At 46.3% G+C, this 57,671-nt stretch carries 56 protein-coding genes, 4 tRNA genes, 1 pseudogene and 1 other annotated feature (2 of these 62 running past the window's edge); of the genes and pseudogenes, 49 read left to right on the top strand and 12 right to left on the bottom strand.

Annotated features, from left to right (window positions below; translation table 11 throughout):
• The 7 genes from spoVE to ftsZ all read left to right on the top strand — a co-directional run.
• Positions 1-193, top strand: partial view of a stage V sporulation protein E gene (gene spoVE / locus AC2TDN_RS08900; RefSeq protein ID WP_482066779.1) — the 3' end only. The gene continues 905 nt to the left of window position 1, outside the view; 193 of the gene's 1,098 nt are visible here — the last part of the coding sequence; the start codon falls outside the window, past its left edge; the stop codon is at positions 191-193.
• A 6-nt stretch (positions 194-199) separates the two neighbouring features.
• The gene (locus AC2TDN_RS08905; RefSeq protein ID WP_484687698.1) at positions 200-427 is read left to right on the top strand and encodes a hypothetical protein; all 228 of its coding nucleotides are present in this window, start codon (positions 200-202) and stop codon (positions 425-427) included.
• A gap of 328 nt (positions 428-755) precedes the next feature.
• Positions 756-1,661 carry a UDP-N-acetylmuramate dehydrogenase gene (gene murB / locus AC2TDN_RS08910; protein ID WP_484687699.1) on the top strand — a complete coding sequence of 302 codons (906 nt, stop codon included), beginning with the start codon at positions 756-758 and terminating at the stop codon, positions 1,659-1,661.
• Positions 1,662-1,676: 15 nt separating this feature from the next.
• On the top strand, positions 1,677-2,945 hold the full coding sequence (gene murA, locus AC2TDN_RS08915; RefSeq protein ID WP_482066782.1) for a UDP-N-acetylglucosamine 1-carboxyvinyltransferase: 1,269 nt from the start codon (positions 1,677-1,679) through the stop codon (positions 2,943-2,945).
• Positions 2,946-3,056: 111 nt separating this feature from the next.
• Entirely contained in the window at positions 3,057-3,827 is a 771-nt protein-coding gene (locus AC2TDN_RS08920) for a cell division protein FtsQ/DivIB (RefSeq protein ID WP_484687700.1), read from the top strand.
• 220 nt (positions 3,828-4,047) lie between these two features.
• The gene (gene ftsA, locus AC2TDN_RS08925) at positions 4,048-5,289 is read left to right on the top strand and encodes a cell division protein FtsA (RefSeq protein ID WP_482066784.1); all 1,242 of its coding nucleotides are present in this window, start codon (positions 4,048-4,050) and stop codon (positions 5,287-5,289) included.
• A gap of 117 nt (positions 5,290-5,406) precedes the next feature.
• Positions 5,407-6,522, top strand: a complete 1,116-nt coding sequence (gene ftsZ, locus AC2TDN_RS08930) for a cell division protein FtsZ (RefSeq protein ID WP_482066785.1) — start codon at positions 5,407-5,409, stop codon at positions 6,520-6,522.
• A gap of 1,067 nt (positions 6,523-7,589) precedes the next feature.
• Here the strand turns inward: ftsZ and AC2TDN_RS08935 are convergent.
• A complete protein-coding gene (locus tag AC2TDN_RS08935) occupies positions 7,590-8,246 on the bottom strand; it encodes a DUF559 domain-containing protein (RefSeq protein ID WP_482066786.1) in 657 nt (218 codons plus the stop codon).
• 526 nt (positions 8,247-8,772) lie between these two features.
• Here AC2TDN_RS08935 and spoIIGA point away from each other — a divergent pair.
• The 3 genes from spoIIGA (at position 8,773) to sigG (ending at position 11,336) form a co-directional block, all read left to right on the top strand.
• Positions 8,773-9,690: a sigma-E processing peptidase SpoIIGA gene (gene spoIIGA / locus AC2TDN_RS08940; protein ID WP_484687701.1), complete on the top strand. Its 918-nt coding sequence runs from the start codon at positions 8,773-8,775 to the stop codon at positions 9,688-9,690.
• A 37-nt stretch (positions 9,691-9,727) separates the two neighbouring features.
• Entirely contained in the window at positions 9,728-10,450 is a 723-nt protein-coding gene (gene sigE / locus AC2TDN_RS08945) for an RNA polymerase sporulation sigma factor SigE (protein ID WP_054027973.1), read from the top strand.
• Between the two features lie 103 nt (positions 10,451-10,553).
• Positions 10,554-11,336 (top strand): RNA polymerase sporulation sigma factor SigG, encoded by a 783-nt coding sequence (sigG, locus tag AC2TDN_RS08950; protein ID WP_056638991.1) that lies wholly within the window; start codon positions 10,554-10,556, stop codon positions 11,334-11,336.
• 64 nt (positions 11,337-11,400) lie between these two features.
• On the opposite strand, the gene AC2TDN_RS08955 is transcribed toward sigG, so the two are convergent.
• Together AC2TDN_RS08955 and AC2TDN_RS08960 are read right to left on the bottom strand one after the other, a co-directional pair.
• Positions 11,401-11,829 (bottom strand): DUF3995 domain-containing protein, encoded by a 429-nt coding sequence (locus AC2TDN_RS08955; RefSeq protein WP_484687702.1) that lies wholly within the window; start codon positions 11,827-11,829, stop codon positions 11,401-11,403.
• Positions 11,830-11,831: 2 nt separating this feature from the next.
• A complete protein-coding gene (locus tag AC2TDN_RS08960; protein ID WP_484687703.1) occupies positions 11,832-12,413 on the bottom strand; it encodes a TetR/AcrR family transcriptional regulator in 582 nt (193 codons plus the stop codon).
• A 223-nt stretch (positions 12,414-12,636) separates the two neighbouring features.
• Here AC2TDN_RS08960 and AC2TDN_RS08965 point away from each other — a divergent pair, with 223 nt between their 5' ends.
• The 9 genes from AC2TDN_RS08965 (at position 12,637) to AC2TDN_RS09005 (ending at position 20,728) form a co-directional block, all read left to right on the top strand.
• On the top strand, positions 12,637-12,918 hold the full coding sequence (locus AC2TDN_RS08965) for a YlmC/YmxH family sporulation protein (protein ID WP_482066790.1): 282 nt from the start codon (positions 12,637-12,639) through the stop codon (positions 12,916-12,918).
• Positions 12,919-13,015: 97 nt separating this feature from the next.
• A complete protein-coding gene (gene pgeF, locus AC2TDN_RS08970) occupies positions 13,016-13,867 on the top strand; it encodes a peptidoglycan editing factor PgeF (RefSeq protein WP_484687704.1) in 852 nt (283 codons plus the stop codon).
• Positions 13,868-13,873: 6 nt separating this feature from the next.
• The gene (locus tag AC2TDN_RS08975) at positions 13,874-14,590 is read left to right on the top strand and encodes a YggS family pyridoxal phosphate-dependent enzyme (protein ID WP_484687705.1); all 717 of its coding nucleotides are present in this window, start codon (positions 13,874-13,876) and stop codon (positions 14,588-14,590) included.
• A gap of 3 nt (positions 14,591-14,593) precedes the next feature.
• On the top strand, positions 14,594-15,043 hold the full coding sequence (locus AC2TDN_RS08980) for a cell division protein SepF (RefSeq protein WP_482066793.1): 450 nt from the start codon (positions 14,594-14,596) through the stop codon (positions 15,041-15,043).
• Between the two features lie 7 nt (positions 15,044-15,050).
• A complete protein-coding gene (locus tag AC2TDN_RS08985) occupies positions 15,051-15,326 on the top strand; it encodes a YggT family protein (RefSeq protein WP_482066794.1) in 276 nt (91 codons plus the stop codon).
• Between the two features lie 18 nt (positions 15,327-15,344).
• A complete protein-coding gene (locus AC2TDN_RS08990; protein WP_482066795.1) occupies positions 15,345-16,127 on the top strand; it encodes a YlmH family RNA-binding protein in 783 nt (260 codons plus the stop codon).
• A 94-nt stretch (positions 16,128-16,221) separates the two neighbouring features.
• Complete coding sequence (locus AC2TDN_RS08995) at positions 16,222-16,719, top strand: DivIVA domain-containing protein (RefSeq protein ID WP_482066796.1); 498 nt, start codon at positions 16,222-16,224, stop codon at positions 16,717-16,719.
• Positions 16,720-16,798: 79 nt separating this feature from the next.
• Positions 16,799-17,102 (top strand) — a binding site (T-box leader).
• Positions 17,103-17,148: 46 nt separating this feature from the next.
• Positions 17,149-20,247: an isoleucine--tRNA ligase gene (ileS, locus tag AC2TDN_RS09000; protein WP_484687706.1), complete on the top strand. Its 3,099-nt coding sequence runs from the start codon at positions 17,149-17,151 to the stop codon at positions 20,245-20,247.
• A 142-nt stretch (positions 20,248-20,389) separates the two neighbouring features.
• On the top strand, positions 20,390-20,728 hold the full coding sequence (locus tag AC2TDN_RS09005; RefSeq protein ID WP_482066798.1) for a DUF5665 domain-containing protein: 339 nt from the start codon (positions 20,390-20,392) through the stop codon (positions 20,726-20,728).
• Here the strand turns inward: AC2TDN_RS09005 and AC2TDN_RS09010 are convergent, their stop codons facing one another.
• Positions 20,729-21,457, bottom strand: coding sequence for a TraR/DksA C4-type zinc finger protein (locus AC2TDN_RS09010; RefSeq protein ID WP_482066799.1), 729 nt, complete (start codon positions 21,455-21,457; stop codon positions 20,729-20,731).
• Positions 21,458-21,693: 236 nt separating this feature from the next.
• Here AC2TDN_RS09010 and lspA point away from each other — a divergent pair, with 236 nt between their 5' ends.
• The 15 genes from lspA to AC2TDN_RS09085 all read left to right on the top strand — a co-directional run bounded on the left by lspA (position 21,694) and on the right by AC2TDN_RS09085 (position 41,149).
• Positions 21,694-22,215, top strand: a complete 522-nt coding sequence (gene lspA / locus AC2TDN_RS09015; RefSeq protein ID WP_482066800.1) for a signal peptidase II — start codon at positions 21,694-21,696, stop codon at positions 22,213-22,215.
• Positions 22,196-23,134 carry an RluA family pseudouridine synthase gene (locus AC2TDN_RS09020; RefSeq protein WP_484687707.1) on the top strand — a complete coding sequence of 313 codons (939 nt, stop codon included), beginning with the start codon at positions 22,196-22,198 and terminating at the stop codon, positions 23,132-23,134. The genes lspA and AC2TDN_RS09020 overlap by 20 nt, the downstream gene beginning before the upstream one ends.
• A 119-nt stretch (positions 23,135-23,253) precedes the next feature.
• Positions 23,254-24,489 (top strand): LL-diaminopimelate aminotransferase, encoded by a 1,236-nt coding sequence (locus tag AC2TDN_RS09025; RefSeq protein ID WP_484687708.1) that lies wholly within the window; start codon positions 23,254-23,256, stop codon positions 24,487-24,489.
• Between the two features lie 340 nt (positions 24,490-24,829).
• Positions 24,830-25,417, top strand: a complete 588-nt coding sequence (gene pyrR / locus AC2TDN_RS09030) for a bifunctional pyr operon transcriptional regulator/uracil phosphoribosyltransferase PyrR (RefSeq protein WP_484687709.1) — start codon at positions 24,830-24,832, stop codon at positions 25,415-25,417.
• Complete coding sequence (locus AC2TDN_RS09035) at positions 25,398-26,297, top strand: aspartate carbamoyltransferase catalytic subunit (protein WP_484687710.1); 900 nt, start codon at positions 25,398-25,400, stop codon at positions 26,295-26,297. Before pyrR ends, AC2TDN_RS09035 begins: the two co-directional genes overlap by 20 nt.
• Positions 26,298-26,340: 43 nt before the next feature.
• Positions 26,341-27,627 (top strand): dihydroorotase, encoded by a 1,287-nt coding sequence (locus tag AC2TDN_RS09040; protein ID WP_482066805.1) that lies wholly within the window; start codon positions 26,341-26,343, stop codon positions 27,625-27,627.
• A 60-nt stretch (positions 27,628-27,687) separates the two neighbouring features.
• Positions 27,688-28,833: a glutamine-hydrolyzing carbamoyl-phosphate synthase small subunit gene (gene carA, locus AC2TDN_RS09045; RefSeq protein ID WP_484687711.1), complete on the top strand. Its 1,146-nt coding sequence runs from the start codon at positions 27,688-27,690 to the stop codon at positions 28,831-28,833.
• Positions 28,820-32,044 carry a carbamoyl-phosphate synthase large subunit gene (carB, locus tag AC2TDN_RS09050; RefSeq protein ID WP_484687712.1) on the top strand — a complete coding sequence of 1,075 codons (3,225 nt, stop codon included), beginning with the start codon at positions 28,820-28,822 and terminating at the stop codon, positions 32,042-32,044. Before carA ends, carB begins: the two co-directional genes overlap by 14 nt.
• A gap of 141 nt (positions 32,045-32,185) precedes the next feature.
• Positions 32,186-32,923, top strand: a complete 738-nt coding sequence (gene pyrF / locus AC2TDN_RS09055) for an orotidine-5'-phosphate decarboxylase (RefSeq protein WP_484687713.1) — start codon at positions 32,186-32,188, stop codon at positions 32,921-32,923.
• A complete protein-coding gene (gene pyrE, locus AC2TDN_RS09060) occupies positions 32,916-33,563 on the top strand; it encodes an orotate phosphoribosyltransferase (protein WP_484687714.1) in 648 nt (215 codons plus the stop codon). The genes pyrF and pyrE overlap by 8 nt, the downstream gene beginning before the upstream one ends.
• A 441-nt stretch (positions 33,564-34,004) precedes the next feature.
• Positions 34,005-34,736 carry an ABC transporter ATP-binding protein gene (locus AC2TDN_RS09065; protein ID WP_484687715.1) on the top strand — a complete coding sequence of 244 codons (732 nt, stop codon included), beginning with the start codon at positions 34,005-34,007 and terminating at the stop codon, positions 34,734-34,736.
• Positions 34,702-35,778, top strand: a complete 1,077-nt coding sequence (locus AC2TDN_RS09070; RefSeq protein ID WP_484687716.1) for an efflux RND transporter periplasmic adaptor subunit — start codon at positions 34,702-34,704, stop codon at positions 35,776-35,778. The genes AC2TDN_RS09065 and AC2TDN_RS09070 overlap by 35 nt, the downstream gene beginning before the upstream one ends.
• A gap of 3 nt (positions 35,779-35,781) precedes the next feature.
• Positions 35,782-38,721 (top strand): ABC transporter permease, encoded by a 2,940-nt coding sequence (locus AC2TDN_RS09075; protein WP_484687717.1) that lies wholly within the window; start codon positions 35,782-35,784, stop codon positions 38,719-38,721.
• Between the two features lie 8 nt (positions 38,722-38,729).
• On the top strand, positions 38,730-39,620 hold the full coding sequence (locus AC2TDN_RS09080; protein ID WP_482066897.1) for an ABC transporter ATP-binding protein: 891 nt from the start codon (positions 38,730-38,732) through the stop codon (positions 39,618-39,620).
• Between the two features lie 5 nt (positions 39,621-39,625).
• Positions 39,626-41,149 carry an ABC transporter substrate-binding protein gene (locus AC2TDN_RS09085; RefSeq protein WP_484687718.1) on the top strand — a complete coding sequence of 508 codons (1,524 nt, stop codon included), beginning with the start codon at positions 39,626-39,628 and terminating at the stop codon, positions 41,147-41,149.
• Positions 41,150-41,221: 72 nt separating this feature from the next.
• Here the strand turns inward: AC2TDN_RS09085 and AC2TDN_RS09090 are convergent, their stop codons facing one another.
• The gene (locus AC2TDN_RS09090; protein ID WP_484687719.1) at positions 41,222-41,734 is read right to left on the bottom strand and encodes a 2'-5' RNA ligase family protein; all 513 of its coding nucleotides are present in this window, start codon (positions 41,732-41,734) and stop codon (positions 41,222-41,224) included.
• 459 nt (positions 41,735-42,193) lie between these two features.
• Between AC2TDN_RS09090 and AC2TDN_RS09095 the strand changes: the two genes are divergently transcribed.
• From AC2TDN_RS09095 to AC2TDN_RS09120, 6 genes are all read left to right on the top strand, one after another.
• Positions 42,194-42,270 (top strand) — tRNA-Met (locus AC2TDN_RS09095).
• Between the two features lie 37 nt (positions 42,271-42,307).
• Positions 42,308-42,384: transfer RNA gene (locus tag AC2TDN_RS09100), tRNA-Ile, on the top strand.
• A gap of 21 nt (positions 42,385-42,405) precedes the next feature.
• Positions 42,406-42,491, top strand: a tRNA-Leu gene (locus AC2TDN_RS09105).
• A gap of 194 nt (positions 42,492-42,685) precedes the next feature.
• On the top strand, positions 42,686-42,994 hold the full coding sequence (locus tag AC2TDN_RS09110; RefSeq protein WP_484687720.1) for a site-specific integrase: 309 nt from the start codon (positions 42,686-42,688) through the stop codon (positions 42,992-42,994).
• A 6-nt stretch (positions 42,995-43,000) separates the two neighbouring features.
• A complete protein-coding gene (locus tag AC2TDN_RS09115; protein WP_484687721.1) occupies positions 43,001-43,471 on the top strand; it encodes a tyrosine-type recombinase/integrase in 471 nt (156 codons plus the stop codon).
• A gap of 352 nt (positions 43,472-43,823) precedes the next feature.
• The gene (locus tag AC2TDN_RS09120; RefSeq protein ID WP_484687722.1) at positions 43,824-45,923 is read left to right on the top strand and encodes a DNA cytosine methyltransferase; all 2,100 of its coding nucleotides are present in this window, start codon (positions 43,824-43,826) and stop codon (positions 45,921-45,923) included.
• 2 nt (positions 45,924-45,925) lie between these two features.
• Here AC2TDN_RS09120 and AC2TDN_RS09125 read toward each other — a convergent pair whose 3' ends face one another.
• Both AC2TDN_RS09125 and AC2TDN_RS09130 read right to left on the bottom strand, forming a co-directional pair.
• A complete protein-coding gene (locus AC2TDN_RS09125; RefSeq protein WP_484687723.1) occupies positions 45,926-46,375 on the bottom strand; it encodes a very short patch repair endonuclease in 450 nt (149 codons plus the stop codon).
• 133 nt (positions 46,376-46,508) lie between these two features.
• Positions 46,509-46,942 (bottom strand): annotated as a pseudogene (locus AC2TDN_RS09130) (IS66 family transposase); the annotation flags it as partial.
• A 363-nt stretch (positions 46,943-47,305) separates the two neighbouring features.
• Between AC2TDN_RS09130 and AC2TDN_RS09135 the strand changes: the two are divergent.
• Positions 47,306-48,565: a toll/interleukin-1 receptor domain-containing protein gene (locus tag AC2TDN_RS09135; protein WP_484687724.1), complete on the top strand. Its 1,260-nt coding sequence runs from the start codon at positions 47,306-47,308 to the stop codon at positions 48,563-48,565.
• Between the two features lie 610 nt (positions 48,566-49,175).
• Positions 49,176-49,427, top strand: coding sequence for an excalibur calcium-binding domain-containing protein (locus tag AC2TDN_RS09140; RefSeq protein ID WP_484687745.1), 252 nt, complete (start codon positions 49,176-49,178; stop codon positions 49,425-49,427).
• A gap of 99 nt (positions 49,428-49,526) precedes the next feature.
• Here AC2TDN_RS09140 and AC2TDN_RS09145 read toward each other — a convergent pair whose 3' ends face one another.
• Complete coding sequence (locus AC2TDN_RS09145) at positions 49,527-50,042, bottom strand: hypothetical protein (RefSeq protein WP_484687725.1); 516 nt, start codon at positions 50,040-50,042, stop codon at positions 49,527-49,529.
• 252 nt (positions 50,043-50,294) lie between these two features.
• Between AC2TDN_RS09145 and AC2TDN_RS09150 the strand changes: the two genes are divergently transcribed.
• The 3 genes from AC2TDN_RS09150 to AC2TDN_RS09160 all read left to right on the top strand — a co-directional run bounded on the left by AC2TDN_RS09150 (position 50,295) and on the right by AC2TDN_RS09160 (position 52,051).
• Positions 50,295-50,690: an RDD family protein gene (locus AC2TDN_RS09150; RefSeq protein ID WP_484687726.1), complete on the top strand. Its 396-nt coding sequence runs from the start codon at positions 50,295-50,297 to the stop codon at positions 50,688-50,690.
• Positions 50,691-50,823: 133 nt separating this feature from the next.
• Positions 50,824-51,309 carry a hypothetical protein gene (locus AC2TDN_RS09155; protein ID WP_484687727.1) on the top strand — a complete coding sequence of 162 codons (486 nt, stop codon included), beginning with the start codon at positions 50,824-50,826 and terminating at the stop codon, positions 51,307-51,309.
• 55 nt (positions 51,310-51,364) lie between these two features.
• The gene (locus AC2TDN_RS09160; RefSeq protein WP_484687746.1) at positions 51,365-52,051 is read left to right on the top strand and encodes a uracil-DNA glycosylase; all 687 of its coding nucleotides are present in this window, start codon (positions 51,365-51,367) and stop codon (positions 52,049-52,051) included.
• Positions 52,052-52,116: 65 nt separating this feature from the next.
• Here AC2TDN_RS09160 and AC2TDN_RS09165 read toward each other — a convergent pair whose 3' ends face one another.
• Positions 52,117-53,070, bottom strand: coding sequence for an S-layer homology domain-containing protein (locus AC2TDN_RS09165; protein ID WP_484687728.1), 954 nt, complete (start codon positions 53,068-53,070; stop codon positions 52,117-52,119).
• 208 nt (positions 53,071-53,278) lie between these two features.
• Here AC2TDN_RS09165 and AC2TDN_RS09170 point away from each other — a divergent pair, with 208 nt between their 5' ends.
• Positions 53,279-54,769: a stalk domain-containing protein gene (locus tag AC2TDN_RS09170; RefSeq protein WP_484687729.1), complete on the top strand. Its 1,491-nt coding sequence runs from the start codon at positions 53,279-53,281 to the stop codon at positions 54,767-54,769.
• Positions 54,770-54,960: 191 nt separating this feature from the next.
• Here the strand turns inward: AC2TDN_RS09170 and AC2TDN_RS09175 are convergent.
• A tRNA-Val gene (locus AC2TDN_RS09175) sits at positions 54,961-55,036 on the bottom strand.
• Between the two features lie 193 nt (positions 55,037-55,229).
• Here AC2TDN_RS09175 and AC2TDN_RS09180 point away from each other — a divergent pair.
• Entirely contained in the window at positions 55,230-55,580 is a 351-nt protein-coding gene (locus tag AC2TDN_RS09180; RefSeq protein WP_484687730.1) for a hypothetical protein, read from the top strand.
• A gap of 6 nt (positions 55,581-55,586) precedes the next feature.
• Here AC2TDN_RS09180 and AC2TDN_RS09185 read toward each other — a convergent pair whose 3' ends face one another.
• Together AC2TDN_RS09185 and AC2TDN_RS09190 are read right to left on the bottom strand one after the other, a co-directional pair.
• Complete coding sequence (locus tag AC2TDN_RS09185; protein WP_482066835.1) at positions 55,587-55,781, bottom strand: Spo0E family sporulation regulatory protein-aspartic acid phosphatase; 195 nt, start codon at positions 55,779-55,781, stop codon at positions 55,587-55,589.
• Between the two features lie 247 nt (positions 55,782-56,028).
• The gene (locus tag AC2TDN_RS09190) at positions 56,029-56,223 is read right to left on the bottom strand and encodes a DUF2524 domain-containing protein (RefSeq protein WP_484687731.1); all 195 of its coding nucleotides are present in this window, start codon (positions 56,221-56,223) and stop codon (positions 56,029-56,031) included.
• A 161-nt stretch (positions 56,224-56,384) separates the two neighbouring features.
• On the opposite strand from AC2TDN_RS09190, the gene AC2TDN_RS09195 reads away from it, so the two are divergent.
• Together AC2TDN_RS09195 and bioA are read left to right on the top strand one after the other, a co-directional pair.
• Positions 56,385-56,552, top strand: a complete 168-nt coding sequence (locus AC2TDN_RS09195) for a hypothetical protein (protein ID WP_484687732.1) — start codon at positions 56,385-56,387, stop codon at positions 56,550-56,552.
• A gap of 210 nt (positions 56,553-56,762) precedes the next feature.
• Positions 56,763-57,671, top strand: partial view of an adenosylmethionine--8-amino-7-oxononanoate transaminase gene (gene bioA, locus AC2TDN_RS09200; RefSeq protein WP_484687733.1) — the 5' portion only. 453 nt of this gene lie beyond the right edge of the window; 909 of the gene's 1,362 nt are visible here — the first part of the coding sequence; it begins with the start codon at positions 56,763-56,765; the stop codon falls past the right edge of the window.

Below are 57,671 nucleotides of genomic sequence, written 5' to 3' on the forward strand. Positions count from 1 at the left end.
TTTTGGCAGCTTGCTTGCTGTTGGGATTACCGGTATTGTCGGCGTGCAGGTGCTTATTAATATTGGCGTCGTCATCGGCATGATGCCGGTAACGGGCATAACGCTGCCGCTCGTCAGCTATGGCGGTTCATCGCTCACGCTTCTATTGACGGCACTGGGCATTTTATTGAACATCTCTCGTTATTCGAGGTGAGGTTGGATGCCTTATCGGAGCGTCATGAGCTTATTTTCGAAAATAATGAAATCAAATGTCCGGCTTCTGAATCGTTTGCGGCTCGCTATTAGGCGGCTGCGGCTATTCAAGCCGGATATTGCTGTCGATATGGCAGGCTGGAACAATGATACGACCTACATTCGAAAAGTACAGGCAATTCTCGTCGGCACGAAGCAGCCGCGGGTATTGGCTGATTTGTATAAACGGCTCTAATCATAAACAAAAGGCAACAGCAATTGCTGTATGTGAAATAAGGCTCTTTCCGAGCAATGGAACAGAGTGTTCAATATGGGCCATTGTCACACAAGAGCCTATAAGGGCATAGGATACACTATATTCGTGACCGTCACCTGAAAGGAGCGGTTATTGCAACTAAACGATCCGGCTGCAGCGTTTTAGAGCTTGCAATCGGAGAGCAGCGAATGGTTTTATTATCCTTTATTCAGCAAGTCATGTGCATGCGACCGGGTTTTGCTATGCAAATCCCAAGCTATGCTTACGAGGCAGGCTTTGCCCTGCAATCCTTAAGGAGGTTCAACTAATGGAAGCATTTAAAGCGGAATTGGAACAAGCCAATCTTGGCGAAGTTTTGTACAACGAACCGCTCTCGAACTATACAACATGGAAAATCGGCGGTCCCGCTGATATATTAATCCTCCCTCGAAGCAGAGAAGAATTAGTTTCTGCGGTTCGTTTGGTGCAAAAGCATCAGATGCCATGGACTAATTTGGGCAGAGGCTCAAACATGCTGGTGAGTGATAAAGGCATTCGCGGAGTTGTCATTAAACCGCACAGAGGGTTAGATTACGTGCGATTTGAAGGATCGCTGGTCATAGCTGGCGCTTCGTATTCTTTAATAAAGCTATCAGTCATGGCGGGTAAGGAAGGTCTGACCGGGCTTGAGTTCGCGGGGGGAATTCCAGGCACGGTAGGCGGAGCCGTCTATATGAATGCTGGCGCGCATGGATCGGATGTGTCACGTATTTTTAAGTCAGCTGATATTGTACTGGATACAGGAGAATTGGTTCGCTACGAACGTGATGACATGCATTTTTCTTACCGTCATTCGATTCTGCATGAGCAAAAGGGCATCGTCGTTGAAGCCACTTTTGAACTGGCAGAGAAGGATAAGAAGGAAGTCCTCGCTGAAATGGCCTCTTACAAAGAGAGAAGATTGAGAACGCAGCCGCTGCAGCTTGCAACTGCAGGCAGCGTGTTCCGCAATCCGCCTAATGATCATGCCGCTAGACTTATTCAAGAGGCGGGACTCAAGGGTGAACGCCTTGGCGGGGCGCAAGTATCGGAGCAGCACGCCAATTTTATCGTAAACACCGGGCAAGCAACAGCTGAAGACGTTCTCGCCCTCATGACTCATATACAAAGCACCGTTCAGGACCGCTTCGGCATCCTGCTGGTGCCGGAAGTATTGGTGGTGGGTGAGCGGTAATTCGGAGGTGATACATTGGACAAATTGGTGATTGAAGGTGGGAAACCTCTCTCAGGAACCATAGTTATCCAAGGAGCGAAAAATGCCGCTTTGCCGATTCTGGCTGCCAGTCTGCTGGCTGAAGGCACAACAACGATAGATCATGTGCCTGATTTGCTGGACATCGATGTCATGCTGAACATTTTGCGCGAATTAGGATGCCGCGCCGAGCATTCGGGAGGAACAGTTGTGCTGGATACTGAAACCGCACATACCTCTCACGTGCCGGAATCGTTAATGAGACAGATGCGCTCTTCTATTTTTCTAATGGGGCCTTTGCTAGCTAGGTTTGGCGAGACGCAAGTTTACCTGCCTGGGGGCTGTGCAATTGGTGAGAGAAAGATTGATCTTCATTTAGAAGGCTTGAAGGCGCTTGGGGCTGAAATAGAAGAATTCGGCAACCGCATTATGTGCCGTGCGGACAAATTGCTGGGCGCCGATATTCATTTAAGTTTCCCAAGCGTTGGAGCAACAGAAAACATTATGATGGCCGCTGCTTTGGCGGAAGGCCGAACTACCATTAGCAACGCCGCACGTGAGCCGGAAATTCAAGATTTGCAGCGTTTTCTAAATGCGATGGGCGCGAAGATTATGGGTGCCGGAACCGACACGATAACGATAGATGGGGTACAGTCGCTAACACCATGTCGTTATAAGGTCATTCCCGACCGCATAGTAGCAGGGACGATTATGGTAGCTGCCGCCGCGACACGCGGCTATGTGACTCTCCAAAACACGCAGCCGGCCCACTTATCCTCTTTGATTCATGTTCTGCGCCGTGCAGGTGTTCAAATCGTTGTCGACGGTGATATAATTAAAGTTGGCAGTGCAGCCAGACCCAAAGCGGTTGAGAGGATTGTAACCTCTCCTTATCCGGCTTTTCCTACCGATTTGCAGTCTCAGGTTATGGTGCTGCTTACGCTTGCTGATGGTGTAAGCGTATTGAAGGAAACGATTTTTGAAGGCAGACTAAAGCATGTGGATGAACTGTCTCGTATGGGCGCCGACATTCGGGTGGATATGAATGCCGCATTCATTCGTGGCGTGCCAAGGCTTTATGGAGCTACGGTGGAGGCGACGGACCTGAGAGCTGGCGCAGCCCTTGTAATTGCGGGTCTAGCAGCGCAAGGCAAGACGGTCGTAGAGCAAATCCATCACATCGACCGAGGCTACGAAAAAATCGAAACGATGTTGTCTAGGCTGGGTGCGCGCATTTCGCGATATTCTCCGGTGCCTAATAACTAATACTAAGCGCATGAGCTGCAAGATAGAAACAGCCGGTACCCTATTGATGCAAAGCGTAAGCTGAAGCATGGAGGCTAGCCGGATGTTTTTTGGGGAAAGAAGGGACAAGTTATGAGCTCGCAGATGCCTGTACTGAAGGAACCTAATCGAAAGCGAATGGGCAGCCGAAAGCTGTTAACCATACTTATTCTATTGTTTGTTGCTCTGCTTACGGTATTATTTTTTAATTCTTCCATTAGCAAGGTTTCAGAAATACAAATTGAAGGTACAAGATTTGTTACACATGAAGAAATCAACAAGGCAGCTGCGATCCTGGTTGGCGATGCGTTCTTCCGTACTTCATCCTCGACGATCAAGGAAAGAGTTTTGACGCTGCCGCAAATAAATGATGTGAAGGTTACAAAAGTGTTTCCAGGTCTTCTTAAAATTGCAGTGGAGGAGTATCCGGTGGTTGCGTTCGAGCTTTCCAAGCAAGGGGAAATGACGGCGCTCTTGTCAAATGGTACAACCGTGGAAGCGGATAGCGATGTTATGCAGCTTGTGGACAAGCCTGTGCTGTCCGGCTGGACCGACGATAACCCAGTAAAGGCAGAGTTAACGACACAGCTCGGCAAAATAACGGCGAAGCAGCTCTCTGACCTTTCGGAGATTATCCCATATCCTTCATCGGCTTATCCTGATCGCATAAGGATATATACACGAACAAAATTTGAAGTGGTCACGGCCGTTTCCGTGCTTACGGAGAAGATTGAAGCGCTGAACGCTGTAATCGAAACACAAGAGCCAGGCAAGATCACGATGCTGCTTGCGGATACATATGTTCCTTTTCAAAGCGAAAGTCTAGAAAATATGGACGCTGACCAAAAAGAGACTACTCAATAGCTTCAAAGAATGGTAGAATTTTATTTATCGCATTTAAACTCGATGGGGCTGGATAACATTAGGAAATATAGAGTGCCGCAAGGGGCGGGACTCGACAAAAAGCGAAAATACTACGAAAACTTTGTTGAAAAAAGAGGGAAAATATTAAAAGCGTTGAATTAGTAGGAATACCTTGAACAAGTGAAATATTAATTTTTATTTGAAACGGAGGTGCCGCAGGATGAGCAGTAACGACATCATCGTCAGTTTGGACATCGGTACATCCAAAGTTCGTGCTATTATTGGTGAAGTGAATAATGGAGCCATTAATATTATTGGAGTTGGATCTGCCGACTCAGAGGGTATTCGCAAAGGAGCAATTGTAGATATTGACCAAACCGTGCAATCGATCCGAAATGCAGTTGAGCATGCGGAGCGCATGGTAGGCATTCAAATATCAGATGTTTACGTAGGAATTCAGGGCAACCATATCGCACTGCAGACCAATCGTGGCGTCGTTGCAGTATCCAACGAGGATCGTGAAATTGGGGAAGAAGATATTGAACGCGTACTTCAAGCAGCTAAAGTAGTAGCGCTTCCACCAGAGCGTGAAATTATTAATTTGGTACCGAAACAGTATTTAGTTGACGGTTTGGAAGGTATTTCCGACCCACGAGGTATGATTGGAGTGCGACTCGAGGTTGAGGCGACCATCGTCACGGGGACGAAGACTGCCATACACAACCTTATGCGTTGTGTAGAGAAAGCAGGCCTTCGTATTTCTGGTGTTATTTTGTTATCATTGGCGTCAGGTGTCGTTTCACTGACCAAGGATGAGAAATCGATGGGCACTGTACTAACGGATATTGGAGCGGGCTCCTGTACGATCGCCATTTATGATCAAGGCGGACTAGCTGCTACATCAACACTGCCAATTGGCGGTGAATATGTAACGAACGATATTGCTTACGGCTTGCGTACACAAAGCGATCAAGCGGAAAAAATTAAACTGAAATACGGATGCGCGAACGTGCTTGACGCGGCTGAAGATGTGAAGTTTAAGGTTACTCGCATGGGAAGCAATGTGGAGAAGGAATTTTCGCAGGTTGACCTTGCAAGCATTATTGAACCGCGCATGCAAGAAATTTTCCATTTGGTTCGCCAAGAAGTACGTCGACTCGGCTATGGGGATAAGGTTAACGGCTATGTCTTAACCGGTGGCTCCGTTTCGATGCCAGGAACGCTCGCTTTGGCCCAGACAGAGCTGGAGTCTTCCGTCAGAATCGCATTGCCTGATTATATCGGAGTAAGAGATCCGGCATTCAGCAGCGGTGTTGGCATGATTCAATACGTGTCGAAATATATGGGAGCTCGAGGAACAGGAGCAGTGAAGAAAACGGCAAGCCGCAAAGCAAGTCCAGCAGCTTCAACGAAACCCGGTATGTTCGAGCGGATCAAAAGCATGTTTAATGAATTTATTTGAAAATATAAGATAATATAAGATTCACCTCTATACGATGCTTATATTTTACCGCGAAACGTTGCTGTATTGTATCAATGATGCTGTCGGCAGTTTACGCTTGACTGGGGGAAAATGAAGATGTTGGAATTCGACTTTGAGCTTGAACAGCTTGCTCAAATTAAAGTAATAGGTGTAGGCGGTGGCGGCAGCAATGCCGTTAACCGTATGATCGAAAATGGTGTTAAAGGCGTCGAATTTATTACGGTGAACACCGACGCTCAAGCGCTTCATTTGGCTAAATCCGAGCATAAGCTGCAAATCGGCGACAAGCTGACACGCGGTCTTGGTGCAGGTGCTAATCCAGATGTAGGCAGCAAGGCTGCTGAAGAATCCCGCGAAATTATTATGAACCAGCTTAAAGGCTCGGACATGGTATTCGTTACCGCTGGTATGGGCGGCGGAACAGGAACAGGCGCAGCTCCAGTAATCGCTGAAATTGCCCGCGAATGCGGTGCATTGACAGTTGGGGTTGTCACGCGTCCGTTTACCTTTGAAGGCCGCAAGCGCTCGGGACAAGCTGAGCTTGGCATCGAGGCGCTCAAAGAAAAGGTAGACACGCTGATCGTCATTCCAAATGACCGGTTGCTTGAAATCGTAGACAAGAAGACTCCGATGCTGGAAGCGTTCCGCGAAGCGGATAATGTACTTCGTCAAGCGGTTCAAGGCATCTCCGATCTAATCGCTGTACCGGGTCTGATCAACCTTGACTTTGCAGACGTGAAGACGATTATGACAGAACGCGGATCCGCATTGATGGGTATCGGTATCGCAACTGGCGAGAACCGTGCTGCTGAAGCAGCACGCAAAGCGATTATGAGCCCGTTGCTTGAAACATCGATTGACGGCGCTCGCGGCGTTATTATGAACATTACAGGCGGCAGCAACCTTTCGCTTTATGAAGTAAATGAGGCGGCTGAAATCGTCATTTCGGCATCTGATCCGGATGTGAACATGATTTTTGGTGCTATCATCGATGAAGATTTGAAGGACGAGATTAAAGTTACTGTTATTGCAACGGGCTTCGAGCATAAATCGGCCGCAGCTCGCCGTATTCCGCAGCAACAGCCAGAAGCAACGGATACAAGACAAGCAGGCAATGCTAATCCAGTTAAGCCTTTTGGCTCAAACAACACATCTAGTGATCAACTAGAGATTCCAGCATTCCTTCGCAATCGCCCACGCAGCGATCGCTAGAACTTTATTTACGCCTCACCAGTTCAAATGGTGGGGCGTTTTTTTTATGTTATAGAGGGCTCATAGCGGTCATAAGCGCATATATGTGCTTACAGTCAAAGAAAGGCATGAAATTTCCCCCAATAAGCACCTATGTGTGCTTAAAGAGAGAAATCGGCGTGTGGGTAGAGTCGAATGGCAGCCGTAAGCGCATATATGTGCTTACAGCTAAAGAGTAACGTGAAATTTCCCCATATAAGTACCTATGTGCGCTTAAAGAGAGAAATCGGCGTGTGGGCAGAGTCGAATGGCAGCCGTAAGCGCATATATGTGCTTAAGGCTAAAGAGAAACGTGAAGTTTCCCCCATAAGCACCTATGTGTGCTTAAAGAGAGAAATCGGCGCGTAGGCGAGCTCAGAAGTGAGCCATAAACGCATATATGTGCTTAATGCCAAAGAAAGGCTTGAAAATGTGCCCCATAAGCACCTATGTGCGCTTATAGGGTGAGATCGAGGCGTAGGCGAACTCGAAAGTCAGCCATAAGCGCATATACGTGCTTAATGCCAAAGAAAGGCATGAAATTGTGCCCCATAAGCACCTATGTGCGCTTAAAGAGAGAAATCGGCGCGTGGGCGTGCTCGAAAGTCAGCCATAAGCGCATATACGTGCTTAATGCCAAAAAAAGGCTTGAAAATGTGCCCCATAAGCACCTATGTGCGCTTAAAGAGAGAAATCGGCGCGTGGGCGTGCTCGAAAGTCAGTCATAAGCGCATATATGTGCTTAATGCCAAAGAAAGGCATGAAATTGTGTCCCATAAGCATCTATGTGCGCTTATAGGGTGAGATCGGCGCGTGGGCGAGCTCAGAAGTCAACCATAAGCGCATATACGTGCTTAATGACAAAGAAAGGCTTGAAATTGTGCCCCATAAGCACCTATGTGCGCTTAAAGAGAGAAATCGGCGTGTGGACAGGGTCGAATGATGGCCGTAAGCGCATACGTCCTTACTCTATGGCCATAAGCGCATACGACCTTACGGCTATAGAGTAAGGCGAAAATCCTTGCCTACAGGGATGCGAATAAAGACGCTTACTTCTCGGGGTTTATTTTGTAGGATCGAATTCTTTTTGTACCATTACCGGCAGGTAGGAGCATTTGTTTTTGCACCATGCTGTGCAGCAGCTTTTGAGCATCTCTTTTATTGATCTTCAAGAGTGCAATAACGTCCGCTGGACGAATAGGATGCGCCAAAGTGGATGAATGCTTTAAAACCTCCAGCTGTAGAAATTCCTCAGCACTAGTTTCATTCTTTTTCCCAATCAAGCTCTTGCCCATAAATTGTTGAAGCAGCTGCTGGCACATGCGGGGTTTTTCTTTTATGTCGTCATACGAGAACCGCAACACTTTCCAACCGTCGAGTATAAGATGGTTCTGGCGCATTAAGGAATCAGAAAATTGCCAACGAGTCATTTCTGCTGAATGTGTGCGATAGCCATCGATTTCGATGACGAGCTGCAAGCCACTCTTTACATATGCAAAATCCAAAAAACGTGTGCCGTCACGAAAGTCGGAAACTTCATACTCGGGATACAAGCCTTCAAACTCCGTAAAGGCAGGGTACCAAACCATTTCTAAAAAATGCTTTTCTGCATGTCCAAGACCTTGCTCAAGTCTTCGCCTGCCCTCTCCCTTGCGTGTATTCAGATTCGCTTCCAGCCAGCGTTCGTAAACCAAATGAAACGACAAAAGAATCAGCCTCCTCCTGAAAATAAAAAAACCGCTTACTTCGGGAAACTAAGTTCCCAAGGTAAGCGGTGTACTTCACTGCTTTGCATCTATAATTTGAATCATACTCTATTTCCATTTCATGAACAAGAGGCTATCTCTTTGACCGCCCATTCGTAATACAGTGAAGTGAGCTGTTTGCGATGGTTACGTAGATGCATGGCTAAATGATGTGGATTTTTTGATGCGAGTGGAAGAAACGGGAAGGTTAGGTCTATATTTTGGACTATACTCTATCTCTGAAGAAGGAAAAAGAATACGTTCCTTGATTAGAAGTGCTTCATAGCTGTATATCTTAAATTCGAAGCATACTATTTTTCCGAACTAAAAAACGGGCGGTTTTTATACAGCTACTCGACAAAAAAAGATATGTCATGCTGTCATGAATAGACAGACTTTGAAATAGGATTTTAATATACTAGTCTCAATCGTTCTCCCGGGAGCCGGCTGCAGGCCCGTTTACCGCCAGTGCAGGAAGGTGACCGAAGTGGCTATTTATGTGGATGTTATGTTTTTGCGAGAGCTGCTTGTTGATGGTGCTATTCTATTAACTTCCGCTTGGGCCCGTCATCTGAAACCACGACCTTGGCGGGTGTTATTGGCTTCTGCTGTCGGAGCTTGTTATGTCGTTTTGATGCTTTTTCCACATTTATCCTTTTTATTTACATTAGCCGTAAAAATCGGGATGTCGCTTTTGATGGTGTGGATTGCTTTTGGGTTCGCGTCCATTCAGCATTTTTTGAGAAATGTCGCGGCATTTTATGCGGTTAACTTTGTTGCCGCCGGTGCGGTGCTTGGGCTCTATTATTTGTTCATGCAAGGGTCCGGTGAGGTTTGGAGGACGATTACGTTCGTAAACGGCAGCATGCGCGTGGAGCTGAAGATGGGATTGTTTTATTTAATTGCTGCGTTTTGTATCGGACTGTATATATACCGTACCGTATTGACGCAAAAACGAGAAAGGGAGCTGGTGCAGACTCATTTGGCAGAGGTCAAAATAACAATTGGAGATCGTATTCAAACCTGCATTGGCTTGATTGACACCGGCAATCAGCTCTATGATCCGTTAACACGGACGCCGGTCATGGTAATGGAAGCTGCATTATGGCAAGATGATTTGCCCGAATCGTGGTTGAATAGCATACGAGATGCACAAGTGGATCGTCTTGTAGCGGGAATGGATGAACAGCCCTTCGTGTGGCAGGATAGGCTTCGTCTCGTTCCATTCAGAGGTGTCAACCGAGGGTCACAGTTCATGCTAGCGATAAAGCCGGATGCGGTTGAGATTACTAGGGAAGGACAAGTATTTGAAACGCGGAAGGTGCTTATCGGGCTTGACGGCGGAAAGCTAACGTCTGATGGAGCATATCGAGCCATTATCCATCCGTCTATGGTACAACAATAAAACCGTATGCTCATACAAACGAGGAGGGATGGGCCAGATGCTCGTCAAGTACAAATTGATCCTTCAGTTATATTATTATCGTGTTATGTTTTTATTCGGATTAAAAAGCGAAGAAATTTATTACATCGGTGGTAGTGAAGCGCTTCCACCGCCATTGACACGTGAAGAAGAAGAATATTTGCTGGAAAAGCTGCCTACGGGTGACACGGCTATTCGTGCGATGCTAATTGAACGAAATTTAAGGCTCGTCGTGTATATCGCCCGTAAGTTTGAAAATACCGGCATTCATATTGAAGATCTCGTATCGATTGGCGCGATTGGTCTCATAAAGGCGGTCAACACCTTTGATCCGGAAAAAAAGATCAAGCTTGCGACGTACGCCTCGCGTTGTATCGAAAATGAAATATTGATGTATTTGCGACGCAACAGCAAAACCCGTACAGAAGTATCTTTCGACGAACCGCTTAACATTGATTGGGACGGCAATGAGCTGCTTTTATCCGATGTGCTCGGTACGGAAAACGATACGATTTACCGCAATATCGAAGAACAGGTCGACCGCAAGCTTCTTCATAAAGCGTTGGATAAGCTTTCGGAGCGGGAGCGGATTATTATGGAGCTCCGCTTTGGTCTTGCCGATGGCGAGGAGAAAACGCAAAAGGATGTGGCAGACCTTCTTGGCATTTCGCAGTCGTATATATCGCGCCTGGAGAAACGGATTATAAAAAGACTTCGAAAAGAATTTAACAAAATGGTGTAAGGCCGCACCCCGCTTGCAGTTGTCGAACGATGTCGCAATAGGAATAAAAAGACCACCCAAGGAGATAATGTACATTAATGTTTCTCCTTGGGAGGTAATCACGTTGACCCGAAATAAAGTCGAGATCTGTGGAGTGGATACCGCGAAACTGCCTGTCCTGAATAATGTCGAAATGAGAGAATTGTTTACGGCATTGCAAACCCGCAACGAGTGGGCAGCAAGAGAGAAATTAGTAAACGGCAACCTGCGGCTAGTACTTAGCGTTATACAACGGTTTAACAATAGGGGAGAGTTTGTGGACGACTTGTTTCAAGTCGGCTGCATCGGACTTATGAAGGCGATAGATAATTTCGACCTCGGCCAAAACGTCAAATTTTCCACCTATGCCGTACCGATGATTATCGGAGAAATACGCCGTTACTTGCGAGACAACAACCCGATTCGCGTATCACGAAGCTTGAGGGATATTGCCTATAAGGCGCTTCAGGTAAGAGATAGCTTGACGAACAAAAATTCACGCGAGCCGACGATCTTTGAAATATCAGAGGCGCTGAATGTTCCGAAGGAAGACGTCGTTTTTGCGTTAGACGCCATACAGGATCCGGTTTCTTTGTTTGAACCGATCTATCATGATGGCGGCGATCCGATATATGTCATGGATCAAATTAGCGACGAGCGGAATAAGGATGTATCGTGGATCGAAGAAATCGCGCTTCGGGAAGCGATGCACAAGCTGAACGACCGGGAAAAAATGATCTTGTCCATGCGTTTCTTTGAAGGAAAGACACAAATGGAAGTAGCCGATGAAATCGGCATCTCGCAGGCGCAGGTTTCTCGCCTTGAGAAGTCGGCCATTCAGCAAATGCAAAAGCATGTTAAAACATGAGTTGAAACTTGAAAAACGGTGCCGCGAGGCACCGTTTTTTTGTTTGCAATCAGAACGAAAATGGTTACGCGATCAACAGCATCCAGAAGGTTAATCCGCTTAGAATCAAGCAAAGCGGAGCGTAAATGAACGAGTCCATTCGTGCAAAGGGAGTATTGCGAATGCTTTTGAAAATGCCGACCGTACGAAATTCACCGATTGCTCGCAAGAGAAATACAACAGCAAGCGACCAGCCTGCGAAGCCTGGCAGCCAAGCAGGGCCAACAGCTGGTAATACATCAACAATCATAAGGAGAGAAGCTGCGGCAGCCCAAAAAATCAAAGTAACAGCAACGATGCCGAGGCGTCCCGGTTTAAAAAGCGGCGAATTTGTATCGCTTCTCGTCGGAACGGCGATCGAGGAGCCTCGGCGACCGCCAAACAGCCAATACAAATGAATGCAGCCTATCAAGAACAATACCGCGCTAACAATACCCGCGAGTACGAATTGCAACTTTAACCCCTCCCGTTAAATGGAATCATTTTTTCGATAAATGGCATCAGCAGGTTAATTTGCTTCTCCGCGTCCTGAGGCGAGAGCATTCGATGCTTATTGCGCTCATGCCAGCCTAAGTAGTAGCTGTACAATAGCTCGGACGTGCTGCATGCTGCCTCATCGGATAAACCGCATTCCTTAAGCAGGCCGGTCATGTAATCCAATCGCTGCTGCTCAATTTGAAGCAGCATTTCCGCGTATGAAAGCTCGGAAGCTCCTAATTTTCGCAAATGATAAACAAAGTCCTTGCCTTCATTTGAGCTGAACATAACGGCAAGCAGCTGCCGCACCTTCTGCATAGGCTCTAAAGTCTGATTGTGCTGGATTAAGGCGATGATCGAGCTGGTCGCTCTTTCATGCCAATAATTAATGATACGTTCAACAAACAAGATGCGATTTTTGAAATACCAATAAAAACTGGTTTTGCTGCTGCAGAGCTGCTTAGCTAGCTGCTCCACAACTAAAGCTTCAACACCTCCGCTTGCAAACCTTTGCAGACCAAGCTTCACCCAATCGAGTTCTGTCGCGACGATTTTTGGCATGGTTCCTCCATGTATTTTTCTTTTTTGTTTATTGTACGATGTCGTACATAATCATAACAGCCAAGTTGGTAATTGGGAAGTATTGTACGATATCGTACATAAAAATATTTTTCATTAACAACGGCTCGTTTTTTAGAGAAGAAGGACATTTTGGGCAAATTGCTCATATAGTTATAGGAGAAGCAAACGGACGATCACTCTACTTGAAAAGCGGTGAACGGAAATGAAAATATCTGATTTTCAGACGAAGGACGTTATCAATATTGTAGATGGCAAAAAGCTTGGTCAAATATCCGATTTGGAGCTTGACTTGCGGCAGGGGCGCATCGATTCCATCGTGGTGCCGCAGTTTACTAAATTTCTAGGCATGTTCGGAGGAGGCGGCACGGAGGTCGTCATTCCTTGGCGCAACATTGTGAAGATCGGAGCGGATGTTGTGCTCGTTAGAATGGATGATACGAAGCAGCTGCGTTCCGAGGAGGACGATTTGCACGCTCGCACGTAACACGGTAAACTGTGTCTAAACGAATGGAAGGATTGCTCAGCGTGCGCTAGTCATTTTGCGCGTGCCTAACAAGCCTTTAAATAGAGGTGAAAGCCAAATGGAAGCTTTTAAACATATTCAATCAGCGAAGGGACCTTCGCTTTTTTTGTTGTCCGAGTGGAATGACCGGCTTGAGCGGTTGACCGCTGGATTTACTGGGAGAGATGGCGGAGTAAGCGAGGCGCCGTGGGCGTCTTTAAATATGGGCATGCATGTCGGTGACCTTGATGAAGCGGTTATTGCGAACCGACGGTTATTGACTGATGCTGTCGGATGGCCGTTTGAAGCGTGGACCTGCGCTGAGCAGGTGCATGGGAATCGTGTGCATCAGGTAACGGAAGCGGAGAAGGGAAGAGGCAGAGCGACTCTGGGCGATGTGCTAAAAGATTGCGATGCAATCATGACGGACGTGCCGGGTGTGCTGCTCGCTTCTTTTTATGCTGATTGTGTGCCGCTCTACTTCTACGACCCTGAGCATGATGCGATCGCGCTTGCACATGCCGGATGGAAGGGCACCGTGCAGCAGATTGCCTCGGAGACGATACAAGCTATGGTAAGCGCGTATGGAACGAATCCACATGCGATGCTCGCTGCGATTGGCCCATCAATCGGCGGATGCTGCTATGAGGTTGACGGGCCGGTGATAAATCAAGTCCAGCAGCTATTGGAGAGACTGGGACTTCCGGGTGATGAAGCTGAAACGATGCTCAAGAAAGCAGGCAATGGCAAAGCGAACTTAGACTTGAAAGAAATAAACCGACAGATTATGATAAAAGCAGGAATTTTGCCGACATGTATCGAATTAACAGAGTGGTGCACCGGATGCAGGCGGGATTTGTTCTTTTCCCATCGCAAAGAAGGTGGCATGACCGGCCGAATGGCCAGTTGGATCGGCATTCGGGAGAGGTGAGGCAGGATGTCTACTATACAGGATAGAATTCAGCTCGTTGAAGAGCGGATCCAGAAGGCTTGCGAGCGTTCGGGACGAAGCAGGGAAGAAATTCAAATTATTGCGGTCACAAAGTATGTGTCCTTAAATACAACAAAGACTGTTTTCGAGCAGGGCTTGCGCCATCTTGGCGAAAACCGCTGGAAGGTCGCGCAGGAGAAATGGGAAGCGATTAGCGGGAATGTCGAGCAAGATGCGGACGTGCAGCCCATTTGGCATTTTATTGGATCATTGCAAACGAATAAAGTGAAAGACGTCATTGGAAAGTTTACATACATGCATTCGTTGGACAGGCTTTCGCTAGCTGAGGCAATTGACAAGCGGGCTTCACAGCTCGGCATTATCGTCCCATGCTTCATTCAAGTAAACGTCTCTGGCGAGGATTCGAAGCAAGGCCTTGAACCAGAGCAGCTGTTTTCATTTGTGGAGCAGCTCGGCGCGTTTCATTCGATTAAGCCAATTGGGCTAATGACGATGGCTCCGTATGAAGCGGAGCCCGAGCAAACCAGAACAGTTTTTAGAGCTTTACGAGAGCTGCGGGATGAGCTGCAACAGCGCCCGGAACTTCCAAATACGATCACCCATCTTTCAATGGGCATGTCGAATGATTTTGACGTAGCGATTGAAGAAGGAGCGACATGGATTCGCCTTGGTACGATACTAGTAGGGAAAGAGGAGGAATAATAGATGAGTGTCATTAACCGTTTTATGAGCTATTTTGGTTTCCATGATGAAGAAGAAGTCGTTGAGAGAGAACGGGTCGTCCAGCAGGAAGAGCAAGAAGCTGAAACTTCTCCCTTCGAGGCACGTAAAAACACAAAGAGCAATAATGTTGTCAGCATTCACTCGCAGAAAAATGTCAGAGTTGTGCTTAGCGAGCCCCGTTCTTACGATGAAGCACAAGAAATTGCTGACCATTTGCGTTCGCGTCGTGCCGTCATCGTCAACTTGCAACGCGTCCGCAATGATCTTGCTGTACGGATTGTTGATTTCCTAAGCGGTACAGTGTACGCTTTAAACGGGAGTATCTCTAAGCTAGGCCCAAATATTTTTCTATGCACGCCGGATTCAGTGGAAATTCAAGGTGCTATAACGGAAATGCTGGCCGATGAGAACGACTACAATAAAATGAGGTGACCTTGAGTTGTTAAATAGTATTGAAGGAGCAATAAATACGCTGCAAAGCATTTACAGTTTTATGATCATCGGGTATGTGCTGCTGTCATGGCTGCCAAATGCTCGCGATAGCTTTATCGGCGTGTTTCTTGGCAAGCTTGTAGAGCCCTACCTCGGAATATTCCGGAGATTTATCCCGCCGATCGGCGGCATGCTGGATCTATCCCCGATTATTGCTCTCTTCGCTTTGCGTTTCATAGCAGCAGGCTTGATGGGAGTAATTAAATTTTTCGTTAACAGTTAACAAAAGGAATGAAAGCTTATGAAACAAGGTATATATGATCATTTCCACCCCGACGAGAAAGCTTTTGTCGATCGGGCAGAGGAATGGATAGAGCGGTCCGCACAGCAGCATGAGCTGAAGCGGACCGATTTTTTAGACCCAAGGCAAGCACAAATCCTGACCATATTAGCTAATCGCAATCCAGACGTGAACGTTCGCCTTGATGGCGGCAGTGAGCTGGCAGAACGGAAACGGGCCATTATTGGACCGGATTATCGCAGCTTGGATGATGAGGCGATCGGCATTTCGGTGCTTGAGGTAAATGGGTCTGGACAAGCTAGCCTTGAGCTTGATCATGGTGATTTTTTGGGCGCATTGCTCGGACTTGGCATTAAACGTGATCGAATTGGTGATATACATGTACATGAACATTTTTGCCATATCATCGTTTTAGATGAAATTGCCGATTACTTAAATATACACCTGAGACAGGTTCATCGCATGAATGTTCTGACGGACATCATTCCGCTTGCAGAGCTGCAGACCGTTGTGCCGAAGCTGGAGGAGATGAGCTTATCCGTAGCTTCCATGCGATTGGACGGCATTGCGAGCGACGTATATCGGATTAGCAGATCCAAAATTGTAGATCCGATACGAGCAGGCAGATGCCGAGTGAACTGGAAATCGGAAGAGGACCCATCCGAGCAGCTTCGCGCGGGAGACGTTGTGTCTTTTAAGGGACTTGGACGATTTAAAGTGATTGAGGTCGATGGTGTGACAAAAAAGGGCAGAATACGCGTCAGGATAGGCAAATTTATTTGAACGATTGCAGGATTTTACCTGTAGTTGTCGAAAGTGTTCACATCAATAGTAAATCCGGTTGCCAGAGTCACAAATACCATGAGGAGGTGCGCCAATGCCTTTATCGCCATTGGACATACATAACAAAGAGTTTGGTCGGAGACTGCGCGGCTATGATGAGGACGAAGTCAACGAATTTCTAGATCAAGTCATCAAAGACTATGAATCGCTTATTCGTGAAAATAAAGAGCTGCAAAATCAATTGCTTGGCCTGCAGGAAAGATTGAATCATTTTACAAATATCGAAGAAACGCTAAGCAAAACGATTATTGTAGCGCAGGAAGCTGCTGACGAGGTAAGAAGCAATGCGAAGAAGGAAGCGCAGCTGATCATTAAGGAATCGGAGAAAAATGCCGATCGTATCATTAATGATTCGCTTGCGAAGTCTCGCAAGGTTTCTCTTGAGGTTGAAGAGCTCAAGAAGCAAGCATCTGTGTATCGCGCTCGTTTCCGGACGCTCGTAGAAGCGCAGCTTGAGCTGCTTGCCGTTGACGGCTGGGATACGCTGGAGCCGAAAGCAAGACAAGCAGAGCGTGAGCTGACGCTCGGTTAGTTTAACCGCAAATAGGCGAATTGACATTTGACATTTGGCCTGTTGTTACGCTATAACTAATGATAATGAATCATTGATCTAAACTTCGTTGACGAGAACAAGTACGTTTTAGGGTCACTCCTCAGAGAGCCGGCGGCAGCTGAAAGCCCGGTGTGTGAGCCAATTCGGAATATCCTCTCTGAGAAGCGGCGCCGAACCTGCGAGAGCAGCAGTAAGTGCTGACGGCTGTCCCCCGTTACAGGGAACGCGAACAGAACGTTCGCGACTAAGGTGCCGCATGAAGCGCAGTTCGAGTGAGCTGTTTGCCTTTATCTTCCTGCTAGCTGTACAGCAGAAGAATATGCGGAACAAGGGTGGTAACGCGACTAAGCCTCGTCCCTTCTCATAGGGATGAGGCTTTATTTTTGTTTAAAATTAGGAGGCTGAATTATGCAACGCGTAGATGTTAAGGAACGTGCCCGCAGTCGTGAGATGCGTGTGCTTGAGCAATGGAAAACAGAGGATACCTTCAAGAAATCAATTGAAAATCGAGAAGGCAAGCCGAATTTTGTATTTTATGAGGGACCGCCAACCGCTAATGGAGCGCCTCATATCGGTCATGTGCTAGGCCGTGTTATCAAGGACTTTATCGGACGTTACAAGACGATGTCAGGCTACCGCGTAATCCGTAAAGCAGGCTGGGATACGCACGGTCTTCCGGTTGAGCTTGGCGTAGAGAAGCAGCTGGGCATTTCCGGCAAGCAAGAGATCGAGGAATACGGCATTGAGAAATTCGTGAAAAAATGTAAGGACAGCGTATTTGAATACGAGAAGCAATGGCGTGAGCTTACAGAAGCGATCGGATACTGGACGGATCTAGACAATCCATACATTACGCTTAAGAATGAGTATATCGAGAGCGTATGGCATATTTTATCAACCATTCACGGCAAAGGGCTGCTGTACCGCGGACATCGCGTAAGCCCGTATTGCCCGGATTGCCAAACGACGCTCAGCTCGCATGAGGTTGCACAAGGCTATGAGGATGTGAAGGATCTAAGCGCGACTGCGAAGTTTAAGCTTGCGGATTCCGGGGAGTTTGTTCTGGCATGGACGACTACGCCATGGACGCTGCCAGCTAACGTGGCGCTCGCTGTAAATTCGGAGCTTGATTATATCCGCGCTTCCAAAAATGGCGAAGTGTATATCGTTGCTCAAAATTTGGCTGAGAGCGTACTGAAGGACGAGTATGAGGTTCTATCGGTTGTGAAGGGTGCAGAGCTGGTCGGCTTAAGCTATGAGCCGCCATTCAATTACGTTGCGATTGAGAAAGGCCATATCGTCATTGCCGGCGATTTTGTCAGCGACACTAGCGGTACAGGGATCGTTCATATTGCGCCTGCATACGGTGAGGATGACTACCGCGTTTCACGCGAGAACGGAATCAGCATGCTGAATGTCGTTGATTTGGCGGGTCGCTACGTTGCGGAAGTAACGGACTTTGCGGGCCGTTTCGTCAAAGACAGCGAGCTTGATATCGATATCGTCAAAAATTTGAGCGAGCGCGGCTTGCTTTACTCGAAGGAGCGCTACGAGCATAGCTATCCATTCTGCTGGCGCTGCAAAACGCCATTGATCTATTATGCAATGGAAAGCTGGTTCATTAAGACAACGGCAGTGAAGGATCAACTGATCGCAAACAACAACAGTGTAGACTGGTACCCGGGCCATATCCGCGAAGGACGCTTCGGCAAGTTCCTTGAGGATTTGGTGGACTGGAACATCAGCCGCAACCGCTATTGGGGAACGCCGCTCAACGTATGGGTTTGCGAAGTGACGGGCAAGGAATATTCGCCAAGCAGCATCGCTGATTTGCGTGCGATGGCAATCGGCGATGTGCCTGAGGATATCGAGCTCCACAAGCCATATGTAGATGGAATCAAGCTGAAATCTCCTTTTGCCGAGGGCGCCGAAATGACGCGCACACCGGAAGTAATCGACGTCTGGTTCGATAGCGGCTCAATGCCTTTCGCTCAGCAGCATCATCCGTTTGAGAATGAGCAGCAGTTCGCTGAGCAATATCCTGCAGACATCATCTGCGAGGGCATTGACCAGACACGCGGCTGGTTCTACAGCTTGCTTGCTGTATCGACGCTATACAATGGCAAAGCGCCTTACAAAGCGGTTATCTCAACCGGTCATATCTTGGATGAGAATGGACAGAAGATGTCCAAATCGAAGGGCAATGTCATTGATCCTTGGGAAATCATCAACGAATACGGCACGGATGCATTCCGCTGGGCGTTGCTTGCAGACAGCGCGCCATGGAACAGCAAACGGTTCTCGCGCGGCATCGTAGGCGAAGCAAAATCGAAGGTCATTGATACAATCGTCAATACGCATGCATTTTTTGCACTGTATGCTTCCATCGACGGCTTTGACTTTAACGAACATGCGGAAATCAAATCGGATAACAAGCTGGATCGCTGGATCATTTCCCGCTTGAACAGCTTGATCAATACGGTAAACAAAGGATTAGAGGTTAATGATTTCCTTAACCCGGCCAAATCGATTGAGACGTTCGTTGACGAGCTTAGCAACTGGTATATCAGACGCTCGCGCGACCGTTTCTGGGGTAGCGGGCTTACCGATGATAAGCTGGCTGCTTACCAGACGCTGCGCAGCGTACTCCTTACGCTCTCACGTCTAATCGCGCCGTACGCACCTTTGCTTGCTGAGGATGTATACGGCAATCTAGGCGGAGTGGGCAGCGTGCATTTGGCTGACTACCCTAAAGCCGACGAGGCTGTGATCGATGAGACGCTGGAGCGCGATATGGAAAGCGCGAAGCAAATCGTTGAGCTTGCGCGCAACGTTCGGAACGAAACGGGCATCAAGACTCGTCAACCGTTGTCTGAGCTTATCGTTTCGCTGGATCGTGATTTTAACGTGGCAGACTACGAGGACATCGTGAAGGACGAAATTAACGTCAAAGCGATTACGGTACAAAATTCCGACAGCGGCTTTGTTGATTTTACGCTTAAGCTGAACCTTAAAGTTGCCGGCAAAAAGTATGGCAAAAACGTAGGTCCAATCCAAGCGCAGCTGAAAGGCTTGAATGCTGACCAAACTCGCAGCATTGTGAACGGCGGAAGCTTCGACTTCACGAGCGCTGAGGGCGAGCAGCTGGCCATTGCCGTAGAAGAGTTGTTGGTTGAGAAACAAGCGAAGTCCGGATTTGCTTCCGCATCAGGCTATGGCGTTACCGTAGCGCTTAATACGGATATTACGCCGGAGCTTGAGCAGGAGGGCTGGGTGCGCGAGGTCATTCGTGCCGTTCAGGATACGCGCAAAAAGCTGGATCTGCCGATCGAGAAACGGATTGACCTTGTACTCGATGTAGATTCTGAGCTTAAAGCTGCTCTTGAAGCATTCAAGGATGTCCTGCACGATAATGTGCTTGTACAGTCAGTAGCCTATGAAGAAACGCCGGAGATGGAAAGAGTATCGCTCGGTGAAAAGGTTATAGGGATTTTCATCCGCGGATAAGGATATAGTATAGAGGAAAACAACAAGCGAAAAACGAGGCCGTCGCCTACCGGCTGCTGCAGCAAGCGACCGATTGGTCGCATAGCTGCAATGGCAGGGAGGTTAGGCCTCGTTTTATTGTTTGACAAAGGGGATGCCTCGTATGAAAACAAATAACCCGGAACAACCGAAAAATTTGGACGAGCTGAAATCTTCGCTCGGCATACTTGATAAACGCCTGCAAGTGGTCGCAACGGATTTGGAGCGTACGCAAATTGCCGACTACGTGCAACTGCTTAACCGACCCAGAACGTTGATTTGGAAAAATCTGCTCGCCGGTACGGCGCGAGGCGTTGGTATCGCGATCGGCTTTACTTTTTTTGCTGCGACGATTCTTTATGTGCTGCGTATTTTAGGTGCGTTGAACCTGCCGATAATCGGCGACTATATCGCGGACATCGTTCGAATTGTACAAATCCAGCTTGAAGGAAAAACGTATTAATTATTTTTCGTCATGCTCTTCCGTCTCAAGACCGTGGTCTCCTTCGCCGGCATCCAAATAATGTGAATATTCCCGGTTGCGGATCACAGAGACATGACGGCCGGTGATGTCGGTCGCCAGGAAGCTTTCGATCGGCTCAACGAAGCCGTCATTCTCATAGGCTTCAATGCCAACATGATCGTAATCGGCGACATCAGGATGTTCTGACATTGCAGGTGAATCGGCATTGCCATATTGTTCAACAATTTGCCATGCGTCCTCACCGTCAAAGCCGTTGTAAGAGTCATGCTCGTCCATGCTTGTGCGTCCAAACGGAGGATCAAGAACTAATTCTTCAACTGGCCTGCGCAGCGATAAATGCTGGCGGGGCGCATGCTCGATGCAATACAGCGTATCCGGAACAGCATCGAGACGCTCAAGCGGAATAGGTTCGTTGCAAGTCATGCATATGCCGTATGAACCGTTTGCTATCGCATCAAGCGCTGCATCGATGCGCCTAAGATGCAGATCCTCCTGTTCAAGCAGGGCAACATCCTTTGCACGTTCGTAAAGCTCGGTTGCGGTATCGCCCGGATGGTTATCGATCGATGAAAGCTCGCCGGTATCATCGCGTTGCGAATGGGATAATCCGTAATGATCATTTTCTGCAAGCCTGTGTTCGATTTCACGCTGCTCATCCAACAACCTGCTTTGCAGCAGCTTAATATGAGCGTTTGATGGGGTTGTCATTTTTGAGCGCCCTCCTTAGCAGGGAACATAATTGCTGTATTAGCTTTTGCCGAAAGGCGGTTTTTCAGTATGGGCTTCAATGGAAGAACTACGCTTCCTGCTGGCTCTCGTTTGGCGCTGTATGCTACAATTGATTGGAATTGTTTGAAAGGAGCCGCCTGCGTCGATTTAAGCTTCCTTATCACGCAGCTCTTTGGAGTTGAATTGTTGCTTCACAAAAAATTAGGAGTGATTAGATGCGTTTTTATTATTATTGGGTAGCCGTAATCGTGTTTGTCCTTGATTTTGCAACAAAAAGAATAATTGAAACTAAGCTTGACATCGAGGATCAAATTAGCGTTATCGGTAATTTTTTTCTCATTACTTCGCATCGAAATCGGGGTGCTGCATTTGGCATCCTGCAGGATCAACGGCTGTTTTTCATTATTATTACGATCGTCATTGTAACGGGCATTATATGGTACATTCAAGCGATGCGCAGGTCTGCCAAGCCTTGGCTGCTTGTTGGTCTTGGACTTGTTCTTGGCGGTGCGATTGGCAACTTTCTGGATCGCGCTCGGTTTGGGGAGGTTGTCGACTTCCTGCAGTTCAACTTTGGCAGCTATGAATTTCCGATTTTTAACGTTGCGGATTCAGGTATCGTCTGCGGCGTAGCATTAATTCTAATTGACACGTTGTTGTCCGCTAAGGATGATAAGAAACGTTTGCAAAATGGAGAGGACAAGGATCATAACAATCATGAGCAACAGCCTGTATAATGAAGAGCCTTTGGAATGGATTGCAGAAGCAGAGCAATCCGGCGAACGAGTAGATAAGTTTGTAACGGACAGCATCGACGATGCTGCCGTGTCGAGAACGCAAGTACAAGAATGGATCAAAGCAGGAGCCGTGCTGGTAGACGGAAAGGTTGCAAAAGCGAACGTAAAGGTGATGGAAGGCAACCATGTTGTTCTTCACATACCTGAGCCGGAAGAGGCTGCGATCGTGTCTGAGAACATTCCGCTTGAGGTTATATACGAGGATTCGGATCTTATTGTCATCAATAAAAAGCGCGGTATGGTCGTTCATCCCGCACCAGGACATTCGTCCGGAACGCTTGTGAATGCGCTTATGTATCATTGCAAGGATTTGTCCGGCATTAATGGCATGATTCGTCCAGGCATCGTGCATCGGATCGATAAGGATACGACGGGATTGCTGATGGCCGCCAAAAATGACCTCGCGCATATTTCGCTTGCGGAGCAGTTGAAGGATCATACGGTAACGCGCAAATATATCGCTCTTGTACACGGCAATTTGCCGCATGACCAAGGGACGATCGATGCGCCGATCGGACGCGATTTAAATGATCGGAAACTGTTTACGGTGACTGAGCGCAACAGCAGACAGGCAGTAACGCATTTCCATGTGCTCGAGCGTTTGGGCGATTATACGATTGTTGAGCTGCAGCTCGAAACGGGCCGCACCCATCAAATTCGTGTTCATATGAAATATATCGGACATCCGCTTGCGGGAGATCCGGTTTATGGTCGCAATAAGACGGTGGCGCTAAAGGGACAAGCTTTGCATGCCGCGCTTCTCGGATTTACCCATCCGCGCAGCGGCGAAAGATTAGAGTTCGAGATGCCGTTGCCGGCAGATTTCGAGAATGTGCTTAGCAGCTTGCGGTCAAGGTAGCTCAAAACGTGCAAAAGTGCAAACTTTTCACCACTTTATTCATTATTTCGAACTGTGAAGTAAGTTATTCTAACAGTAACATCTGAAATTAATGAAAATATAAGGATAGGTGACACCAAATGACATCCATTAATCAAAATTACCTGGAGCTGCAAGGCAGCTACTTGTTTTCGGAAATTGCAAAGCGCCGCACAAAATTTATTCAAGAAAACCCTAATGCAGAAATTATCAGCCTAGGTATCGGCGACGTTACACGCGGCTTGCCGGAAGCGGTACTGAAAGCTATGCACAGCGCAGTAGACGAGCTTGCGGCTCCAGGATCATTCCGCGGATACGGTCCAGAGCAAGGCTACGATTTTCTAGTTAACGCTATTATTGAAAATGACTATAAAGCACGCGGCATCGAAATCGCATCGAATGAAGTATTCGTAAGCGACGGCTCCAAATGCGATGTCGGCAACATTCAAGAGATTTTCAGCGAGAACAGCATCGTTGCCGTACAAGATCCTGTATACCCCGTGTATGTAGATACGAACGTAATGGCTGGCCGCTCAGGCAAATACAATCAAGAAACAAAACGTTATGAGAACATTTCGTACTTGGAGTGCACGGCTGAGAACGACTTTAAACCAAGCCTGCCGGACCGCAAGGTTGATATTATTTACTTGTGCTACCCGAACAACCCGACAGGCATGACGCTAACGAAGGAAGAGCTGAAGGTATGGGTGGATTACGCAAAAGCGAACAACTGCATTATCCTTTATGATTCTGCTTATGAGTCATTTATCCAAGAAGACGACGTTCCTCACAGCATCTACGAAATCGAAGGCGCGCGCGAGGTAGCTATCGAATTCCGCAGCTTCTCGAAGACAGCAGGCTTCACAGGCGTACGCTGCGCATACACGGTCGTTCCGCGCGAGCTTAAAGGATTTGACGCTTCCGGCAACGAGGTGTTGTTCAACGACCTATGGAATCGCCGCCACACGACTAAATTCAACGGCGTATCGTATGTGACACAACGCGGTGCAGCTGCTATTTACTCGGAGGAAGGCAAAGAACAAATCAAAGCTTTGGTTGATTACTATATGACTAATGCTGCGATTATTCGCGACGGTCTGGCATCGCTTGGTTTGGAAGTGTTCGGAGGCGTCAACGCTCCTTACATCTGGTTGAAAACGCCAAATGGCTTGGATTCATGGGCATTCTTCGATAAGCTTCTTACGGAAGCGAACATCGTTGGAACACCGGGTGTTGGCTTCGGACAAAGCGGACAAGGTTATTTCCGCCTAACGGCATTCGGCAGCCGCGAAAATACGGAAAAAGCGGTAGAAAGAATTCGTAAGCTTAGCCTATAGCAACTAACGCGATCCTTGTATAGCTGATCGGAATGGGTTCACACGATGTACAAGCGGAAATATTCGTTTTTACTTGACAACAAAATGTCGAATGTGGGATAATTCCTATGATATACAGCAGTACCTTTAACTCAGTCCCGAGAGGCTGGCAAGGTAGCGTGAATAACAAGTCTATAGAAGAGAAGAATAGGACATCCAAATGCGCAGCTTTCTGTGACGAGAGCAGCGGGGGCATGTACCCTATCTCTTCATGGCTTATCACAAGCTCCTTGCGATTTTTGCAAGGAGCTTTTTTTGTCGCAACCTGGCATTTTGGCGATTATGGAAGGAGTAAGCGGAAATGACGGAAGAAGAGCAATTGGTCATCATGGATGAAACGGCAATTCGCCGGGCATTAACGCGAATTGCTCATGAAATCGTGGAGAAGAACAAGGGCATCGATAACTGCGTAATCGTAGGCATTCGAACGCGGGGCATTTACCTCGCACATCGCATTGCGGAACGCATCAGGGAAATTGAAGGGAAGCCGGTACTCGTTAGCGAGCTTGACATCACGCATTACCGAGATGATCGCAAGTCTGCCAAGTCAGCAGACGTTGAAGTCGCAGCGGCGATAGGCGATACCGACGGCGTACCCTTCACGGTTCAAGACAAACGAATCATATTGTTCGACGATGTGCTTTATACAGGACGAACGATCCGGGCGGCAATGGATGCGCTTATGGATTGCGGACGGCCGCAAAGCATCCAGTTGGCGGTGCTTGTAGACAGAGGACATCGGGAACTGCCGATTCGGCCTGATTTTGTCGGCAAAAACGTGCCAACCTCCAAGCAGGAGCAAATTGATGTAGATCTTGCCGAAATCGACCATATCGATCAAGTCACATTAACAAGAGGGGGCAAGCCGGATGACGGTGACACTGCTTAAACAACGGAGTTTGCTCGGATTAAAGGATTTAAGCAAGGAAGAGATAGAATCTATTCTTGATCGGGCCGCTTATTGGGAGAACCAATCCACTAAAGTCCACACAACGATGCAAGGCAAGTTCGCAGCCAACATGTTTTTCGAAAATAGTACACGGACGCGCTTTTCCTTCGAAGTAGCTGAGAAGCGTCTAGGCACAGAGGTGCTGAATTTCTCTTCAGCGGTATCAAGCGTTCAGAAGGGTGAATCAATTTACGATACGGTTCGCACGCTGGAATCGATGGGAATCGACGTAGGAATCATTCGGCTTAAGCCAATCGGCGTTCTTGCCGAGCTGGCGACTAAGATCAAGGTTCCTTTAATTAATGCTGGAGACGGCAACAACGAGCATCCTACCCAAGCGCTCCTCGATATGTATACGATGCGCAAGCATTTTGGACAACTCAAAGGATTGACGGTTTCGATTGTCGGAGATGTACTGCACAGCAGGGTAGCAAGATCGAACCTATGGGCGCTGCAAAAATTCGGGGTCAACGTGAACTTCTGTTCGCCGGTGAATATGCAAGCCTCTGAGCTGGATGTCTCTTATGTCACTATAGATGAAGCTTTAAAATCAGATGTCGTCATGATGCTGCGCGTGCAGCTTGAGCGCCACGAGAGCGGCAAGCTCAGCTCTGCCGAGAACTACCGCGAGCATTACGGCTTGACGGTGGAGAGAGCAAGCAAGCTTGCCAATCATGCAATCATTATGCACCCTGCGCCAATCAATCGCAATGTAGAAATCGACGATGAGCTGGTTGAACATCCGCAATCACGCATTTTTCCGCAAATGGAAAATGGGGTACCGGTTCGAATGGCCGTCATAGAACGCGCACTCAGCTAACAGCAGCAATATAGACCGAACCAATCGGAGGGTGAAAACGATTATGTCATTATGGATAATTAACGGTAACGTATGGAACGAAATTTCGGGCAGTCTGGAAAGCAAGCATATCCAAATCGCAAACGGTAAAATCGAAGCGATCGTAGACGGCGCGCAAACGCCGGATACGGGCAGCGCAGAGGTTATTGATGCACAGGGCAAGCTCGTATCGCCAGGCTTTATCGATATGCACGTTCATTTGCGCGATCCAGGCTTTGAATATAAAGAAGATATCGCTACAGGTACTCGTTCCGCTGCCAAGGGCGGCTTCACGACGATTGCTTGTATGCCTAACACGCGTCCGGTAACAGATACGGCTGAGACGGTTTCCTACATTAAGAACAAAGCAGCGGACGTCGGAGTCGTTAAGGTTCTGCCTTACGCATCCATTACAAAAAACGAGCTCGGACGCGAGCTGACGGATTTTGCTTCTCTTAAAGAAGCAGGAGCAATTGGCTTCACCGATGACGGAGTAGGCGTTCAAAACGCGCAAATGATGAAAAACGCTATGGCGCTTGCGCAATCGATGGATATGCCGATCATCGCGCACTGCGAGGACGATACGTTGGTTGAAGGCGCTTGGGCGTCGGAAGGCGAGTTTTCCCGCAAGCATGGCTTGAAGGGAATTCCGAACGAATCGGAAGCGATTCATGTAGGAAGAGATGTATTGCTGGCTGAAGCAACGGGCGTGCACTACCATGTATGCCATGTAAGCACAGAGCAGTCGGTTCGCTTGATCCGCCTTGCCAAGCAAATCGGCGTTCGGGTGACCGCTGAGGTTTGCCCGCATCACCTGCTTTTGTCAGATGAAGACATTCCAGGCCTTGATGATGCAAATTGGAAAATGAATCCGCCGCTCCGCACGCCGCGCGACGTTCAAGCGGTTATCGAAGCGATTGAGGATGGAACGATCGATATGGTCGTTACCGATCATGCTCCGCATAGCGCAGAAGAGAAAGCACGCGGCGTGCAGCTAGCGCCATTTGGCATCGTTGGATTCGAAACGGCATTCCCGCTCTTGTACACGAAATTCGTACAAACCGGCAAATGGACGCTCGGGTTCCTCTTGCAGCGCATGACGGCAGATCCGGCTCGCGTCTTCCGTCTTCCGACGGGTCGCTTAGAGCAAGGAGCGCCTGCCGACGTAACCATCGTGGATTTGAACAGCGAGCGTTCGGTTGATCCAAGTTCTTTTGCATCAAAAAGCAACAATACGCCATTCGGCGGCTGGAAGCTTAGCGGCTGGCCAGTGACAACCATCGTTGACGGCGCTGTCGTCTGGTCCGAATAATAATATCTACTTAATTAAGCCAATATATGGGGAATAATGAACACCTGAGGAGTGATACGGATGCATGCAAGATTATTGTTGGAAGACGGTACGTTGTTTACGGGCCTTTCGTTCGGTGCAGAAGCGCAAATGATGGGCGAGGTTGTATTTAATACAGGTATTACCGGTTATCAAGAGGTCCTCTCCGATCCGTCCTACTGTGGACAAATCGTAACGATGACTTACCCGCTAATCGGCAACTACGGCATTACACGCGATGACTTTGAATCGATTCGCCCCTTCATTCACGGGTTCGTCGTTCGTCGTCATGAAGAAGTGCCAAGCAACTGGCGCGCACAATACTCGCTAGGTCAGCTTCTGAAAGAATACGGCATTCCGGGCATCAGCGATATCGATACACGGATGCTTACTCGCAAGCTTCGCAACTACGGTACGATGAAAGGTCTGATCACGACTGGCAACGAGCGCGTTGAAGAGCTTGCTGAGCGTCTTAACATCTCGAAGCTGATGACAGATCAAGTCGCACGCACATCGACACCTCACCTTTTCTCAAGCCCAGGACAAGGCGAGCGTATCGTGCTTGTTGACTTCGGTGCAAAAAGCGGTATTTTGCGCGAGCTTACAAAGCGCGGCTGCGATGTCATCGTCGTTCCTCACCATACAACTGCAGACGAAATTCGCCGCCTGGCTCCAGACGGCATTCAATTGTCCAATGGCCCTGGGGACCCGCAGGATGTGCCTTACGCCGTTAAAATGATTTCCGAGCTGCTTGGCGAATATCCGATCTTTGGCATTTGCTTAGGTCACCAGCTGTTCGCGCTAGCTTGCGGAGCAGAAACGACTAAGCTGAAATTCGGTCACCGCGGCGGTAACCACCCGGTTAAAGAGCTTGCAACTAACCGTTGCTACATTACTTCGCAAAACCACGGATACACGGTGCTTGAAGAGTCCGTAGCGAACACGCCTTTGACGGTCACGCACATTAACAACAATGACCGCACAATCGAAGGACTTAAGCACAATACATTCCCTGCATTCTCGGTTCAATATCACCCGGAAGCAGCTCCTGGACCTTACGATTCCAGCTATTTGTTTGATGAGTTCCTAGAAATGATCCGTACGCACAAGAAAAACAACCCACAAAAACCTCGTCAAGCGGTGTTATCGGAGACGTTGAAAGGAGAGCTTCAGTATGCCCAAAAATAATGAACTCAAAAAAATTCTCGTGATCGGATCCGGTCCGATCGTCATCGGACAAGCGGCGGAATTCGACTATGCCGGGACACAAGCTTGCCAAGCGCTCAAGGAAGAGGGCTATGAGGTTGTTCTTATAAACAGTAACCCGGCTACAATTATGACAGATACGAACATGGCTGATAAAGTATACATCGAGCCAATCACGCTTGATTTTGTATCCCAAATTATTCGCCAAGAGCGTCCGGACGGATTGCTTCCGACGCTTGGCGGCCAAACCGGCCTCAACATGGCGGTTGAGCTTGCGCGTGCAGGCGTTCTTGAACGCGAGAATGTCAAGCTGCTGGGTACTCAGCTTACAGCTATCGAGAAAGCGGAGGATCGCGATTTGTTCCGTGATCTTATGCGCGAGCTTGAGCAGCCTGTACCGGATAGCGATATCGTTACGACGATTGAGGATGCGATTGCTTTTGCAAATACGATCGGTTATCCAATTATCGTTCGTCCAGCATACACGCTTGGCGGAACAGGCGGCGGCATTTGCGCGAGCGAAGAGGAGCTGCGCGAGACGGTTGCTTCCGGTATTCGCTACAGCCCGATCAGCCAGTGCTTGATCGAGAAATCGATTGCCGGCATGAAGGAAGTCGAATATGAAGTCATGCGCGATGCGAACGACAACTGTATCGTCGTATGTAACATGGAGAACTTTGACCCGGTTGGCGTACATACAGGCGATAGCATCGTCGTTGCGCCTAGCCAAACGCTTTCCGACCGCGAGTATCAAATGCTTCGCTCGGCATCATTAAAAATCATTCGCGCTTTGAACATCGAGGGCGGCTGCAACGTACAATTCGCGCTTGATCCACAAAGCTATCAATACTATGTTATCGAAGTAAACCCGCGTGTCAGCCGCTCTTCGGCGCTTGCTTCCAAAGCAACGGGTTATCCGATTGCTAAAATGGCAGCAAAAATCGCAATTGGCTATACGCTGGATGAGCTGGTAAACCCAGTAACCGGCCAAACGTACGCTTGCTTTGAGCCAACACTAGACTATATCGTATCTAAGATCCCACGCTGGCCTTTTGACAAGTTCGTTAACGCGAACCGTAAGCTAGGCACGCAAATGAAAGCAACAGGCGAAGTTATGGCGATCGGCCGTACATTCGAGGAATCGATTCACAAAGCGGTTCGCTCGCTTGAGATCGGCGCGCACCGCATTCACTTGAAAGAAGCATCGTCCCTAGAAGATGCCGTGCTTCGCTCACGCCTTGAGAAGCCGGACGACGAGCGCATGTTCCTTGTAGCGGAAGCATTCCGCCGCGGTTACAAGCTGCAGGAAATTCAAGATATTACAAACATCGATTGGTGGTTCCTTGATAAAATTCAATTGATCGTTGCATTCGAAGATCGGATGCGCAGCGAATCAGCCCTTTCCTATGAAATGCTATATGAAGCAAAACGCAAAGGCTTCTCCGATCGTTCGATCGCAGAAATCCGCCGCGAAGGCTTCCCGAACGGCAGCCATACAACTGAGGAAGAAGTACGCGCGCTTCGCGTACAACACAATCTGAAGCCTGTTTACAAAATGGTTGATACTTGCGCCGCTGAGTTTGAAGCGTCTACTCCGTACTACTACTCGACCTATGAAGTAGAGAACGAAGTTACAGCTACGGATAAACAAAAGGTACTCGTGCTTGGTTCCGGTCCAATTCGCATCGGCCAAGGCATCGAGTTCGACTACTCAACGGTCCACGCTGTATGGGCCATCCAAAATGCGGGTTACGAAGCGGTTATTATCAACAACAACCCGGAAACGGTATCAACTGACTTCAGCACATCCGACAGACTGTACTTTGAACCATTGTTCTTCGAGGATGTGATGAACGTCATCGAGCAAGAGAATCCAATTGGCGTAATCGTACAATTTGGCGGCCAAACGGCAATTAACCTTGCTGCTCCGCTCTCCAAAGCAGGCGTACGCATTCTCGGCTCCAGCCTTGAAAGCATCGACGCTGCGGAAGATCGCAAGAAGTTCGAAGCCTTGCTTCGCAGCTTGAACATCGCACAGCCAGACGGCAAGACTGTAACTTCAGTAGACGATGCAGTTGTTACCGCGCAAGGACTTGGCTATCCTGTACTTGTTCGTCCGTCCTATGTACTAGGCGGCCGTGCAATGGAAATCGTATACTCGGATGAAGAGCTTCTAAACTATATGGAGGTTGCCGTAAAAATCAACCCGGAGCACCCGGTACTGATTGACCGCTACATGCTGGGCAAAGAAGCAGAGGTAGACGCGATTTGCGACGGCGAGACAGTGCTTATCCCAGGCATCATGGAGCATGTTGAGCGCGCGGGCGTTCATTCCGGCGACTCGATCGCGGTTTACCCGCCACAATCGCTTTCTGATGACATTAAACAACAAATCGTCGACATTACAATCAGCATTTCCAAAGCGCTGAACGTAATCGGACTTGTCAATATCCAGTTCGTCATTCATAAGGAGAAGGTGTATGTCATCGAGGTTAATCCGCGCTCGTCGCGTACGGTACCTTTCCTAAGCAAAGTAACAAATATTCCGATGGCAAACTTGGCTACAAAAGCAATTCTTGGCACGAAGCTTGCAGAACTTGGTTATGTAGACGGCTTATGGCCAGAGGATGAATATGTATCGGTTAAGGTTCCTGTATTCTCCTTCGCTAAGCTTCGCCGCGTTGACCCTACCTTGACGCCTGAGATGAAATCGACGGGTGAAGTTATGGGCCGCGACGTTCAGTATGCGAAAGCACTATACAAAGGCCTCATCGGCGCAGGAATGAAAATTCCAACATCAGGCGCAATCATTGCTACGGTGGCGGACAAGGACAAAGAAGAGGCAACAGAATTGCTGCGCGGCTTCTTTAACCTAGGCTACAAAATCATCGCAACTGGCGGAACGGCAAAAGCGCTTGAAGAAGCAGGCTTGATCGTTACGACTGTTAATAAACTTAGCGAAGGTTCACCAAATATTTTGGATCTCGTACGCGAAGGTGAGGCGCAGTTTGTTGTCAACACGTTGACAAAAGGCAAAGCGCCTGAGCGTGATGGATTCCGAATCCGTCGTGAAGCCGTTGAGAATGGCGTTGTTTGTATGACATCGCTGGATACTGTCCGCGCATTGCTAGTCATGCTCGAGACTTTAAACTTTTCCTCGCGCTCTATGCCAGTAGTGCTTCAAAAGAAATAAGCTCACAGCAGCTTAAAAGTACGGCCAGCGTTCATTGCTTTGCTTGCTTCCAAAGGGCTTTAAGCCTTTGCGGAGGCAAGCTTAGAGCAAGACGTATGGCCGTTTATTATGCAAATGTGCAGAGAAATGGAGAGGTTTCGAATGAAGTTGACAAACGAGCAAGCTGCAGGACGGATTATGGTAGCGCTGGATTATCCAGATGCTGCAGCGGCAGAGCGTTTAATTGCCGAGCTACAGGGCATTCCTTGTTATATAAAAGTGGGGATGCAGCTATTTTATGCCGCAGGTCCTTCATTTGTGAATAGCTTGAAAGAGCGAGGCTACTACGTTTTTCTAGATGTTAAAATGCATGATATTCCGAATACGGTCAAAGGCGGGGCAAGCAGCGTTACTAAGCTAGGCGTAGACATGTTCAACGTGCATGCTGCTGGCGGAAGCGCAATGCTGGAAGCTGCGCTTGAAGGCGTGGACCTTGCCCTTGCAGGCAGCGGACTGAGCAGGCCAACCGTGATCGCGGTTACCCATTTGACGAGTACAAGCCAGTCGATGCTTAACGAGCAAATTGGCATCAACGGTACGGTAGAGTCTGCGGTTCTGCGTTATGCGGAGCTGACGAAGAAGGCAGGTCTGGACGGCGTTGTCGCATCGCCCTCTGAGGTAGAAGCGATTAAAGCAGCATGCGGTGCAGCTTTCAAAACGATTACGCCCGGCATTCGTCCGGCAGGCGCTGACGTGAACGATCAATCGCGCATTATGACGCCTAGCGAGGCTCTGCGTCAAGGCACTGATTATATGGTAATCGGTCGTCCGATTACGGCGGCACCTAGCCCAAGAGCTGCAATTGAATCCATTATTGAGGAGCTGACATCCTATGAGTAAATCAACGTTAACTGAATTGCCTAACCAAATTGCCAAGAGCTTGCTTGAGATTGAAGCGGTGGCGCTTCGTCCTAATGAGCCTTTCACTTGGACTTCAGGCATTAAATCGCCGATCTATTGCGATAATCGACTTACAATGACTTATCCTTCAATTCGAGATGTGATAGCTGAGGGCTTCGCGACCATCATTCGCGAGAATTATTCTGATGCCGAGGTTATTGCGGGAACATCAACGGCGGGTATTCCCCATGCAGCGTGGGTAGCCCAGAAGCTTAATCTGCCGATGGCCTATATTCGCGACAAAGCGAAAGGACACGGCAAGCAAAACCAAATCGAAGGACGCGTAAACCCAGGCCAGAAGGTTGTTGTTATCGAGGATTTGATCTCGACAGGCGGCAGCTCGCTGAAAGCTGGGCTAGCCGTGCGGGAAGCAGGCGCGGAAGTATTGGCCGTGCTAGCGATTTTCACTTATGAGTTCGATTCAGCGATTCAAGCCTTCGCCGCAGAGCAAATGCCGCTTGCAACGCTGTCTAACTACAGCGCATTAATTCAAACGGCTGTTCAGCTCGGTAAAGTTGCACCGGAAGATGTGGCCGCATTGCAAGCTTGGAGACAAGATCCTCAAGCTTTTGGTAAATAATTTGTAAATGAATTAAAAGGCGTGCTCTCGCATTCATGAGAGCACGCCTTTGATATCTATCAAATTAATAAATTCGACACAAAAAATTAAAATTTTCTTCTTAATCTCTTATTAATTATTAGGTTATCCGATAAATAATAATAGCACTATTTTTCATGAATTGTGTTGCGGTACATTAATGAAGTTATTTGGTTGGGGAGCAGATGCGGCCACAGAAATCGTTAATGAGCTGGACCCAGCCATTTCTCATTTTAAAGTGAAATAAATTGGGGTTAAATGCTGCTTTTAGCGTGATGCGGGAGCATTCGCCAAAAGCAGCTTTTTTACTTTGCAAACTTTTTAAAATATGTTTCTTTTTGGCGTAACTTTTTTACCATGTCTTTCGTCTATCATGTAAGATTAGAATTATGAAAGTTGGTTGAGGAGGGATCGCAAGCGCTTATGGCCATTCCGCAGGAAGAAGAGCAAATAACAGAAGGGCAGATAGAACCCGCCGTTGAAAGACGCAATCTACTTACCGTAACCGATGTAGAGCGTACGTTTCAGGTTGGAGGTTCTCCGCTTCATGTATTGAAGGGCATTCGAATGGAGCTCAAGGAGCGCCAGTTAGTTATGCTTAGAGGCAGATCGGGTTCAGGCAAGACGACGCTTCTGAATTGCTTGGGCGGGCTGGATACTCCAAGCAAGGGTGAGATTTTGTTTAATGGTTTGACCTTTCACAGTATGAGTGACGATCAACGAACGTTAGTAAGACGCAAGCACATGGGCTTTATCTTTCAAGCCTTCGCACTTATGCCGCTTTTATCTGCACGGGAGAATGTGGAGCTTTCCCTTCGCATGGCTGGTATTCCGCGTGCAGAGTGGAAGGATAGAGTTACAGAGTGTCTTGAGCTTGTTGGTCTCGAGCGAAGGATGAATCACCGTCCATTCGAGCTCTCGGGCGGCGAGCAGCAGCGTGTTGCTATTGCCAAGGCGATCGCTCACAAGCCAATGCTGCTTTTGGCCGATGAGCCGACAGCAGAGCTTGATTCAGGCATGTCCGCTCAAATTATGGCCGTTTTCCAAAATATTATTCGCACTGAACAAGTTACAATTTGTATGACTACACATGATCCTACGATTTTGGAGGTTGCCGACCGTGTCTATGAAATGGTGGACGGAAAGTTTATTTAAACGCTCGATGGTTGTTGTTATGGGTGTTTCATTAGTATTCGCAAGCGGGTGCTCATTGCTTCCCGCCGAGCCAGAGGAAGAGGTATTGCCGGTAATCGCCCCTCCGCAAATATCCAAGAAGCCGGAGTACGAGGTGACGACTGCCACTCTCGAGACGAAGGTGCAGGTGATTGGCAAGCTGATCTCCTTGGAAGAAGAAACCTTGTTTTTCACTCTAGACGGCAAGCATTTGAAATCGGTCTCTGTGAAAGCGGGTCAAGATGTCAAGGCAGGCCAAGTGATCGGCGAGCTTGACGTGGATGATTTGGTCAAAAATCTGCGCCTCGAGAAGCTTGCTTTTAAGAAGGAAGAAGTTTCAATGAAAGAAACGCTGCGTTCGCGCGATGAGATGGACACGATTGAATTTGAGGAAAAGATGATTGCTTTCGAAGAGCGCAGGCAGAAGCTGGTTGACATGGAAGAGGAAATCGCGAAGGCAACTTTGACAGCACCATTTAGCGGTAAGGTTGTTACGTTAAATGTTCAGAAGGGCGATCTTATTAAAGCTTATGCGCCGATTGCAATTATAGCGGACACGAGCAAAATAACAGCAGCTGCGAAGCTATCCAAAACAGAGCTGGAAAAAATAGCTGTCGGTTTAGAGGTATCGGCTAATATCAGCAGTGTCGGTACGTTTAAAGGCAAAGTGAAGCAGCTTCCGATCAAAACGGAAGAGGATCCGAATAATGGCGGCGGCAACGGCGGGAATCCTGAAGCACCGAAGCCGGAGCGTCCAGAGGACTTCCTTCTTGTCGATCTTAAGGATCTGCCGAAAAACTTAAACAGAGGAACCCTGCTGTCTATCAACATCATTACGAAGCGCACAGAAAATGCCATTGTTATTCCTCCTTCTACGCTTCGTTCAATTGGTGCTCGAACTTACGTGCAGGTTATTGATGCTGACGGCAAGCGTGAGGTGGATGTAGAGGTCGGCCAACAGACCGCGACGCAGGTTGAGATCCTGCAAGGTTTGAAGCCGGGTCAGAAAGTTGTAGGTCGATAGCCGATGGGTATTCCGCTATTTCGTTTTTTGTTCCGCAAAATGTGGAACACGCGCTGGCTAACCTTAAGCACGCTGGCGGGACTGACCTTGGCGGTTGCTTTTGCGACCAGTATACCAATGTACGCGGATGGCGCGCTCAAACGAGTCGTAGCCGAATCGCTGCAGGAGAAGAGCTCTGGATTACCGGCTGGCTCCCTTCTAATGAGGTATCAATCACCCGCTGGCGGGAAAACGGATTTATCGGCGCTGTCAGGGCTTGAAAGTTATATTTCGGATGGAGTGCCGAAGGAGATCGGCTTTCCTTATCAAACATACGTCAACAGCTATTCCATACGCAGCACAGAGGTCGTGCCCGAGGATCCCTCTAAGGTTGATGCTGGGCGCAATCGCCAGCTCACCATTATGACCATGTCGAAGCTTGAGGCTAATACCGAGCTTACGCAAGGCAGATGGTTCGTGAATACTGAAGGGGATGGAGAGCTGCTCGAAGCGGTTATGTTCGAGGAAGCGATGTATCGTAATGATGTACATATCGGTGACATATTCGAATATCCGGTATACGGCGGATTAGATCTTACATTACGGGTCAAAATCGTCGGGGCGGTCAAACCGCTTACTGATACAAGTTCATACTGGTATCAAGGAATGGAAAGCTTGCTGAATACGTTGCAAATTAGTGAAACAGCGTTTGAGAAAAATTTGCTCGCTAAGAGAAGCATTCCGCTTCATAATGCCAGCTGGTATTATGCTTTCGATTTATCGGAAATTCAAACGAGCCAATTATCGCCGCTAGGCAGGACGCTTGAGCGCCTCAACATTGAGTTGTACCAGCGCCTCAAGGATACGAGAGTTGAAATCTCGTTTGCGTCCACGCTTTCAGAGTTTAAGAAGCAAAGCCTGCAGCTGCAAACGCTTCTGTTCACGCTTGCTGCACCCATGCTGGCTATGGTATTTTTCTTTATTGCGATGAATGCTCGCCAGTCTCTCGACAAACAGCGCAGCGACATCGCCGTTCTCCGAAGCCGGGGAGCAGGGACGCGGCAAATTATTTGGATTTATTTGCTCGAGGGCTTGCTGCTTGGCGGCATAGCGCTTGCGAGCGGCCCCTTCATCGGCTGGTTCATGGCGAAGAGCATAGGATCGGCCAATGGCTTCCTCTCCTTCGTCAATCGCAAGTCGATACCGGTTGGCTTCTCTACGGAAGCGATGATCGCGGGAGGCGCAGCGGTATTGCTTGCTCTTCTTGCGACAATTATTCCAGCAATTATGTATGCTAGATCATCTATAGTCAGCTACAAGCAGGATCTTGCCCGGTCTGACCGCAAGCCTGGCTGGCAGCGTTGGTATCTCGATGTATTATTGATCGTTGCTGCAGGCTATGGGTGGTACATGTTCAATGAACGGCAGATGCTGACGTTCAAAACAGGGATGACGACGGATCAATTAAATGTTCAACCGTTTTTATTCTTTGTTCCGGCTTTGTCTATTTTTGCACTTGGTTTATTTTTCTTGCGGCTGTTCCCGTGGCTGTTGAAGCTCTTCACATGGCTGGGACGCAAGTTTTTACCAGTGCCTCTTTATTTAACGCTTACTCAGCTTTCCCGCTCATCAAAGGGATATTACCCGCTTATGATTTTGCTAGTGCTAACGCTGGGACTTGGCGTTTATAACGCATCGGCAGCTAGAACGATCGATTTGAACTCGACGGAACGGACGTTGTATAAATACGGCGCCGACGTTACCATTCAAACGGTGTGGGAAGGCTCTCCAGAGATTACAACGAAGCCGGGCAATAACGGCGGAGGCAATGGAGGAAACGGCGGCGGCGGTGGTGCAGGCGGCGGAAATGGCGGTGGCGGTAACGGTGGTGCCGGAGGTGGCGCTGGCGCTGGCGGTGGAAATGGCGGCGGCTCAGGTGGCGGCGGTCAAAGCGTCCCTACAAAAGTTTTATTCAGTGAACCGCCCTTCGAACTGTTCCGTTCCCTGGAAGGGGTAGAAGCAGCAGCACGCGTATTGCAGGCGAAAGGGAGCGTCGTTATCTCGGGCAAATCAATCGGTCAAGGTACGATAATGGGTATCGACAACGTTGACTTTGCGAAGGTTGGCTGGTTCCGCAACGATTTGTATCCTGCGCATCCGAACTATTATTTGAATAATTTGGGGCTGTATGAGCATGCGGCGCTTATTCCTTCAAAGGTAGCCGAGAAATATCAGCTGAAGCTGGGTGATCCGGTGTCAGTCGGCTTTACGGAAGGCAAGGTTGATTTTGTAGTGGTGGGCATTTTGCCTTATTGGCCTAGTCAATATCCGGATAAATCACCGTTCATCATCACGAATTTGGACTATATTTATGATCAAATTCCGCTTATTCCTTACGAAGTATGGTTGAAAATGAAGCCTGATGCGAAGGTCGCGCCTATCGTTAAAGAGCTGCAGAAGGCCGGTGTAGAGCTAGCATCTATCAATGATGTTAGAAGTGAGCTTATTCTGCAAGCGAAGCTTCCGACAAGAGGCGGCGTCTTCGGCATACTGAGCTTAGGATTTCTCGTTTCCGTTATCATTACCCTTGCAGGCTACGTGCTCTTTTGGTTCTTTAATTTATCGGGGCGTGTCGTTCAATTCGGGGTACTTCGCGCGATGGGACTTTCTCGTAAACAGCTCACGGGCATGCTGCTGCTGGAACAGCTCTTCACAGCTGGTCTTGCGATAGGTTTGGGCGTTTTAATTGGGAAAGCGGTCAGCTTGCTGTTCCTGCCTTTCCTTCAAACAGCGGAAAACGTGGCTGAGACAGTACCGCCATTTAGAGTCATTTTCGAATCGAGCGATACGAATCAATTGTTCATCGTAGTCGGATTTATGATGCTGATCGGCGCATTGATTCTCTTCCTGCATATTCGCAGGCTCAGAGTGCATCAAGCGGTCAAGATGGGAGAAGAACGATGACAACAGCGATGATCGATTGCGAAGGTCTGGTTAAAATTTACAAAACAGACGATCTAGAGGTCGTCGCCCTGCAAGGCTTGAACTTAAAAGTAAACGAAGGCGAGCTTATGGCTATCATCGGCAACAGCGGCAGCGGGAAATCGACGCTTCTGAATACGCTGGGCGGTCTTGACCGCCCTTCTGCCGGACAGGTGCGCGTTGGTCCATGGGATTTGCTCAAGATTACGGAAGAGGACCTCGTGAAGTATAAGAGGGAAACAGTCGGATTTATTTGGCAAAATAATGCCCGCAACCTGCTTCCTTATCTCTCCGCGCTTGAGAACGTTGAGATGCCGATGATGTTGTCGGGCAAGGTCGATCGGCCTTATGCAAAGCAGTTGCTAGAGTGGGTAGGCTTGAAGGAGCGGATGCATAACAAGCTCCATCAGCTATCCGGGGGGGAGCAGCAAAGGGTCGCAATCGCAATTTCGCTGTCGAACCGTCCTAGGCTTTTGCTTGCTGATGAACCAACAGGCTCTGTCGATACGGCAACCTCCGATTTAATAATGGGTATTTTCCGCAGGCTGAATCACGAGATCGGCATTACGATCGTGATCGTAACACATGACTTGACGCTTGCGGGCAAGGTCGATCGGGTAGTCGCCATCCGCGACGGCTTAACGAGCACGGAGTTTATTAAACGGAATCCGAATATCAATCTTGATGGAGGTGAGGCAGAGCTGCCAGCTGCTGCTAGTGGACTGCAATCCGTTCATGAAGCCTATGTCGTCGTAGATCGAGTTGGACGTTTACAAGTGCCTAAGGAATATTTATCCGCCTTAAACATTAAAGACAAAGCAACTATGGAATTTGACGGTGAGCGGATTATTATTACGCCGCCAAAATCATTGGGGGGTTAAATCGAATGAATACTAAACGGTTGTCAGGTATGCGGATTCGTAAATTTACTTTGGTTAGCTTAACGCTTGCTTTGCTAATTGGCTTGCTTGCTGCTTGCAGCGGCGGCTCTGAGGAGTCGGCGGAAAAGCGGGTATTGCGGATTGGCGTGCTATACGGCGGTTCGGATAACGAGCCTTATTTCCGCCAGCAATACACAGATATGTATGAAATGTCGCATCCAAACATCGAGTTCGAAATCGTAGGCGCGATCAACTATGATGAACAGCGCTTTGAGCAGCAAGATCCATCCAAGCCTTCAACGCAGCCTGATCCTTATGAGAAGATGAAGGAAATGATAAACGGCCAAAATCCAGTAGATGTTGTTGTTCTAGACTACAATATGCTGCGTAGATTGACGCAGGATAACCTGCTTCAACCGCTTGATCCGCTCGTAACGCAAGATAAATTTGATTTGAGCGATTATGTACCTACTGTTATTGACGGTATTAAAGCGGCAGGCGACGGCAATCTCTACGCGTTAACGCCTACGTTCAACTCTTCTGCCCTTTATTATAATAAGAAGATGTTCGCTGACGCAGGTGTAACTCCGCCAACAGACAAGATGCAATGGGCAGATATTCTTAACCTTGCTCGTGAAGTTGCCAAAGGTGAGGGAGAAGACCGCAAGTTCGGCTTCTCGTTCAATCGCTGGCCATCCGATGGCTTTAATGACACGCAAATTTACAGCCAAGCGCTTCAATTGAAAATGTGGGATGAAAAAGCTGAGAAAATGCTTGTTAACAGCGATCAATGGGAAGGCGTATGGAGTACAGTAGCATCCCTCTACCAAGAAGAGGTTGTTCCGACTCAAGAATTCATTAACAAAATGTATGAGAAGCAAAGCACTGATGGCGGCAATGGCAATGATCCTTTCTACGGTGATTTGTTCATCAAAGGCAAAGTGGCAATGACAATTGGCGACTATGGCTATATTAACGAGCTCAAGAAAGTTTCGGACAACGCTTCGAAAATCAAAGATTTTGAGCCTGTAGACTGGGATGTCGTGACGGTACCCGTTCATCCTAACGATCCGGATGTTGGCGGCAGCATCACGCTTAGCCAGCTGATGGGGATTAACAGCAAAGCGGAAAATGATAAAGACGCTTGGGATTTTATTAAATTCTCAAACAGCAAGGAATGGGCGAAGCTGAAGTCGAGAAGCCTTTATGAGATGGTTGCACGCAAAGAGTTCTTGTCGCCGATCGGCGGCTTGCAATACAACATGAATGCCTTTACTACGCTTAAGCCGCTTCCGCCATCAAGCTCGGATGCTGACCTTATTTATCGTACTAAACCAGGCATATGGGAAGCTCAACAGCCTGGCTACGAGCTCTTCCAGGAAGTCATCAAGAAAACGAAGACAGCAAAAGAAGCGCTTGCGGAGTGGGAAACACGAGGAAATGCTGTGCTTGAAAAAATCAAAAACAATCCGACTGGAGCAGCTACCGATGGCGGCGGAGCAGTCGAAGTGATGCAAGATGATAAGTAAATAATATCGTAAAAAGCCCGCAATCGGCCTGAGCGCCGTTTGCGGGCTTTTTCCTTTGTAATGGACATTTGTCTACCCTCTTAATAGAAACGACTGAAAAGCAGTCCAAGAGCCGTTATCGGTCTGATAAAGCAAGTGAACGCGATCGATTTTGGAAACGAGGTCAGTAGATTGCATTCGAAGATTGCCATATAGATCGTGAAGCTCATCTGCGGAAAGCTCTTGCCCGATCGTGATATGCGGCGTATAAACGTTATTTCCATCGGTGCTAGTTAATGGACCGCTGCAAACCTGCTCGTGGAGCTCCTGCATTGCAACTGTGTCTTGAAGCGCCAGATAGAGCACATGATTAACGGGATAGAAGGTCGAGACTCGGTTCAATTCGATGGTGAATGCGGGCATGGTCGATGTTACCTTCTCCAAATGTGCGACGGCAACCTGCAGCTCGTCATTTGTCCATTCCTCTGCTTCTCTAACAGTGAGATGAGCAGGAATTGCTGAGTAATGCGGATCATGGCGTCTCCGCCAGCTATTAGCGACATCTTGCACATGCTTTTCCGGGAAAACGACTATTCCAAATAACATGGACATCAGCTCCTTCGTAATGACCTAATTTGAGTATACCCGATTTGCATGAAATATAAGAAGCAATTGGAAAGGATTAAGTCATTTACACTAGTATTATCCGAATTTGTGGGTATTCTAATGGCTACAGCCTTTATTGGTGTGGCAAATAAGCTGCTTATCCTATAATAAAGTGGGGGGATTCGCATGAGATGGGTGTACTGGGTGCGCCTATACGAAACGAAGTTTCAAGCTGGTTGCCTTGTCAGGAGAATGGAAAATGATTGGTGGGTCTATGGCTACGATTGTCCACGTGAGGTCGAGGTTTTTAGATCCCGAAAAGGACGATTTGGCGTGAGATATATTCCTTAAAAAAGAAATATAATTATATTAGAATATTTTGCTTGACTTAAAACATCCCCGTATAGTATATTATTTTATGTCGCCATTTCAAGAAGCTTTGCTCAAATGGATATACGTCGCGGGGTGGAGCAGCCCGGTAGCTCGTCGGGCTCATAACCCGAAGGCCGCAGGTTCAAATCCTGCCCCCGCAACCAACCTTTCGATGAATACGTTGAAATAGACGTTTTTCGAGGGCCCTTAGCTCAGTTGGTTAGAGCGGTCGGCTCATAACCGATTGGTCGGGGGTTCGAGTCCCTCAGGGCCCACCATAAGCAAAACCTTCATAACATGCCGGGGTGGCGGAACTGGCAGACGCACAGGACTTAAAATCCTGCGGTGGGTGACCACCGTACGGGTTCGATTCCCGTCCTCGGCATACCTAGCTTTTACGCACTTTGTAGAGTTAGTATCTAACCATTGTACATAAGGAGTCCTGTGTGGTGAATTTCCACATCAGGGCTTTTTTTCATACACACAGGATTCTATGGAAAGCTTCCGGCGTCTTTCGCAACGATGTACCTACTGTAACGATATTTACATTAGGAAGACACGAAAGGAGTCATGCACAACATGACGAGAGCAAGGGTATTAAAAATCAGTGAGCATATTCCCACTACATGGGAAGAAACGCTAGAGAATTTCATGGCATGGAAAAAAGCACAGGGTCTTAGTAAACAAACGCTCGATGATTATAAGCGTCATGTGAGTCAGTTCTATAAGCGATATTCTGATGCTTTCGTGAGTCAGCCCCACCAGTTGGAAAAGTGGCTCTGTGAATACTTCGCAGATAATATCAAACCTGCGACCTATAACAACCGTCTTGTGTACTTACGCGCCTTCTATGAATGGTGCATAGATAAGACGGGACTACTCACTTAGAATCCTTTGAAGGGCTTTAAGAAGCGTAAAGAAGAGGGCAGAATAGTTCAGCATGACGAAGTAATCCTAATTGCCCTTATCAATGCGCCTGATAAAAAGACGTATGCAGGGCTTAGGGACTTCGCATTAATCCTGCTGACGCTAGATACTGGTATCCGCCCCAATGAGTTCTCCTTGCTTCTTGATGACTTCAATGTTAGTGCAGAGAACGCTAAGACACGAGTTTCTAGGACGATGAATCTTAGCCCTCAGACCGCTAAAGCCATTGGTGATCTGATTGCAAACCGCCCGAAGGAATGGAAGAAGGCAATGTCGATATTCTGCACGAATGAAGGTAGTTCCTTGACTCGCTACACTTGGGGCGACCGAATGGAAATGTATTCAAAGAAGCTAGGGACTAAAATCATTCCCTATGATCTTCGGCATTCCTTTGCAATTGGCTTCCTGCGTGGGGGCGGTAACTCGTTGGCATTATAGCGGTCATTGGGACACACCGACCTTACGATGACCAAACGCAATGTAAACCTTGCTGAAAGCGACATGAATGAACAATATGCTATGGCTTCGCCTTTGAACAGGCTTATGCCAGTTAAGAATAGAGCAGGGCGGATTGTGTAAACGAAGATTATTTGCCAATCGAGAGATATACGTGGTATTATAATTCGTACAAATAAAACGGACTGAGGAAGCACCTCTTTCGCGACACAAGCGAGGGGGTGCTTTAGTTTGCTTATGTAATATTATTAATTTGAATCCACAGTCTTCTCTTACACTTATTTATGGTATAAACTATTATAATGGACGACCTGTTCCAAGGAGGTAAGGAGTTTTGAGCACTAGATATACAGCAATCGACCTTTTCGCAGGTGCAGGGGGAATGTCTCTTGGGTTTGAACAAGCTGGTTTCGATGTACTCGCGGCGGTTGAATATGACCCGATACATGCATCAGTGCATCAATATAATTTCCCTCAAACTAAAGTAATATGTGCGGATGTAAGTAAAATTTTAGGACATTCCATTCTCGAACAAGTTGGTAAGAAGCCCGGAGAAATTGACGTTGTATTCGGTGGGCCTCCCTGTCAAGGCTTCTCGATGATTGGCAGAAGGTTATCCGACGATGCGCGAAATGTCCTTTTATTCCACTTCTACAAAATAATAAGTGAGATACGACCAAAATATTTTGTTATGGAAAACGTTTCCGGTCTGACGCTTGGGACTGCGAAAAACCTTCTTCAAACAATAATTAGCGATTTTCAAGGTATTGGCTATGAAATAACTTTACCGTATAAAGTATTAAATGCATCTTCATTTGGAGTGCCGCAAAGTAGGAAAAGGCTTTTCCTCTATGGTGCTTATAAAGGCAATCCATTAATTGAATACCCTAGTCCTATATTTACACCAAGAGAAATAAAAGGGACGACTCTAACCATCAGTGAGAGTAGTTTGCCGCTAGGTGTATCTGTTCATGATGCTATTTCTGATTTACCTGATGTTGACATGTTTGAGGAATTACTAACCCAGGATTGGTTAGAATTGAAAACTGAGCCGATAAGCGATTATGCTAAATACCTAGCAGGGCTTCGAGAGGATGATGACGATTTTTCGCTTCCTAGAAATCGCAATCGTAACATTTTAACATCTTCTATACGTACAAAACACACCGACGAATCCAAACAAAGATTTATAGAAACCAAGCAAGGACAGGTCGAGTCAGTTAGCCGTTTTCTCAAGCTTCATCCTGATGGTGTATGTAATACATTAAGAGCAGGAAGCGATAGTAAACATGGTGCTTTCACAAGTCCAAGACCAATCCATTATTTGTACCCAAGGGTAATAACCGTTCGGGAAGCCGCCCGTTTACATTCTTTCCCCGATTGGTTTAGATTACACGTTACAAAATGGCATGGCTTCCGAGAAGTAGGTAATGCCGTTCCGCCGCTTTTAGCAAGAGCAGTAGCAAAACAAATCGCATTAGCACTAGGCGGTAATTTGATGCGTCCGACACAAACTTTGAGCCTTATAAACGAAGAATTGCTAGCTTTTAATATGTCGGCGGCGGCAAAAGAACACAATGTTTCCAAAGATGTTATAGGAACAAGAGACCGCGAAGCAATAATTGAAGGAGGAAGCAGAGTGGCATCAAAATACGATAAAATAATAAGCCATATATTTTTTATTTATTACCAAGAGGGGCTACGAGAATTTGATTTTGTACGCGAAGACATTGAACGCTCAGCCGAAAAACTTGGAATTAAACTACCGAAGAATATTGGCGATGTAATTTATTCTTATCGGTTTAGAAAAGCTTTCCCTAAAGAAATTCTCGATACATGCTCGGGTGAGGAACAATGGACTATTGAAGGAACAGGGGATGCAAAGTACCGATTCAAACTATATTCGTCGGGCGCAAAAATCTCACCAAACCCCAACTTGTATCAAATCAAGATACCCGATTCAACTCCTGAAATTATCGGCAAGTATGCTTTCTCCGATGAACAAGCTTTGTTAGCTAGAGTTCGTTATAACCGTCTAATTGACATCTTTACGGGAATAACGACCTATTCGTTACAAAATCATCTGAGAACCAAAATTCCTAGCATAGGACAGATTGAAATTGACGAAATCTATGTTGGACTAAATAAAAAAGGCGAACATTTCATCATTCCAGTTCAAGCCAAAATCGGCGGAGATCAAATCGGAATCACACAGATAAAGCAAGACCTTGAATACTGCAAGTACAGATACCCTACCCTAAAACACAAGGCTATCGCCGTACATGCAAAAGAACCGAATTTAATCGTTATGTTTGAATTAATTATACAAGACGACGAACTTAAAGTTGTTGAAGAACGACAATATAAATTAGTTCCATCATCGGAAATATCTGAGGATGATTTAAGAATGATGGGTGAAGTCGGACAAGAATAAACTTACTCGTGCTCGGAGATGTTTCTCCGGGCATTTTGCTTTTTCACCCCCAAGATAAAAACATAAATGGTATTTATACAACGCTCAAAATCCTCTTTCAGTTCATGTTCCCAAACTCGAAGAATATTCCAGTTACGCTCTTTGTAGTAATCCGTAATTGTAACGTCTCGTTTTTTATTACGTTCCAATTTAGTCACCCAAAATTCAATGTTAGATTTCGGGATTTTGCAATGTACAGGACACATATGCCAAAAACAGGAGTCAATGAAAACGACTATTTTGTCTTTCTTAATTGCTATATCAGGTTTACCTTCAAGTTCTTTTACATTCCGTCTGAATCGAAGTCCTCGCTTCCAAAGTTCACGAGTTACAGAGTTCTCGATCAGAGATTTTTTACTTTTAACCGATCTCATAAGCTCACTTCTTTTTTCTTTCGATAATTTATCGACCAACGGAAGACCTCCACTTCGATAGAACGTACATTTATTTTGAACTATTTCATGGAATAATAAAAGTGCCGCCTTTGCTAAGTAAGCGTCAAATAGCCCCCACCTTATCATCAGATGAGAGCTAAGATAAGCTGGATTAAGATTTAAACACGTGGCAAGTCAGCGGTAGCGATGTTGACCAAGGCAACAGCTTGTCTAGCGTTTCCGGATTTTTCGGATCGGGAGCTGCGGGAGCTGCTCAAACAAATACATCAGATATTTGAACGGATTCAGCCCATTTTCTTTCGCCGTTTCCATCATGCTATAGATGATACTACTTGCTTTTGCGCCGCGAGGCGTATTGGCAAACAGCCAGTTCTTTCTACCAATTACAAACGGTTTAATCGCTCGCTCACTTCGGTTATTGTCAATCTCAAGCCTACCGTCTTCTAAGAAAGCCGTCAGCTTTTCCCATTGGTTTAAGCTGTAGCCGATGGCTTCTCCAAGCTTGCTCTTCGGTAACGTGCGGGATCGTTGCTGGCGCAGCCATAACAAATAAGCATCCAGAACAGGGCGACTTTTCTCCTGGCGGACACTCTACAATGGAATCAATGTACAGAGGAAAGTATTGTTCGAAAGAAAAAAGAACTCAAGCAGTAAATGAAGTTAGTGGAACTGACACCCGAAATGGTTCATCGGTTTGTTGAAAAAATTGAAGTCAAGCGGATGTTTAGGCGAACATTCAATACAAGTTTGCCGCCACCGCCATTAATAGCCAAATTTATCAATGACCAGTAGTCCAATCATGTGGAGTGTTGCTCACTGTTGATGAGGAAAGACTAATAGGTGAGATGTTTTGGCGAAGCGGAGAAGTTTTCTCTGCTTTTTTTCTATCTGATCGAAGTAATAATATGGTAAAATATTTTTGATAATATTGCAGGGGGTTAGTTAGGCATGGGCAGTGAGGAAAAGATTCCAGTGGTCTTTATTTCGTATTGTTGGACTTCAGAACAGCATAAAGAAAGGGTTCTTGATCTAGCAAAAAAGCTAGTTGCTGATTCGGGTGTTAATGTTATTCTTGATAGATGGCATGGAGAAATCGGTCATGATAGATTTCATTTCATGGAAGATAGTATCAGGAAAGCTGATAAGGTACTAGTTATTTGCGATAATAGATATTGCGAGAGAGCTAATAATAGAGCCGGAGGAGTCGGGACTGAGACAAGAATCATTACTCCTGAAGTCTATGGGAGCAATAAGCAAGATAAGTTCATCCCGATTGCTTTAGAACTGAAAGAAAATGGTGATTACTTACTCCCTGACTTCATGAACAGTCGGTTTGCTCTTGGAATGATTAAAGAAGAAGATTTCGAGAGTGACTATAAGCAATTAGAAAGGCTGATATGGCAAGAGCCTTTATTGAAGCCACCTGTAAGAGGTAATAAGCCTGTTTTTGATTCGGCGAATGCTGACGAAGTGAAATTATCTAAGATCAGACCATTGTTAAATGAGCTTAATGAAGAACGAGTGATTTGGTTACTTCCGCGAGGTTTTTTACATTATACAGATATTATATATCAAAGCCACGACTCTTGGGCTGTTGTAGTTTACTACTACAACTATGAAGGCGAGAGTATACATGGCACTCATTACCACGAATCATATTCGAGAAGATGGGACGATAAGATAGAAGCCCAATATAGTAAACTTTCAATTCCAGAAGCTGATTGGAGTTGGTGTAGAGCGCCATTAAATTTTCTTCAAGAATTAAGGGAAGTCAGTGAGCCGATTGACATAAATGATAAGGTCAATTACGAACAAAAGTGTGGTTACCCTGTCTATTACTTCAAACCGGGGGAGCCTATATTTCTTCCAGAAGTACCACCCGAATATAGTTTTTTTAATGATACTGGAAATCTCAGGGATATTCTAGTAGCGATAAGAGATAAAGATGAAATCAAACGGTTGTCTGAAGATGAACTACTTCAAATGGCAATGACCATAAGACAGAGCGTTTATTTAGAATCAAGTTCATATTTGGGAGAGAAACATCCATCATTTAAGTTTATTAATGAAGTTCTTGAGGATTTCAAGAAATCGTTTTCTGCTCTAGATGTTTTTTTATGGTTAAGCAATTTAGAACGAATTTTACAAAATACCCTTAATCATCAATGGGATAAATGGGAAAAGGATTTTAAAAACTTAAAAACTTAAAATAATTAAGTAAATGTAAATCTTTTAGGGGCATTTTGTTTGAAGTGGGGGAGAGAGAACGAAGGTAACCTTTTTCAAAGAAAAATATGGGTATTACCGTATGATGAAATATTCATTCTGTTCAGGTAGGAATAGACCATTACGGCGGTTTGGGTCTATTGCAAAGAGGATGGCTTGGGGTATATTATTCTACATACCAATACAGGGGAGAGAGAGGAAAAGGGCAATTTTCACGAAATACATATGGCTCTAGAAGCTGGAAAACCTCCTTTGTAGTATCTGACAAAATCAGGTACGATCGAAGGAGGATTTTTTATTGACTAAACTTTTAAATATAGTATATTTCAGATATTGCCTGATGAGATACGGATGAAGCCTTTTAGAAAACGAATTAAGAATATAACAATAAATAGTTTTCAATTTCATTGCGTAATTAATGAATACTACAAAAATGAGTCTGTTTCTTTTCGAGTTTATCCATACAACACCAAAACATCCTTTTTTGATGTTCGTTTCTCCTTTGTAAGCAGCGATGAAGAGTAAATGATCCATTTTAGTGAAGACGTAATATTAATGAAGAGGAAGTGTTAGTATTAAAAAGGTAATTGTAATTTTCATATCGTTAGGACTACTTCTAAGTTATTCTTTAAATACAACTGAAAGAGCAGAAGCAAAAGCAAAGATCGTTACATATAAAAACTGCACAGAGTTGAATAAGGTATACAAAGGCGGAGTTGCTCGTACTTCCTCCGTTAAAAACAAAGGTGGAAAAACGAAATATAAGCCTTTTGTTTCACAGGCTGTTTATGACGCCAATAAGAAAAGTGACCGTGACAAAGATTTGATTGCATGCGAGCGTTAAGGCCTTGCTTCAATAATTACCTCCAAAACATGCAATATCTTACTTAAAAAGACGCCTGCGAATGAGGTTTTTTTTTGAATAAGAATGTTTGTGCTACTCTTACTTATTTGCAGCTTGTCTTGCAGCATTATGAGCCAACCTGTGTAATGGATTATTCTCTTTATGCTTGCTCATATATTTTACTTTTACTTTAATCTCTGGGAACTTCATGTTCAAATTCTTTAGAGAAGCAATAATTTCGGCTCTAGCCTTTTCATAAAAAGGATTTGAAAAATAGTCCCTCGATAAAATAGGATCTATACGACTACAATCCGTAAATATGGAAGCTTGTTTCGGCTGATGATCGATTAATGCTTTCGCAAGCATATCTAGGCTGTACTGGATAGCGAGTAACTCTCCGTAATTTGAACCTTCGTCATGTTCTAAAAGAATTCTCTTTGCAGTAACCTGTACGGTTCGGTTGTAGACAAAGCAGCATGCTACTCCATATTTATGTTGTGCTGAGAATCCAGCGTAATCGCAATAAAGGTACATCGTACCTCTGTTAAGAATATTTTGTCTTAAGCTAGGGATGGCATAAGCTTGTTTAATCAATAATTCTTTGTTTGAATTCACCTGTTTAAGAAACTCCTTCAATGAGAAATTAATAGGTTTGAGAAACGTTGTTTTGAAATCCGATCAGTCAGAATACATAATTGATAATATTGTCAAAAAATATGATGGTTAATCTTTTCATCCCGAATCTTACAAAATAGGCATACATGAGTTTGGCTCACGCATACACCTTATTTGATAAGCGAAAAATTTATCTTGGTTGCTCAGTGTCATGAAGCCATACTATTATCTTGTTTTGGAGGGATTTCGAACATGAATGCAGGATTTTGGATTCGACTAGGAGCTGCGTTGCTTGACGGTATTATCGTTGGTGTTCCTTTATTTATTATTTCATTGATTATTACCGGTGGGTTGGAGGGAAGGGAATATTATACAGATGTGATTTCATTCCTTTATACGCTATTGCTTCCCGTCTTTTGGAGAGGTTATACGATTGGAAAGCGTATTTGCGGGGTTCAGATCAGAAAGCTTGACGGTTCGCCTCCTGGTCTAGGAACGATGCTGCTGCGACATGTTGTCGGAGGGCTAATTTACGGAGTAACTTTGGGTATTGCAGCCATCGTCAGCGCCTTTATGGTTGGTTTGCGAGAGGATAAGCGGGCCATTCATGATTTTATCGCGGGTACGGAAGTTGTGCATGCCAATTGAAAAAAACGAGCGGAGCCAGCTGCGTGTAAACGCTGCCGGCTTTTTTTATTGCAAACTTTTGCTTTCACTAATTTGAATGAAGTAAACTAGAAGCTGTAACGCAATAATTGATCAAATAAGGGGAAGTAGGCGGATGATGAATAAGCATAAGAATGAGGAGTCTTCACTTAAGCAAAGCTCACGCCGTTTATATGCGGAAGTGTTTTCGTTGAAGGATACTTTATATCATGATTTAACCGATAGGTTCAAGGATGATCATTTTCTATTAGAAAACAGAGAGCAGTGGAAAACGGGCATTATGGTTGCTGCTATCTCGACTGCGCTTTTTAGCACCATTTTGTCAGGAAGCAAAGAGTTTCCTTATGTTTATTCCTATCTGAAAATAAAGCTCCAAGCGCATCATCCAGAAGGGGAGGCCGCAATTGAGAGCTGCATGGGCGTTATTTCTAATCTGTTGAATGGTTCGGAATATAATGCTGAGGCATTCTCTGAAGGGCTCGCGCTGTGGCTTTATTTTAGCATCAGGGGCAGGGAATCGTTCGTTGAAGAAGAAACCGTTCCTTATATGTTAGCGGGACAATATATTAATCAATATTATTTGAATTGGTTTGATAAGTAAGAATAGGGAATTTTTTTATTTATACAGCTTAGAAGGAGACGTTGATGTGACGATAATGCCCAGTAACGATTGGACGCAGCGGCTAGAGGAGGAGCTCAAAGCCCCTTATATGCTTGAGCTGCTTGCTTATCTTGATGATAAATATAAATCGGTGACGGTTTACCCAGAGAAGCAAAATATTTTTAATGCACTAAATTATACAACCTATGAACAGACGAAGGTGGTCGTTTTGGGGCAGGATCCGTATCACGGACCTATGCAGGCACATGGGCTTAGCTTCTCCGTGCAGCCGGGCATGAAGGTGCCGCCATCTTTAAAGAACATATACAAAGAGCTGGAGGCGGATGTGGGTGCTCCGATTCCTGACCATGGCAGTTTAGTATCTTGGGCGCAGCAAGGCGTACTGCTCCTTAATACGGTGCTTACGGTGGAGGAGGGCAAACCGAATTCGCATCAGGGACTAGGGTGGGAGCGGTTTACCGATTCAATCATTGCGGCGATGAATGAAAGGGACAAGCCTGTCGTATTTATGCTGTGGGGCAAGCACGCAGAGGCGAAGGCCGCTCATATTGATAGGGACAAGCATCATATTATATCCTCGCCGCATCCAAGTCCGTTTGCTGCTCGCAAGGGTTTTTTTGGAAGCAAGCCTTTCTCAAGGGCGAATGACTTTCTAGAGGCGATTGGGAGCGAGCCTATTGACTGGACGATACCTATGCTGTCTGAACTAAGAAGCAGTTAAAAAAAAGGCTTCTCCGATGACTGAGCGATTGCTCATACCATAGGAGAAGCCTTTTTCTGTCTTTGTTACTTGGCGCTGATCGCGCTGCCCGTCGATGCTTCGCTTGAAGAAGCGGATTGTTGAAGCACTGGTTTTAGCTTTGCATCTACGTAGGTCGAAACCTGAACATCGGTTACAACCTGCGGGTACATTTTATCTGGATCAGGGAGAATCGTTTCGACATAAATAATCGCCCGGTCTCCTTCAAATCCAATGGAAGAGATCCGGATGCTGTAACCAGGATGCGGCACTTGTGCGCTGATGGTTACTTTATTAATGTCAGCGTTTACGGCATTCACAGTAAGCTTAAGGTCTAGCTTAGGCTGTTCGGGCAATTCAGGAATAGGAGTCGTCTCCTTTACGAATGTAATGGCATCATAGAGCCAGCCGGCGGCGTCGCTTCGCGTGATCGCTTTTTTAGGATAAAACTTATTCGAGCTATCCAGTGTGACGATTTTGCTAATGAGCAGCTTTTGGATGCTTTCCATGTAATCCTTGTTAACGTCTGCCTCATCCTCAAGCATCATATAAATTTCGATAAAGGCAAAATCGCCTTTTTTCAAAATCGCTTTGAACAAGTGGTGGGCGAACTGCTCACGAGTCATGACATCATTAGCTTTGACTGTTTTCGGAATTTCAAGTCCATTAAGATTAGCAATGATAAACGATTGCGAATACCATGCATTGTCCTTCAGGTTAGTGAAATAATCGCTTGCTTTAGGCTCTTTAATGAAGCGAATATGATCGATGTTGAGCTCTAACCCTTTTACAATCAAGGTTACGCCTTCCGCATAAGTGAGCTTGCCCTTCGGATTAAACTTATCCTCTTTATTGCTGCTTAGTATGCCAAGTTTCTTTAGCTCGGCAATTTTTTGCTCGTTTACATCATTTTTTACGTCTTTAAATGCCCAGACGGTTTGTCCGAGCGTGAAGAGCATCATTGCAACCAGCGTCAATATTATTATCGGTCGTTTTCTCATACGGTCACCTCTTCGTTTATTTTGCTGCAGCACTTATTTGACGCAATAATAATTCAATTTGTTGCAATTCGCAAGAAAACATTAATCTTTAGGAGAGTGGCCCTGCCTTTATTGATAAAGCGAAGAAATTCGGAACCGGTACAACGCAACCTTTTGAAAAAACTCTCGTCAAACTTAATAATACAAAAAATTACAAAAAGGAGCTGCTATGAAAATTAGAAAAATATTCAAACCTATTATTTTTATCCTTGTCCTTATGATTATGTTTTCTGGCCATGTACATGCTTCATCCGATTCGAAAGTCAAAAGCTTGAATAATATTGTGCAAATTAGCACGCAGGAATATCATAGATCTGCGCTTGCCTTGGATCGTGAAGGTGTCGTATGGGCTTGGGGACATAATTACATGGGTGGAGTAGGGGACGGTACGACTGGATTCAAATCAGCTGCTGTACCTGTTTTGGGGGATGTTGTAAAAATTGCCTCGAGTTTCGAAAATAGCTTTGCTCTAAAAAAAGATGGAACGGTTTGGGTTTGGGGCAGAGGCAACGGATTTCAAGGAGATGGAGTCTACCCTCCAGCTTCCGAATATATAACGAAACCGGTTAAAGTAGAGGGCCTTAACGGTGTCGTTGATATCAAAACAGGGAGCAACCATGCCATCGCGTTAAAGTCGGATGGATCGGTGTGGAGCTGGGGAAATCCCACCTATGGTGCGCTTGGAAGAACGGAATGGAAGCAATCTATTTCAAGTTCACTGATTCCTATGAAGGTGCCTAATCTACAAAATATTGAATCCATTTATGCTGGGTCATTATTTTCTGCCGCTGTAGCGAAGGACGGAAGTACGTGGGTATGGGGTGGGCTTGGCAGTTTTAGCAATATCGATTTAATTGTAAAACATGCGCCGATTAAGCTAGCTGATTATAAAGTCAAAAACATCGTTGAAATTTCGCCATACTATCGGATTTATGTGACCAAGGAAGATGGAACGTTGTGGGAGCTACAGAAATTGATGAAGCTGAAACAAATTGCGAGCGGTGTCGAAATGATAAGCTGTGGTGTTTTCTGTGCGGTTTCCAAGAAAAATGGAGATTTGCTGTGGTGGGATTCCGCTTCGCTTTCCGTTCCTAGTATGCAAAAACATGATTTGAATATCGGTAAAGAAGAAATACGACAATTTGATTTCCATACAAATAATCAGATTCTATTGTTAAAAACAGATGGAACCGTCAGTACTTACGATACAATCAGTTCAATTACAGGGAATGAGACCGTTGATGATAAAGAATTCCAAGCCTATGCAAAGCTCTCGGGCGAGGCGTTGAAACCGCAGCTAAGGCCCGTTTGGAAGGCGATTAACGTCAAGCTTAATGGCGTTGGAGTACCGCTCTCGGCAAATCCTATTGTTATTAAAGGAATTTCCTATATACCACTTCGGGGTGTATTAGAGGGGATGGGAGCAGAGGTTCAGTATAGTGAGGGCAATATTACGATCTCTAACTCCGATCATAAGCTGAAATTAAAGATTAGAACGACAGCAGGAATGAAAGATGGCGTGAAGTTGACGCTGGTGGGTCCTCCGCTAGTAATAAAAGGTATGACCATGGTGCCGCTTCGTTTTGTTAGTGAAGGATTGGGAGCCACAGTGGTATGGGATGCGGACAACAGAACGATTGATATTAAATCAGACAATTGAAGCTAGTTTAACGTGGGGTGGGGTTGCTATCTGACCAGAATATAAAAAAACGAGCCTTTAGCGCTTCTAAAGGCTCGTTTCACGTATAGGGATCTTTTAACCAGCTTACTCGCAGCAGTACTCGATCTACCCAATATCGGAGATGAAAACAAAAAAAGCCTTGATATAAAAGGCTTTCGACGTTTAAGTTATGGTGATCTGAACAGGGTTCGAACCTGTGACCCCTACCCTGTCAAGATAGTGCTCTCCCAGCTGAGCTACCAGATCATATTAGCGACAATTAATAATATAGCAGGATAAGGAAGTGAAGTCAACACTTTTTTGGGATTTTGTAAAGAAAAGCTTACCCTTCAGATTGCAGTGCTGATGTCTAGCGGGTTATAATGCTTTAGGTAGAACAAGCTACTTAGAATCAAGTGTAAACAGCACATTGATACATAGACAGGAGATGGCTTTAAACATGTATAATAACGACATTCACAATCAGTTTGCAGAGGCCGTTCAACAATTGATTGGCAAATCAGGCATCGTCCACTTGCAAAATGATGTAGATTACAAGATCGTTGTGCAGCAATTTACCGGATTCGAAGTGTCCGAGCATTATGATGACGAGGGAGACCCGATGATTTTTAAATTATCGTTTTTAAACGAGCTCGGCAGTGAAGATTCCATCGAAATTTGGGATAGCGCTATTGTTGATCTGGACTTTACAGTGCCTGAAGTAGCGGAAGAATGGGTTACTCCCGGGCTTCAATTTATATTTGCTGTTCTCAAGGATGAGAGCAATGCCATTGAATTTTTTGCAAAATAAAAGGGCTCAGCCTATACGTGCAAGAGAGCTTGATTGTCGCTCTGCTTTGGCCAAGCAGCCTGAATATTCGTTGAGGAGATAATCAAGCTCTTGGCTGATTTTGACAACTGCCTGATCTGTGAGGTTGTTGCATGCATCAAAAATTAAGATCATTTCGGCACGTACCTCTTCAATTTTTTTCTGATAAAAACAGTGCTCCATTAAAACCCCTCCAACTTTTCATTGTGAGTATAACAATAAACGAAGGTTGTTTGAATTTGTTGATAAAACAAATGACGAATTTGTTAGTTTATTGAACAATTCTATAATGAATAACTTCGTATTTGATTAACTACACCGCTGCGTTTATTCTGAAACATTCACATATGAAGAATAGTCCAATGCGAATATAAGAGATAAAATACCCCCTAAGGATTTACAGCCTTTGGGGGTACTTTCTTTAAACGCGTTATGACTCATGCGGAATATCGCATTTGTTTCGAATGAAATGGATTTGGTTTCGAATCCGGTTCAAGTGCTGCTGCTCTTCTTCGGTTTGTTCTCCGTGTTCGGCTTGCTCTAGCTGCTCTAATTCCTGTAATAAGCTTGGTAAATCATGAGACGCATTCGCACAATTATAGCTGCTGTCTACATTTTCAAGCATCGCTTTTCCCTCCAATCCAGTAAGGTTGGACCTTAGCATTGTTATCCAATGTCCGTCAGTTAGTATGAGCCGTTTAACGATGGATATGCATATTGGAAACGTATACTAAAGCTATTCAAATCCGCATACCTATATAGAAAGCGCTCAGGAGGCGGTTTCTGTTGGCTGCGGATTATGCCTATTTGGCTATATGGCTATTGGGAATGTTTGGAGTAATTGGTATAGTGATTGGGGCGGTGGCAGAATTCGTTATTAAAGATACATTATCGCATGATGAGCAGTTTGTATGGCGAAGGAAGCTTCCGGCAGAGGCTTTCAAAAGAAAATAAAACGAAAATCCGGCGTTCGCCTAACAAGCGAATTCGTCGGATTTTTTTATGCATAGGAAGAATTAATGAAATTATTTCCATTAATTAAACGAAGGGATTGATTTCTCTTTACAGGAATATGATGGTCTGCTAAACTAGCAGCAATCTATTGTTAACCTAAATAAAAATATTGTGGTTAACAATAGGAATGATTATCGGATGGAGATTATTATGACACGGAGTTACGAATGGCTTACCGCAATGAACAAGGCGCACCTATGGCATCCTTTTACCCAAATGAAGGACTATAATGACGCAGATCCGCTCATCATTGAACGTGGGGAAGGCGTCCGGCTATATGATGTGCAGGGCCGTGCTTATTATGACGGTTTCTCATCCGTCTGGCTCAACGTTCACGGGCATAACGTGCCGGAGCTCAATCAAGCGATCAGGGATCAGCTGGAGCTAGTCGCCCACAGCACTTTGCTCGGAATGGCAAATGTACCGGCAATTGAGCTGGCAGAGAGATTGGCAGTTATCGCTCCAAAAGGCTTAAATAAAGTTTTTTACTCTGATTCCGGAGCAACCGGTGTCGAGATTGCGATCAAAATGGCATTTCAATACTGGCATAACCTCGGGATAAAGGGCAAATCAACGTTTATCACGATGAATCAAGCGTACCATGGGGATACGATTGGCGCAGTCAGCGTAGGTGCTATTCCGCTCTATCATGACGTGTTCCGCCCCATGCTTTTTCCATCCCACGTGATTCCTTACCCGAATGCTTATCGCCATGAAGGCGGAGCTGCAGAAGCGATGAAAGCTACACTAACGGCATTGCGAATGCTCCTTGAGACAAAGGCTGATGAGATAGCTGCGCTAATTGTGGAGCCGATCGTGCAGGGAGCCGGTGGGATCATCGTCATGCCGCCGGGTTGTTTACGCGAGATGGCCGCGCTGTGCCGACAGTATGGCGTGCTGCTTATCGCGGATGAGGTGGCAACGGGCTTTGGCCGGACGGGTGCGATGTTCGCTTGCGATCTGGAGCAGGTCTCGCCTGATTTGATGGTTATAGGAAAAGGGCTGACTGGCGGCTATTTGCCGGTGGCAGCGACGCTTGCGACGGATGAGATTTATGAT

This window comes from Paenibacillus sp. Y660, assembly GCF_057221575.1.

Coding starts and splice junctions, on each gene's coding strand:
- AC2TDN_RS08905 (WP_484687698.1), top strand. CDS start 200: ATGCCTTATCGGAGCGTCATGAGCTTATTTTCGAAAATAATGAAATCA.
- murB (WP_484687699.1), top strand. CDS start 756: ATGGAAGCATTTAAAGCGGAATTGGAACAAGCCAATCTTGGCGAAGTT.
- AC2TDN_RS08920 (WP_484687700.1), top strand. CDS start 3,057: ATGAGCTCGCAGATGCCTGTACTGAAGGAACCTAATCGAAAGCGAATG.
- ftsA (WP_482066784.1), top strand. CDS start 4,048: ATGAGCAGTAACGACATCATCGTCAGTTTGGACATCGGTACATCCAAA.
- ftsZ (WP_482066785.1), top strand. CDS start 5,407: ATGTTGGAATTCGACTTTGAGCTTGAACAGCTTGCTCAAATTAAAGTA.
- sigE (WP_054027973.1), top strand. CDS start 9,728: ATGCTCGTCAAGTACAAATTGATCCTTCAGTTATATTATTATCGTGTT.
- AC2TDN_RS08960 (WP_484687703.1), bottom strand. CDS start 12,413: ATGCCAAAAATCGTCGCGACAGAACTCGATTGGGTGAAGCTTGGTCTG.
- AC2TDN_RS08965 (WP_482066790.1), top strand. CDS start 12,637: ATGAAAATATCTGATTTTCAGACGAAGGACGTTATCAATATTGTAGAT.
- pgeF (WP_484687704.1), top strand. CDS start 13,016: ATGGAAGCTTTTAAACATATTCAATCAGCGAAGGGACCTTCGCTTTTT.
- AC2TDN_RS08975 (WP_484687705.1), top strand. CDS start 13,874: ATGTCTACTATACAGGATAGAATTCAGCTCGTTGAAGAGCGGATCCAG.
- AC2TDN_RS08980 (WP_482066793.1), top strand. CDS start 14,594: ATGAGTGTCATTAACCGTTTTATGAGCTATTTTGGTTTCCATGATGAA.
- AC2TDN_RS08990 (WP_482066795.1), top strand. CDS start 15,345: ATGAAACAAGGTATATATGATCATTTCCACCCCGACGAGAAAGCTTTT.
- AC2TDN_RS08995 (WP_482066796.1), top strand. CDS start 16,222: ATGCCTTTATCGCCATTGGACATACATAACAAAGAGTTTGGTCGGAGA.
- ileS (WP_484687706.1), top strand. CDS start 17,149: ATGCAACGCGTAGATGTTAAGGAACGTGCCCGCAGTCGTGAGATGCGT.
- AC2TDN_RS09005 (WP_482066798.1), top strand. CDS start 20,390: ATGAAAACAAATAACCCGGAACAACCGAAAAATTTGGACGAGCTGAAA.
- AC2TDN_RS09010 (WP_482066799.1), bottom strand. CDS start 21,457: ATGACAACCCCATCAAACGCTCATATTAAGCTGCTGCAAAGCAGGTTG.
- lspA (WP_482066800.1), top strand. CDS start 21,694: ATGCGTTTTTATTATTATTGGGTAGCCGTAATCGTGTTTGTCCTTGAT.
- AC2TDN_RS09020 (WP_484687707.1), top strand. CDS start 22,196: ATGAGCAACAGCCTGTATAATGAAGAGCCTTTGGAATGGATTGCAGAA.
- AC2TDN_RS09025 (WP_484687708.1), top strand. CDS start 23,254: ATGACATCCATTAATCAAAATTACCTGGAGCTGCAAGGCAGCTACTTG.
- pyrR (WP_484687709.1), top strand. CDS start 24,830: ATGACGGAAGAAGAGCAATTGGTCATCATGGATGAAACGGCAATTCGC.
- AC2TDN_RS09035 (WP_484687710.1), top strand. CDS start 25,398: ATGACGGTGACACTGCTTAAACAACGGAGTTTGCTCGGATTAAAGGAT.
- AC2TDN_RS09040 (WP_482066805.1), top strand. CDS start 26,341: ATGTCATTATGGATAATTAACGGTAACGTATGGAACGAAATTTCGGGC.
- carA (WP_484687711.1), top strand. CDS start 27,688: ATGCATGCAAGATTATTGTTGGAAGACGGTACGTTGTTTACGGGCCTT.
- carB (WP_484687712.1), top strand. CDS start 28,820: ATGCCCAAAAATAATGAACTCAAAAAAATTCTCGTGATCGGATCCGGT.
- pyrF (WP_484687713.1), top strand. CDS start 32,186: ATGAAGTTGACAAACGAGCAAGCTGCAGGACGGATTATGGTAGCGCTG.
- pyrE (WP_484687714.1), top strand. CDS start 32,916: ATGAGTAAATCAACGTTAACTGAATTGCCTAACCAAATTGCCAAGAGC.
- AC2TDN_RS09065 (WP_484687715.1), top strand. CDS start 34,005: ATGGCCATTCCGCAGGAAGAAGAGCAAATAACAGAAGGGCAGATAGAA.
- AC2TDN_RS09075 (WP_484687717.1), top strand. CDS start 35,782: ATGGGTATTCCGCTATTTCGTTTTTTGTTCCGCAAAATGTGGAACACG.
- AC2TDN_RS09080 (WP_482066897.1), top strand. CDS start 38,730: ATGATCGATTGCGAAGGTCTGGTTAAAATTTACAAAACAGACGATCTA.
- AC2TDN_RS09085 (WP_484687718.1), top strand. CDS start 39,626: ATGAATACTAAACGGTTGTCAGGTATGCGGATTCGTAAATTTACTTTG.
- AC2TDN_RS09090 (WP_484687719.1), bottom strand. CDS start 41,734: ATGTTATTTGGAATAGTCGTTTTCCCGGAAAAGCATGTGCAAGATGTC.
- AC2TDN_RS09110 (WP_484687720.1), top strand. CDS start 42,686: ATGACGAGAGCAAGGGTATTAAAAATCAGTGAGCATATTCCCACTACA.
- AC2TDN_RS09135 (WP_484687724.1), top strand. CDS start 47,306: ATGGGCAGTGAGGAAAAGATTCCAGTGGTCTTTATTTCGTATTGTTGG.
- AC2TDN_RS09150 (WP_484687726.1), top strand. CDS start 50,295: ATGAATGCAGGATTTTGGATTCGACTAGGAGCTGCGTTGCTTGACGGT.
- AC2TDN_RS09155 (WP_484687727.1), top strand. CDS start 50,824: ATGATGAATAAGCATAAGAATGAGGAGTCTTCACTTAAGCAAAGCTCA.
- AC2TDN_RS09160 (WP_484687746.1), top strand. CDS start 51,365: ATGCCCAGTAACGATTGGACGCAGCGGCTAGAGGAGGAGCTCAAAGCC.
- AC2TDN_RS09165 (WP_484687728.1), bottom strand. CDS start 53,070: ATGAGAAAACGACCGATAATAATATTGACGCTGGTTGCAATGATGCTC.
- AC2TDN_RS09170 (WP_484687729.1), top strand. CDS start 53,279: ATGAAAATTAGAAAAATATTCAAACCTATTATTTTTATCCTTGTCCTT.
- AC2TDN_RS09180 (WP_484687730.1), top strand. CDS start 55,230: ATGTATAATAACGACATTCACAATCAGTTTGCAGAGGCCGTTCAACAA.
- AC2TDN_RS09185 (WP_482066835.1), bottom strand. CDS start 55,781: ATGGAGCACTGTTTTTATCAGAAAAAAATTGAAGAGGTACGTGCCGAA.
- AC2TDN_RS09190 (WP_484687731.1), bottom strand. CDS start 56,223: ATGCTTGAAAATGTAGACAGCAGCTATAATTGTGCGAATGCGTCTCAT.